The organism is Thermodesulfovibrio aggregans, from assembly GCF_001514535.1.
Taxonomy (GTDB): domain Bacteria; phylum Nitrospirota; class Thermodesulfovibrionia; order Thermodesulfovibrionales; family Thermodesulfovibrionaceae; genus Thermodesulfovibrio; species Thermodesulfovibrio aggregans.
Genome location: NZ_BCNO01000001.1, coordinates 579715 through 631308, shown reverse-complemented (window position 1 = coordinate 631308; position 51594 = coordinate 579715). Strand labels below are relative to the sequence as shown.

The window sequence follows — 51594 nt, the reverse complement described above, 5'->3', positions numbered from 1 at the left end:
TGTTACTCCATATGCCGCTAAAACAGCCCTGCTCTTAGAACCTATACCTGTCTTAATCTTAAGAACTATGGCATCTAAAAATAGATACATATACTTTTCAGTAATTTCTCTCCGATGAAATTTCTTTACATCCTCATCAAGACTTTTTGCTATGTTTGATATTGTTTGAGCTGATACTTCTCCAATAAGTGGTTTTAAGGCTTTAGCTGTAAGTCGTGTTGATGCTCCATAAATAAATATCTGCTTTAGTATCTCATCTATCTGGCTTTGCCTTCTTATGTATCTCTTCCAGTATCCATTCCTACGGTAAACTCTCTCTGGGGTTCTTTCATATTTTTGAGCCCCTGTAAGTGCTGTTATCTCCTCTTGTAATGCTAATTCAATAAACTTTTTCTTCATTAACTTCATTTTTTGTTCAAATTCTTCCCAGAAGGATTCATTAAAATTACTGTTGAATTCTTTCCATAAATCTGGTAATCTTAAATTAGTTAAAGGTTTTTCTTTCATGGGTGTATTCCTCCTTTCTTTGTTTGATTTTTGGTTAAATTAATGGAGGATACACCCTCTTTTATTGCTCTGTCAATTTTACACATAAAAAATTTTACACTACCCATATATAGAAGTTCTTGAACTCGTTTTCGTTGTTTTGGATAAAAATGGAAATATTATTCTAATTAACCAAAAAGGTGCAGAAAAATTAGGCTATACAAAGGAAGAATTGTTAGGGAAAAATTGGTTTGAGACTGTAATCCCTGAAAAGGAAAGGGAAGGCGTTAAAATAGTTTTTGAGAGTGTAATCTCGGGAGAGACTGAAATTGCTGGTTACTTTGAAAATAAAGTTTTAAGAAAAGATGGCTCCGAACGAATTTTTGTCTGGCATAATACTGTTTTAAGAGATGCAAAGGGCAATATAGTTGCTACAGTTAGTGCAGGAGAGGACATAACAGATAAAAAGGTTTATGACGAAAATAGGGAAAAACTCATTAAAGAACTTCAAAAAGCCCTGGAAAACGTAAAAACATTGAAAGGCTTAATTCCAATTTGCGCATGGTGCAAGAAAATAAGAAATGATGAAGGGTACTGGATAAAGCTTGAAACTTATTTAAAAGAACATACAGAAGCAGATTTCTCTCACAGCATCTGCCCTGACTGTTATGAAAAAATGAAAAAGGAAATAGAAGAGACAAGAAAAACTAAAGATATTATTTAAAACTTTTCCCCAATATAAATATACACACACCCATAGCTTAAGGGAATGGCTTTAGGATTTTTAAATCCAGAGTCTTCGAGTAATCTTACAAAATCCCGAGGTTTATAAAATCTCTCAATTGAAGAGCCAAGATATTCATAGGCAGAACGTACAGAAAAAAGGGATGCTATAGCTGGAATTATTTTCTTCAGATAAAACAGATAGGGTTTACGAAATATATTTTCAGGCAGGGAAAATTCAAGAATAACAATTCTTCCTCCGTTTTTAAGTATTCTGTAAATCTCAGCCAGAGCAAGCTTTGTTTCATGCATATTTCTTATTCCAAAAGCACAAGTAACTGCATCAAAACTGTTATTCTTAAAAGGCAGTTGATAACCAGAAGCAACGATAGGATAAAAAAGGCAGTTTTCGAACTTATTTTTTATCTTTTTATTTCCAGCCTTCAACATCTCATAACTTATATCAACACCTACAACTTTAACTCTTTTTTTTAAAATTGCTATGGCAGAGTCTGCTGTGCCTGTTGCAAGATCCAAAACAATCTTTGAACCTTGAACTTTGAACCTTGAATTAAAATTGTTTACTGCCTCTTCTGCCATCTTTTTTCTCCAGATAATATCCTGCCCAAATGAAAGAAGGTGATTTAGGAGGTCATATCTAAGGACAATTCTGTCGAACATTGTTTTTATTGTTTTCTCCTCTTTCATATACATCAGAAATTATAGCATAATAATTTATGTATCTTCGTCCCTTTGATCCTTGGAAAAGTGAACTCTGCACATGTCCACCAAAGTATTCACTGAATCCTTACACAGGATGTGCTCACCGATGCCTTTACTGTTATGCATCCTCATACATAAAAGATTTTTTCCATTTAAGAGAAAAAAGGGCTCTTATTAAAACTCTAAAAAGGGAGATAAAAAAAATTCCTGAAGGTTCTCTGATTTCATTATCCAATACTTCAGATCCCTATCCACCAATAGAAAAAGATAAAGAGATTACAAGAAAATGTCTTGAAATCTTTAAAGAGCATAATATGAGAGTTCTTATCATAACAAAAAGCAATATAGTCTTAAGAGACATTGATTTACTGAAAGAAATCCCTTCCTCTGTGACATTTACAGTAACAACCTTTAAATATGAGAGTTCTCTTGAGCCAAATGCTCCTTCATCCTTTGAGAGACTCAAGGCAGCCGAAAGGGTAAGTAAAGAAGGAATACCTGTTGGCATAAGACTAGACCCAATTATTCCCTATATAAATGAAGATGAGATTGAAAAAATACTTAAGGAGGCAAAAAACTGTGGTGTAAGACACATCACGGCAAGCACCTTTAAACCAAGATGGGATAGTTGGATAAAAATATCTAAAGCTTTTCCTGAAGAAGCTAAAAAAATCAAGGAACTTTATTTCAGAGACGGGAAAAAGTACTCAAACTCCTGGTATTTACCTGAGTCTTTAAGAAAACAATTAATGCTCAAAGTAAGAAAAATATGCGATTCTCTCTCTTTGACTTTTTCTTCATGTAGAGAAGGATTCCCTGAGTTAACCAATGCTCTTAGCTGTGATGGAAGTCATCTGGCTCAGAAGAAAAGTTTTTCTCAAGAACAGGTAGCCACTCTTTTTTAAAATCCTGAAATCTTCCCTCAGCTATGGCAGTTCTCATTTTTTCAAAGAATTTGCAGTAAAAGTAAAGATTATGAATTGTATTAAGCCTCATTGAGAGAATTTCTCTGCACATGTAAAGATGCCTTAAGAAAGCTTTTGTATAGTTTCTGCAGGTATAACAATCACACTCTGGATCAAGAGCAGTTGAATCATCTTTAAACTCACTTCTTTTTATACTTATCCTTCCCCGAGAAGTAAAAAGTGTTCCATTTCTTGCATTTCTTGTTGGCATTACACAGTCAAACATGTCAATCCCATGTTCAACAGCATGAAGGACATCTATTAGGTCACCAACTCCCATCAAATAACGGGGCTTGTCTTCTGGCATTAAAGGAGTAACATTTTTTACCACCCTGTACATATCCTCTTTCGGCTCTCCCACACTTAAACCACCAATAGCATACCCATCAAAACCTATTTTTACGATTTCCTCAAGAGATTTTTCTCTTAAATCATCATAAACTCCACCCTGGATGATACCAAAAAGAGATTGATTGGTTCTTTGTTTTTCAAAGTAGTTTTTACATCGCTCTGCCCAATCCTTTGTGAGTTTTATAGATTTTTCAACATACTGCTTTTCTGCTGGATAGGGAACACATTCATCAAAAACCATCATTATGTCCGAACCCAATGCGATCTGAATCTCAATAGCCCTTTCAGGAGATATAAAATGAAGGGAGCCATCAATATGGGAGCGAAATTCAACTCCCTCTGAGGTTATCTTTCTTAAAGAGGCAAGGCTGTAAATCTGAAATCCACCACTATCTGTAAGAATTGGTCCCTGCCAGTTGATAAATCTGTGAATTCCACCAATTTCTTTAATTGTCTCATGCCCCGGTCTTAGATAGAGATGATAGGTATTTGAGAGTATTATTTCATATCCAATGTCTCTTACTTCCTCTGGAGTCATTGCTTTAACTGTTCCATTTGTTCCAACAGGCATAAAAGCAGGTGTATGAATAACACCCCGTTTTGTTTCAAGCAGAGCTGTGCGGGCAAATCCATCTTTCTTCAGAATTTTAAACTGCATTTAAATATTTTAACAGTTTGAAGAGAATAATAACATTTTTGAAAAACTCTATAAAAAGCAGCTAAAATAAACCATGAACGCAATTAATTTTAAATATCTCCAATCTATATCAAAGAAACATATAGAGAGTATTGAGGAACTTATTTGTGATGAAAGACTTTTAAATCATCTCTGGATAGAGATAATAGTTAATCCAGATATTGTAAATGTTTTGTTCCCTTATGTTGAAAACGCAAAGATTAAAAAAGCATTTGAGGATGCTCTTAGCTGGTATCTTGCCTTTAATTGGATTTTTCCGACAAATATTCCACTGGAACAATTACATAAAAAAGGTATCATATCTTACTATAGAGTAAAGCTCAAAAATTACATGCAAAATAGAAGAAACTTTATCAAAGGTTTAATTCATGAAGGGCTATGCTAAGTTTTACATAGAAAAGATAGAAAATTTTCTAAAGAGCAAAGGAGCTTTTGCTGAAATAATTCTGATTGGAGGACTTGCAATGGAGTTTTACGGAAGTTCCAGATATACAACAGATATTGATGGAGAAATCCAATGCAGTGAAGAAATATACTTTGAGCTGATAGATTTTTTAAAAAATGAGAAACTAAGCTTTAATTTGAGTGAAAATATAAGTGGATGGGGGATAATACCTTTGCCAGAAGGTTATAGAAAAAGAGCTAAAACAGTATATGAAACAGAAAATTTAAGATTGAAAATTCTTGACCCTTTAGATTTTATCTTCAGCAAACTTCTCAGAGGAACAGAAGAAGATTTCAGTGATATTATAAAAATTGTAGAAAAATACAAAATTTCAAAAGATGAAATTCTTAAGAGAGCTAATCTCATTAAATATCCAAAGGATCCGGAGACTCTTTTTTTTAGAAAAAAACTTCAATATCTTATCAGCAAAATAAATCATTACGAAACAAGATAAAAAGTTACTCAGAAGATTAAATCATTTGAAAATTCTTATTGAAAAATTAGTTTTCTATATGTCATATTTATGACATGAATGATAAAGTTGTTATTGTTGGGCAGTCTATTCAAATTCAGAGAGTTCTAACACTCATTGATAAACTCTCAAAAACAGATAGCACTGTTTTAATAATGGGAGAGTCTGGAACAGGTAAAGAGCTTGTTGCGAAGATGATTCATCAGAAAAGTCAAAGAGGTGAAAAACCTTTTATTCCTGTAAACTGTGCTGCCATACCTTCAGAACTTCTTGAAGCAGAACTTTTTGGATACGAAAAAGGAGCTTTCACAGGAGCTTCCACTACCCGTCAGGGAAGATTTGAACTTGCCAATGAAGGCACAATCTTTCTTGACGAGATAGGTGATATGCCACTTCATCTTCAGGTAAAGATATTGAGAGTAATTCAGGACAGAAGCTTTGAAAGAATAGGAGGAACGAAATCTATACAGGTTGATGTCCGAATCATAGCAGCCACAAACAAAAATTTAGAAAATGAAGTAAAAGAAGGAAGGTTCAGAGAAGACCTTTTCTGGAGACTGAATGTTGTTCCTGTGGTAATTCCTCCTTTAAGGGAAAGAAAAGAAGATATTCCACTTCTCTGTGACTATTTTATTGATAAATTTTCAAAAAAATTTGGTTATTCACTCAAAATTAACTCACAGGTGATGGAGATTTTCTTAAACTATCACTGGCCTGGAAATGTTAGAGAACTTGAAAATTTAATTGAAAGACTTTATGTTTTAAATGATGGTGGAACAGTAAGCGTCGAAGACATTCCTGAAAGAATAAGATTTGGCGAGAATTTACTTCCAAAGGCAGTCTCCGACGACTTAAACCCCTTTAGTTCTGGAATAGATCTTAACGAAGTTTTAAGGGATTACGAGAAAAAATTAATTCTACACGCACTAAACTTAAATGGATGGGTTAAAAGCAGAGCAGCAAAGTATCTGAATATTAATAGGACAACACTCATTGAAAAGATGAAAAGACTTGGAATAAAAGACAATGAAAACTTTGATTAGCATCATTCTCATTTTTTTTATTTCTGCTTTTGCCTATGCAGAAGATCCTCTTAAAAGAGGTGAAGATTTTTTAAAAACTGAAAACTACTTGCAGGCAAAGGAGTTTTTTAAGAAATTCATTGAAGACCCCAAACTTGCAGACAGAGCTCTTTTGGGGCTTGCAAAGGCAGAATACTTTTTAGGAAATTACTATGAGGTAACAATTCCTCTAAAGCGACTTTTGAGAGATTTTAAAGATTCTCCAACTTTGAATGAAGCAAATCTCTATATGGGATTAACCTATTTAAAGTTAGGAAAACTAAAAGAAGCAGAGCAATATCTTGAGAAAGTTCAACAACCTTTTGAAAAACAGGCATTGATTGGCAAAGGCTGGGTGGCTTTTTACAAAGGTGATTTGAAAACAGTAGAGGCAGTCCTTCAAAAACTTGATAAAAAAGATTTCAATGAGCCAGAAACAGCACTTTTGAGGATAAAATACCTTGCTGCCATAGGCAAAACAGAAGAAGCTCTAAAGGAGTTCAATAAAAATGTGAAACTGAAACAAACTATTTATGAACTTGATAGGGCTGACATTTTAATAAAAGCAAAGAAATTTTCAGAGGCAGAAAATGTTTTGAAAAAATACATTGAAAAATCAAAAAAACTCTATGATACTGTTAAAGCGAAAAGAATGCTATTTGACATTTATCTTGAGCAGGGGAAAACTCAAGAAGCACTGAAAATAGGAAAAGAGATTTATTTTTATATACCTAATGATGATGTTAAGTTGAAGATTTATTCGATATACATGAACATTAAAGACTATGATGAGGCATTAAAAATGCTTTTCGTATTTAGAGATAGAAAGCTTAAAAACGAAAAAATTGAGGATTTTTTAAAAACTGTTATGCACGACAATCCTCAAAAAGCTTCAGATTATATCGTTAAAATCTATCCTTTTTTATCTGCAGATTCAGCTTTACTTTCTCAGGCAGCTCAATTTCTCATTTCTCAGGGAAAATACAGGGAAGCTAAAAATCTGCTGAGAAAAATTCAGACAGGACCAAGAAAGGCAGAAGCAATCATTCCTTACTCAAAAATTTTGATAAAAGAGGGTAATCTCAAAGAGGCGAAGAAAATTTTAGAGTCTGTTAAAGATAAAAATCCTGAAGCAACTGCCCTTTATGCACAGATACTTGACAGGGAAGGAGACAGGCAAACTGCACTCACTTTACTAAGAAAAATTTCAAAATCAATAAAAGACCCTGAAATTTTAACCCTTCTTGGAGATCTTGAATACTCAAATGGAGATAGCAAAAAAGCCATTCACTACTGGCTTGAAGCATCTAAACTTGGTAATGCAGAGGCGTCCCTTAAAGCAGCTGACTACTTTTATCTTTCAAAAAAAATAAAAGAAGCAGTTAAGTACTACAAAAGAGCAATAGACACTGGAATAAAGGACAGCAATTCTCTGATGTGGGCATATTATCAGTATGGAAAGCTTGCTCCTGACAAAACATATCTTGAAAAAGTTGCAAATTCAGGCGGACAACTCTCAGAAGCAGCAAAGGCACTTCTTCATAAGCCATGAAAGAGCTTTTAAATGAAGCAATATTAAAGATTAACACAGCCTCAGAAGCTTTAATAAAATATTACAGCCTTCTTGAGGAAAAAGTCAGGCTTCTTACTGAGGAAGTTGAGCAGAAAAAAAGACTCCTAAGCAGCATAATTGAAAGCATTGACATAGCTGTTGTATTTTTTGACAGTGAAGGTGTCATCAGATTAATCAATAGGGCAGGAGAGAAACTTTTTAATGTTAAAGCAGAAGATGTTATAGGCAAAAGAGAATTGCCTATAAAAATAGAAGGTGATCTCATTTATCCCAATTCTAAAAAGCCTTTTTATGCAATAGTTTCTCAATCAGATGTTGTTGACTCAGAAGGAAACAAGATAGGACATGTCTTTCTCTGTAAAGATATTACAAGAATAAAAGAACTTGAAGCAGAAAATGAGAGAAACAGAAGACTCAGTGCAATGGGTTCTCTTGTTATGAAAATAGCTCATGAAATAAGAAATCCTCTTGGAAGTATTGAACTTTTTGCCAATATGATAGCTGAAGACCTGAAAGAGTCAATTCATGGAGATTATGCAAAAAGGATTTCAAGTTCTGTTAAGATGTTAAGAAATACCCTTGAAAACATGCTCAGCTTTACAAGAGGAATTGTTCCAAAAAAAAGTCCTGTATGCCTGAATGATTTGATTAATGAGATAATTAATGACTTTCATGAACTCTTCACAAGAGCCTCAATTGAGATAGAAAATAGAATAAAAGATAAAATTTTTCTCAATCTTGATTATGCTCTTATTAGGCAGGCTTTGATAAATATTATTGTTAATGCCTATCAGGCAATGCCAGAAGGTGGAAAAATTATATTTGATGCATTCAATGATGTAGAATTTGTCAAAATCAGTATAAAAGATACAGGTCATGGAATTGACAGTGAGATAGTTGAAAGAATCTTTGATCCATTCTTTTCCACAAAAGATAGAGGTACAGGACTTGGTTTGAGTATAACACAGAGCATAGTCTCTGCTCATTCAGGGAAAATAGAGGTAAAAAGCGAAATTAATGCAGGCACAGAATTTGCAATTTATTTACCTTTGAGATGAAGTCAGTTCTGATAATAGATGATGAACCTGACATGGGCTTTGCCCTTAAAGAGGCAATGTCCCGTTTTGGTTTTAATCCTCAATTTTATAGAGACCCAACTCATGTTCTTTCAACAGTTAATCTAAGTGATTTTTCGCTGATAATAACCGATGTAAAGATGCCAAAGATGAATGGTTTAGAGTTTCTCGCTGAGATAAGGAAAAGAGGCATCTATACTCCTGTAATTGTAATTACAGGATATGGCTCAGTTGAGGATGCTGTAAAAGCAATGAAACTTGGTGCAGTAGACTACATCATGAAACCATTTTCAATGGATACTCTTAAATCTCTTGTTTTCAGACTTATTCCTGAAGAGAGTGAAATTGTAGCGGAATCAAAGCAGATGAGAAGGATTCTTGAAATTGCAAGAGAGATAGCAAAAACAGATATTACAGTTCTGCTTACAGGAGAAAGCGGAGTTGGTAAAGAGGTCATCGCAAGATATATTCACAGACACAGTCCAAGAGCAAATCAACCTTTTGTAGCAATAAATTGTGCAGCTATAACTGAAACACTTCTTGAAGCAGAACTTTTTGGACACGAAAAAGGAGCTTTCACAGGAGCTTCGGAAAGAAAACCTGGCAAATTTGAACTTGCCAATAAAGGAACAATTCTTCTTGATGAAATAAGTGAGATGGCATATAGGCTTCAGGCAAAGCTGTTGAGAGTCATTCAGGAAAAAGAAGTTGACCGAGTTGGTGGGACAAAGCCTATTCCAGTAGATGTGAGAATCATCGCAACAACTAACAGAGATCTGTGGGAAGAAGTAAAAAAAGGAAATTTCAGGGAAGATCTTTTTTACAGAATAAATGTTTTTCCAATAAGAATTCCTCCTCTCAGAGAAAGAACTGAGGATATAATTCCACTTGCTGAGTTTTTCGTAAAGAGACTCTCAAATAAGATGTCAAAAAGTTTTACAATTACAGAGGAGATGAAAAAATATCTGCTTGACAGACAATGGCAGGGAAATGTTAGAGAGCTTGAAAACTTTATATATAGAACTGCTGTACTCAGTACAGATGGGCAGTTGAGAGTTCCGGAAGATGAGGTCTTTTATGAAGAGAAAAAATCATTAAAAGCTGGCAGAATAAAGGATGCAGAAAAAGATCTAATAATCGATGCCCTTAAAAAAACTGGAGGAAATCGCACAAAAGCGGCAAAAATTCTTGGAATAAGCGTAAGAACACTGCGAAATAAGATAAACGAATATGGACTTAAAGATCTATAATTTCGGCATCAATTTTGCTTAAATTTTTAATGAGGGTGGAGAAATATGGATAATTCAATAAAAATTCTTGAAAAAATAATGGACTTATGTACCTACAGGCAAAAAATTCTCGCCTCTAACATAGCAAATGCAGACACTCCTGGTTACAAGGCAAAGGATATAAATTTCAAAGAAGAGTTAAAAAAAGCAGTTGAAGATGGAACTTCCAGTTTTGAAATCATCGAATCACCGACAACAATGCCAAACAGAGATGGGAATACTGTTAATATAGAAGTAGAGATGACAAAAGTGGCAGAGACGATGCTTATGTATAATACGGCAACACAACTTCTTTCAACAAGAATTCGCATGCTTAAAGATGCAATTAAAGGAGGTAGATGATGAAAGATCTTTTTTTACCTCTTAAAGTATCGGCAACAGGGCTTGAAGCACAAAAAATAAGACTCAATGTTATTGCATCAAATCTTGCAAATATTAATTCTACAAGAACTCCTGAAGGAGGTCCCTATCGCAGAAAGGATGTTTTATTTATCACTTACATGTATGATCAGATTTCTCAGGGTGTTGATGTTTACAAAATAGTTGAAGATCCAAGACCGCCGAGGCTTGTTTATGAACCATCACATCCTGATGCAGATAAAGACGGATATGTAAGATATCCAAATGTAAATCCAATGGAGGAAATGATCAATCTTATTTCTGCATCAAGGGCATATGAGGCAAATCTTACAATGATAAACTCATACAAGGATATGTTCATGAGAACCGTTGATATATTAAAGGTTTAGGAGGTTTATAGATGACAGAGATAAAAAACATAAGTGAAATTTTAGGGAAGAGTCTGGAAGAGCTAAAAAATTTAAAGGGTGCTCAAAAAGAATCTTTTGAACAGGTTCTAAAGGATGCTATAAAGGAAGCTTCTCAGATAGAAAAAGAAGCTCAAAATGCAATTGAAGCCTTTGCCAAGGGTGAATTAAGCATTCATCAAGTTGTTATGGCAATGCAAAAGGCTGACCTTACACTTCAGACACTAATTCAGGTCAGAAACAAGGTTATAACAGCATATGAAGAAATTTCTCGTATGCAGGTTTAGTAAAAAATGCCACTTACAGACAGAATAAAAACAACCATAGAAAATATCAAAAACATGCCTCTTAACAGAAAGCTTGCTCTTGCCGGTCTTGTTGTTATTGTTTTTGCCATGCTTTTAACTTTACTTCTATGGTTACCAAAACAGGATTACCAGATTTTATACACAAATCTTACTGCAGAAGACGCAGGAAATGTAATAAATAAGCTAAAAGAGAAAAAAGTGCCCTATCAGGTTAAAGACAACGCAATCTATGTTCCTTCAGACAAAGTTCATGAACTAAGACTTGAACTAGCTGCTCAAGGAATTCCATCAGGAGGTGGAGTAGGCTTTGAAATATTTGACAAAACTCAGATAGGACTTACAGAGTTTTCTCAACGTGTAAACTATATAAGGGCTCTCCAGGGTGAACTTCAAAGAACAATAAAGCAACTTCAAGAAGTTGATCAGGTAAGAGTTCATATAGCAATTCCAGAAAAAACAATTTTTACAGAAAAGGAAGACCATCCAACAGCCTCTGTTGTGCTCAAACTCAAGCCAGGCAGAAGTCTCTCAAAAGAACAGGTCTCAAGCATAATCCATCTTGTATCAAGCAGTGTAGAAGGTCTTTCTCCTCAGTATGTAACTGTCGTTGACCAATACGGAAATCTTCTTTCTGCACCTAAAGATCCTGCGCAACTTGTTGATGCCACCCAGATTGAATATAAAAGAAACATTGAAAAAACATACGAGAAAAATATTCAAAGTATGCTTGAAAATATCGTTGGAAAAGGAAAGGCAATTGTAAGGGTCTCTGCTGATATTGATTTTTCAAAAGTTGAAAAACTTGAAGAAAAGTTTGATCCTGACACAATTGCTATCAGACAGGAACAGCGCATGCAGGAAAAAACAATGGGTCCTCAAACAGGAGGAATTCCAGGAGTTCTTTCAAATCAGCCCGGTCAGGCTGCTCAGACAACTACTCAAAGTGTACAGTCTCAAAAACAACAAGAAAATATAAACTACGAAGTTAGTAAAACTATAAGTAAAATCTTACAATCTACAGGACAGATAAAAAAATTATCAGTGGCAGTTTTGGTTGATGGAACATACAAGGAAGAAAAAGGGAAAAAAGTTTATGTTCCAAGAAGTGAGGAGGAAGTTAAAAAATATCAAGAGCTTGTTCAGGCAGCTATCGGATATAATAAAGAAAGAGGTGATTATGTAATAGTTGAAAGCATGCCCTTTGAAGTTATACCAGAGGAAAAACCAGGGATTGATTACATTGGTCTGGCAAAAATGATTCTCAAATATCTAATACCGATAATTATAGTTTTGTTGATAATTCTATTTATCGTAAAACCATTAATTGAATTACTCAAAAAACCTGTTGAGAAAAAAGTTTTAGAAAAAGAGGTTATCATATCTGAAGAAGCCGTTCCTTCAGTGTCAGAGAGGGATATAAAAGAAGAAATTAGAGAAATAGCTAAAACTAATCCAAAGAAAGTTGTTGCAATTCTTAGAGAATGGATAAGTGAGTAAATGAGAAAATTTTCAGGTATAGAAAAAGTAGCAGCTTTTCTTTCCATAATTGGGGAAGATGCGGCAACAGAACTTTTTAAACATTTTGATCCAATAGAACTTGCCCGAATTATTCCCATGATGTCAAGGATAAAACTTACCCCAGAGGAAGCAGAGGCAATACTTAAAGAATTTTCAGAAAAAATCGGTGCAGCTCCTGTAACAGTTGACGAAGAATACATAAAAACAATTCTTACAAAAGCTTTTGGAGAAGAACAGGCTGCAAAACTCATAAGTAAGATTGAAAGTGGAGCGAGTGCTTTTGATATTCTCAGATGGCTTGACTCAGCATCAATTGCAACAATGCTTCAGAGAGAGCATCCTCAAACAATTGCAATAGTGCTTGCTCATCTGGAGCCAACTCAGGCAGCTGAAGTTTTAAGTAAGTTTCCAGAACAGCTTAAAATAGAAGTCTCTGAAAGAATAGCAAATCTTGATCAAATTTCTCCTACAATTTTGAGTGAATTAGAAGATGTTTTACAGAGTCAACTTCGCTCATATACACAGTCAAGAAGAATTGGTGGTGTAAAAACAGTTGCTGAAATACTTAATCAACTGGATAGAACAAGTGAAGAACTTATTCTCAAAAACATTGAGGAAAAAGATCCAATTTTGGCTGAAGAAATAAGAAAACTGATGTTTACATTTGAAGACCTTCTTTATGTTGATGACAGAGGAATTCAGACAATTCTTAAAGAAGTTTCAACTGATGATCTTGCACTGGCACTCAAAATGGCTTCTGACGAACTAAAAGAGAAAATCTTCAAAAATATGTCAAGTAGAGCAGTTGAGATACTCAAGGAAGAGATGGAAGCAAAAGGACCAGTTAGAGTTAGTGATATAGAAAAAGCTCAAATGAATATTGTAAGAGTAGCAAGAAAACTTGAGGAAGAAGGCAAAATAGTAGTTGCCAAGAGAGGAGGAGAGGCAGTTGTCACCTGAAGAAATAAAACCTTATACACTTCTTTCCTTTGATGAAAAATCACCTGAAAACAATGATAACAAACTTAACAGAGGAAAAAATATAAAGGAAAGTTATGATGAGGGTTTTAAAAAAGGTTATGCTGAAGGAGTTAAAAAAGGCTATGAAGCAGGATTTAATGAAGGGTTCGCAAAAGGTTATAAAGAAGGGTTAGAAAAAAGTCAGAATGAAATAAAAGAGAGAACAAATGAAGTTGTAATGGTCATAGAAATTTTTAAAAAGATTATTCAAGAACTGAAAGAATTTAAACAGAAGCAGATAGAGTTTTTTCTTCCACAAATCTTAAAACTCTCGTTTAAGATAGCTGAAAAAGTGGTGGCAACAAAAATCTCACTTGACAGAGAAGTTACTTTATCAATAGTTAAAGATGCTCTGGAATCAGTTCCAATAAACGAGGAAAAAATAATTATAAAAGTTCATCCCGACGATTATAGTCTTATCTCTAAAAAGATTGGAGAGCTTGAAATTGACAGCACACGCTTTCAAATAGAACCATCAACTGAAGTTACTAAGGGAGGCTGTTCAATAGAGACTCAATCACAGCATATAGTCTCAACAATTGAGCAAAGACTCAAGGAGATAGAAAATGCTCTCAATTCAGTCCTTTCTCAATGAGGCTGAAAAAGTTTTAGAACAAACAAATCCTGTAAAAATTTATGGTAAAGTAACAAAGGCTGTTGGACTCATTGTTGAGAGTGTTGGTATAACTGCAAGTATTGGAGATATATGTGAGATAATTACTGATGAAAATACTGTTGAAGCTGAGGTCGTAGGATTTAAGAATGGAACAGTTTTGCTTTCTCCTCTTGGTGAGATCTATGGAATCAGAACAGGAGCAAGAATTGCTGTAAAAGGCAAACAGAGCTATATTCCTATAAGCAATGAGATTCTTGGGAGAATAATTGATGGAACAGGAAATCCTATTGATGGTAGAGAACCGCTAAGAGGTAAACCTTTCCCAATTTACAGGGAAGCCTTAAATCCTCTTGAAAGAGAAATCATTAAAGAACCTCTTGATCTCGGAATTAGAGCGATAAATTCATTGATAACATGCGGTAAGGGACAAAAGATAGGAATTATGGCAGGAAGTGGAGTTGGAAAAAGTGTTCTTCTTGGAATGATTGCGAAATATACAGCTGCAGATGTAAATGTGATAGCACTCATTGGTGAGCGCGGAAGAGAAGTAAGAGAGTTTATTGAGAATGATCTGGGAGAGGAAGGATTAAAAAAGTCAGTTGTAGTTGTTTCAACATCTGATACCCCAGCACTGGCAAGAATTAGAGGAGCTTTTCTGGCAACTGCAATAGCAGAGTACTTTAGAGAAAAAGGAAAAGATGTCCTCTTACTTATGGACTCACTTACCCGTTTTGCAATGGCTCAGAGAGAAATAGGGCTTGCTGCAGGTGAACCTCCTACAATGAAAGGATATCCTCCAAGTGTTTTCAATTTGATGCCTAAACTTCTTGAAAGAGTTGGGGTTACCAAAAATGGTGGCTCAATAACAGGAATATATACAGTTCTTGTTGAAGGAGACGACCTTACGGATCCTGTTGCTGATGCTGCAAGATCGATTCTTGATGGTCATATAGTACTAAGTAGAGAACTTGCAAACAGGAACCACTATCCAGCAATTGATATACTTAAAAGTATTAGCAGATTAATGAAAGATATAATTGATGAAAAACACCTTAAATATTCTCAGAGACTTTTGGAAGTTCTTGCAACCTATGCAAGATATGAGGACATTATAAGTATTGGTGCCTATAAGGAAGGAACAAATCCTCAGGTTGATTACGCAATTAAGATGATTGACAAAATAAATAACTTCTTGAGGCAGGATTTAAACGAAAAGGTTAGTTTTCAGGAAAGCCTTGATCAGCTTTACAGTTTATTTGAATAACGATGAATACGAATACACTAAATATGATATTAAAATTGAAGCAGTGGCAGGAAGAACTTGAAAAACAGAAATTCGTAGAAATGCTTTCAGAGAGACACAAACTGGAACTATATCTAAAAGAACTTAAGGGAAGATTGGATTCGGTTACATTTCTCAAAGAGGCAACTTCAGAAAAAATTGTTTCAATCTTCGATGAAATCCAGTATCTTACAAATCAATTGATTGAAGTTCAGGAATTAATAAAAAAAATAGATGAGGAAGTTGAAAAGCAGAGACAACTTTATGAAGAAGCCTTTAAAGAGAGAAAAAAGATTGAGCAACTTTATGATAAACTCATTACCACAATAAAGATGCAAAGAGAAAAATTGGAAGAAAAACTTATCTTAGATGTTTTCACAGGCAGAATAAGGAGCGAATAATGTTTAAAAAAGCAGTTATTTTTGCCGTATTAATTCTCGTTTTAGGAATAGCTGCAGGCACCTTAATTGGTCAACAGACATCAACTAAACAGGCTACATCCATAGAGGAAGAAAGATTAAAAATACTTCAGGAAGACCTTGCTAAAAAAACTGAGGAGTTAAAAAAACTTAAAAGTGAAATTGAAGCAAAGATAAAACAACAGGAGGAAATTAAAGCCCAACTTGAAAGAGCACAACAGGAGAACTATCAAAGACTTGCAAAGATATACGAATCTATGCCTCCTGAAGAAGCTGCAGCCAGAATTGAAAAACTTGACAATGAAACTGCAGTAACTCTTCTTCTTGCAATAAAGCCCCGTCAGGCAGGGAAAATTCTTGCCAATGTATCACCTGAAAAGGCTGCAGTACTGTCTAAAAGAATGGTGGAAATAAAAGAAAAAGCATCCAGGTAGGAAATTTTTTCCTCCTTTAATCAATCTTTTCAATAGAAAAATTCTCAAAAATTAACACATTAAGACTGGCACATAGTTTGTATTGTATTTTTGCATGATACTACCAACAAACATAGATATGAATAGCTTAAACTTAATTAACCAAAATTCTACTGCTTCAACAAAACAACTGGCAGGATTTGAAGATATCTTAAATGAACTTTTTAAAATCCTCTTTGAAAATCAAAAAAACTCAACTAATAATTCAGTAAACTATAACTTTTTTGTTTTTCCCTTTCCCTTTTTACAAACACAGGAAATTACATTTACCCAGACTCAGATTGAACAACTTCCACAGGACCTAAAACTCTCTCTTCTCAACCTTTTTAAATCAGGGCAGATAGATATGAAGGAACTAAAAAGTGTTTTGCAAAATTTACATCTCAATAAAAGTGAATTTCAAAATTTGATTGAAAAAATTGATTTAAAAAACCTATCAAATCAGGTAAACAATCAGACAGATGATTCCGTTAATCAACTAAACTCTTTAGAACCTCTAAAAGCCAGGCTGAGTCATTCTTTAGAGTTATCTAAATTAGACCAGAATGAGTTTCCAGTTAAAGACTCAGTTGTTATTAATGAATCTACATCAAAAAATCAAAGCAACAACTCAAAAATATTGATAGAAAAAAGTCTAACGATTGAAAATGACACAAAACTAAATATTTTTCACACGATTCAAAGTAAAAGTAGTGATATAAATGATGTTCAACAAAAGGTTGAACTGCCTTTTACTCAGCTAAAGGAAATCTCAAATATAGTTTTCAAAGCTCTATCAAACTCTCAGAAAACACTTATAGTACAGCTTGAACCACCAGAGCTTGGCAAAATACTAATTAAGCTTTCCATGGATAATGCAGGTATCAGGGCTGATATGAAAGTTGACTATCCCCATGTTAAGGAAGCTCTTACAGGACTTATTCCTGAAATCAAGAGTAATCTTCAATCTTCAGGAGTAAAGGTATCTGATTTTCTGCTTGATTTAATGAAGGAAAATCGTGGATACTCCGATTCATACAATGGTCAGGGACAGAGAAAACACAAAGGTAATCAGAAATTTTTTGAGTATTTCGTATAAAAGGAGGAACTAAAATGGCAGATTTAACAACAATATTTGACAATCCACTTTACACGGTGCAACCGAAATCAAATGCTACCGGCAATAACAATATAGACAAAGAGGCATTTTTAAAACTTCTCACAGCACAGCTTAAGTATCAGGATCCTCTAAATCCATTGGATAATGTAGAGTTCATGGGACAGCTTACAATGTTTTCGGCACTTGAACAGGTTATGAATATAAACAAAACACTTGAAGATCTATCAACCTATCAGATTTACTCAAATGCATTAATGGTTGGCTCAACAATAATAGGAAAAACAGTTACAACCACTGACGGCAGGGAATATGTGGTAAAAGGAATTGCTATTGAAGAGGGTAAACTTAAGATAAACATTGGTGATGATTATATTTCCATGAATCAGATTAAAGAGATAAAAGCCTAAGGAGGTGATACTATGTTAACATCACTTTTTACAGGAATAAGTGGACTGAATGCAAATGGACTTGCCCTTTCAGTAATAGGAGATAACATTGCCAATGCAAACACTGTTGGTTTTAAAGCAAGCAGAGCTAATTTTGGAGATATACTGAGTCAGACACTTGGTGGAGCATCAGCAATGCAGGTTGGTCGTGGAACTATGATCATTGACATTCAAAAGATGTTTACGCAGGGAACTCTTGAGACCACATCCAATCCTCTTGATCTGGCAATAGAGGGAGATGGATTTTTTGTAGTAAGGCAACTTAATGGACCAACCTATTATACCCGTGCAGGTCAGTTCAGACTTGATAAAGAAGGCTATGTGGTTGATCCAAATGGATACAGACTTCAAGCATATCAAATGGATGCAACTGGCAGTGTCACAGGTGAGATTGGTGATGTATATCTTGCAGGACTGATGAGTGACCCATCAGCAACCAATAAAATATCCATGCAGATGAATTTGGATTCAAGAGATGATATACCATCAGCACCATGGACACCCCCCTCAGGGACAAACCTACCAGCTTCTAACACATATAACTTCTCTACAGCCATTACAATATATGACAGTCAGGGTAATCCTCATCTTGTTTATACATATTTTCGCAAAATTGCTCAAAATACCTGGGAGGCACATGTTGTTTACAATGACAGCGCCACGGGTACCAATTATGTTGAAGTTGATTTTGATAGCAGCACAACTGGAGTTCAACCTATAACCTTATCTTTCAATACCGATGGCGCTCTATCAGATGTTTATGTTACAACGCCCCATGTTCCTCCTAATCCAAATTTCACACCTACAGCAAGCCTGAATTTTTCAAGTTGGGGAGTAACATCTCCTCAAAATGTTAATTTAAGTTTCTCTAACTCAACTCAGTACGGTTCACCTAATGCTGTTGTATTTCAGACTCAAAATGGTTATTCCTCAGGAAACCTGATTGCAGTAACAGTTGATCAGGATGGTGTAGTCTCAGGAGTATTCACGAATGGTCAAGTTAAAAAAGTTGCGCAGGTTGTACTTGCAAAGTTTGTTGCTGCACATAATTTAACAAAGGTAGGGAATAATCTCTATCTTGAATCATACGGTTCAGGCGGACCAACATACGGTGCACCAGGAACTGTTGGTGTCGGCAAAGTTTATGCGAATTCTCTTGAGTCAAGCAATGTTGACCTTGCTGAAGAATTCATAAGAATGATTGCTGCCCAGAGAGCCTATCAGGCAAATGTGAGGGTAATTACAACGACTGACAACATGCTAAACGAATTAATGAACATAATAAGGTAATGTTTCTAATTAAGGCGATACTCTGATAGTTAAAGCAAACCTGAACAATGCCTGACAATATCTTTTCTGTCACTGCGAGGGGCTCAATGCCCCGAAGCAGTCTCTCCTCTACCATTCTGAGCTTGCAAAACAATCTAAGGAATTTCAATTATTTTCAAACATTGCAACGAAATGGCTAACTCACCTTTATTCTGATAAATCTTCTTTTGCCAACTTTTACAATATATTCACCAGCCTTGATTTTTATATCAGGATTGACCAGAGGCTCATTATTAACTCTGACACCACCCTGCTTTATAAGCCTTATTGCCTCTGATGTGCTTTTAGTAAGTCCCTGTTCTTTCAATATCTTTGGAAGCCAGATTCCTTCTCCTTCATCTTTCAACTCTACAGTTTCAATTTCTTCAGGAATCTCTTTCTTTCTAAAAAGCTTAATAAAATTCTCCCTTGCCTTCTCTGCCAGCTCTTTACCATGATATCTTGTAACAATCTCAACTGCAAGGGATTCTTTAGCATCCCTTGGATTAATCTTACCTTCCTTGATACCTTTTTTAAGTTCATTAAGCTCTTCAATAGATATGTGACTTAGAAGTTCATAATATTTAAGCATCAATTCATCATTAATTGACATTATCTTGCCAAACATCTCATCTGGTGGCTCATTAATTCCAATGTAGTTTCCGAGACTCTTTGACATCTTCTGCACACCGTCAAGTCCTTCAAGAAGAGGCATCATTATGACAACCTGCTCTTCCATACCGTACATTTTCATTAACTGTCTTCCCATAAGAAGATTAAACTTCTGATCAGTGCCTCCAAGTTCTATGTCTGCTTTAAGATAAACTGAGTCATAAGCCTGAAGTAGTGGATATAGAAATTCCAGAATTGTAATTGGACGACCTTCTGTAAATCGCTTTTTAAAATCTTCTCTTTCAAGCATTCTTGCAACAGTCTCTGCTCCAGCAAGACGACACATATCAAGGGCTGTCATTTTGTTAAACCACTCACTGTTAAACATTATCAATGTTTTTTCAGGATCAAGAATCTTAAAAACCTGGTCCTTGTATGTTTCAGCATTTTTAAGAACTTCCTCTCTTGTAAGAGGTTTTCTTGTTTCTGTTTTACCAGAGGGATCTCCTATCATTCCTGTAAAATCGCCAATAAGAAAAATAACTTCGTGTCCAAGTTCCTGAAACTGTCTCATTTTTTCTAAAAGAACAGTATGACCAAGATGAATATCCGGTGCAGTTGGATCAAATCCAACTTTTATTCGCAGGGGTTTACCTTCTTTGTAAGCTTTTTCAAGTTTTTTCTTGAGGTCTTCTTCAAGGATTATCTCAACAGTTCCTCTTTTTATGATTTCAAGCTGTTTTTCCGGTGTCAGCATCTTTCATCCCCCTTTTTAAAATTCAAAGTTCAAGGTTCAACCGCCTTACGGCAATTCAACCACCCTAACGGGTGATTCAAGGTTCAAAATTCAAAGTTCAAAGTTTTAAAATGAGTGTTCTTTATCTGGGAATATACCCTTTTCAACTTCTTCTTTGTACTGTTTTACTGCCTTCATAATTTCATCTTTTAAATTGGCATATTTCTTTACAAATTTTGGAGTAAACTTCTCAAAAAGTCCAAGCAAATCATGTATTACCAGAACCTGTCCATCGCAGTATGGACCTGCGCCAATTCCTATTGTAGGAATTTCAAGACTTTCAGTAATCTCTCTTGCAAGTTCTGAAGGAATTACCTCAAGAACTATTGCTACTGCACCTTTATCCTGAAGTCTTAGTGCATCTTCCTTTATTCTCCTTGCCTGTTCCTCGGTTTTTCCCTGAAGTCTATATCCTCCCATTCTGAGTACTGCCTGAGGAGTAAGTCCGAGATGTCCAATTACAGGAATCTCTGCCTCAGTCAAGGCTTTAACCTGTGAAAGAATTTCCCTTCCACCTTCAAGCTTTACAGCATGGGCACCGGTTTCTTTTATTATTCTGCCCGCATTCCTTACAGCTTCTTCAACACTTACCTGATAAGACATAAAAGGCATATCAGCAACTATCATTGCTCTCTTTGTTGATTTAACCACAATCTTAGTGTGATAGATTATCTCCTCCATTGTTACAGGCAGTGTTGTATCATTTCCCTGAACAACCATCGAAAGAGAGTCTCCAACAAGAATAATGTCTATCCCTGCTTCATCAACAATATGGGCAAAAGGATAGTCATAGGCTGTAAGCATGGTGATCTTTTGTGCCTGCTTTTTTTTACTTAACAAATCATTGACATTAAATCTCATCTTTGAGTCCTTCTTATTGCCTTAAGTTGAAGTTGAAGAGTTCTTCCTCCTTCCCATTCATTTATTGTTGGAGTAAATGCTGCATCAATCAGGCATCCTTCAAGAACTGGCTCTTCTGCCATATCAAAACCTATAGCAGAAATAGTTCTTCCGTTCTGTTTTAAAAACATCTTAAGATGATTACTCCCCACCTTTCTTAAATTTACCACAGTGAGCTCCTTTGCTCCAAAAAGAGGTTCACGATTCCCTGGTCCAAAAGGTTCGAGAAGTTTTATCTCTTCTGTCACTTTCTCATTAATCTCTTCAAGACTTACAGCAGCGTCTAATTGAAGTATATTAATCCGCTCCATATCCATGTTTTCTAACAATTTACAAAGCCTATCCTTAAACTCTTCAAGTTTTTCTCTATAAAGCATTACTCCTGCTGCCTGCTTGTGACCGCCGTAACGTATTAGCAGATCCTTGCAGTCAAAAAGAATTTTCTGTAAATCAATACCCTGAGGAGCTCTTGCAGAACCCTTTACCCTGTCTTTATCTATTGCCATTATAAATACGGGTCTGTTAAATCTTTCAAGAAGTTTGCTTGCAACTGTTCCAACGACTCCAAGATGCCAGTCTCCCCATAGCACAACAGCTGGCTCATCGTTAAACTCTCTTTTCAGTTTTTGCTCAATCTCTTCTATGATTTTTTCTTCTATTTTCTGTCTAAAGGAATTTATCTGATTAATCCACTGTCCGATATTTTCAGCTTCTTCAATGATATCAGAAGTTAAAAATTTTACCACATCTGCTGCATGATCAACTCTTCCAGGAGCATTAATTCTTGGTATGAGACAATAGCTCAAATGAAAATTTTTTAAACAGCTTGAGTTTACTCCTGCTATGTCTTTCAATATTTTTATTGAAGTTCTTACAGGATTTTCAATAAGTTTCCAACCAGGCTTCACCAATGCTCTATTCATAGTATCAAGAGGAACCATATCCGCATATGTTCCTAAGGTTACAAGGTCAAGATACTGCATTGCCTCTTCACGATTTAATGCCATAGCAAGCATGAAGGCAACTCCAACACCTGCCAAAGATATATATGGTGAGTTTTCATCAATTTTAGGATTTATTACAGTCAAAGCCTCGGGAAGCACAGTTTCTCCATCTATTCTTAAAGGTTCATGATGATCTGTAATTATTGTCTCAATTCCCTCTTTTTTTGCATATTGAACAATCTCAAAATCTCTTATTCCGCAGTCAACAGTAATTATAAGCTTTGCTCCTATCCTCTTTGCCTCTTCAATACCTGTCTGAGTTAAACCATATCCATGATGAATTCTATGAGGAATGTGATAGTAGACCGAAGCTCCCATCTTTTTTAAAATGTCATAGAGAATTGCCGTTGAAGTCAAACCATCAGCATCATAATCACCATTTATAAGAATCTTTATACCTGAACGAATGGCTTCATTTATTATTTTAGTAGCTTCGTAAACTCCTGAAATGCTAAAGGGATCAATCAGGTCAATCGATGGATTTAAAAAGGAATAAATTTCCTCTACATCTTTGAGTCCTCTGGAGACAAGAGTCTGTGCCACAGGAATTGATATATTTAAAGCCCTTGACAGATACTGAAGATAATCCTGATTCGTTTTTACAACAACCCATTCACTGTATTGCATTTTATCTCTTTATAAGAGAATTCTTGCCAAGCAGAAGCACTACAGGACTTGCCACAAATATGGATGAATAAGTTCCAATTACTATTCCAATCATCATGGCAAGAGCAAAGTCATGCAAAACTTCTCCTCCGAAGAAAAAAAGTGCTACTGCTGACAGAAATGTGGTAAGAGATGTTACAATTGTTCTTGATAAAACCTCATTTATGCTTTTATTCATCAATGCCTCAAGGCTCATCGTTCCTTTTGCTACTTTACCAAGATTTTCACGGATTCTATCAAAGACTACTACAGTATCAGTGAGAGAGTATCCTGCGATTGTTAACAGAGCACTTATGAAAATTAGATTTATCTCTTTGTTCAGAATATAGAAGATTCCAAGAACAGCCATAACATCGTGAAAGGTTGCCACAGTTGCACCGATTGAAAAGTGGAATCTAAATCTTATGGCAATGTATATAAGTATTCCAAGCGTAGCAGCAGCAATTGCAAGGAGTGCATCTCTTTTTGTTCTTTCACCAATCTTTGGACCAATTTCAGTAATTGACTCTATCAAAGGTTCTTTGTTTGCAAGGTTTTCTTTAAGGGTTTTTTCAACTGCATCCTGTGCACCCTCCTGTTGTTTTTTTAGCTTTATGAGAATCTTTTTTTCTGTTGGAAGTTCCTGTATATCAGCATCTTTTATCCCTGCTTTATCAAGTATTGTTCTAATCTCGGAAAGTGTTACAGGCTGAGAAAATCTTACCTGAAGACTCAATCCTCCAGCAAAGTCAACTCCAAGATTTGCTTTTCCTTCATGAATCTGAAAGATCGCAAATATTCCAAGAATTATCATTAAACAGGAAAATCCGAGAGCAATATATTTTTTCCCGAGAAAATCAATGTTTGTTTTTCCAAGTATCTGTATCATATACTAAGACTCCTGCGCTCCTTTCCAAGATATATAAAGTCAAAGACTGTTTTTGTCCCTATTAGTGCTGTAAATAGATTTATTGCAACGCCAAGTGAAAGTGTTACTGCAAATCCCTTAATAGGTCCTGAACCAAAATGGAAAAGCACTGCTGCAGTTATAAGAGTTGTAACATGGGAGTCAAATATGGTCCAGAATGCTTTTTTGTATCCAGACTCGATTGCTGCTTTAGGAGTTTTTCCAAGCCTGAGTTCTTCCCTTATCCTTTCAAACATTAAAACATTGGAATCGACAGCCATACCAATTGCTAAAGCCACTCCTGCGATACCTGGTAATGTAAGAGTCGCATTCAATGCAGCAAGTGCTCCAATAAGAAGAACTATATTCAGTATCAAAGCAAAGTCAGCAATAACTCCACTTAAACGATAATAAAAGACCATAAATAAAGAGACAAATACGGCCGCAATGATTACAGCCCTTTTGCCTGCTTCAATTGAGTCTTTTCCAAGAGTTGGACCAACTGTTACATTCTGAATAAGCCTTACAGGAGCTGGCAGTGCTCCAGCTCTGAGGACAATTGCAAGGTCTTTTGCTTCCTCAAGTGTAAAGCTTCCTGTAATCTGGGCATTGCCACCCTCAATTCTTTCCTGAATTACAGGTGCCGAATAAAGAGTTCCGTCAAGTATTATGGCAAGTCTGTGTTTGACATATTTGGCTGTTATCTCTTCAAAAATCTTTGCCCCAGCATCATTGAATCTCAAAGATACGTAAGGTTCGTTAAATCTCTGGTCAATACTTACATGAGCCTCTGCAAGAAGGTCTCCTGTAAGTAAGGCTTCTTTTTTTACAATGTAGGGTCTTTTGTAAACTTCGCCCGTTTCTTTGTTTACAATTTTTTGAAAAACTATTTCATCACCTTCTGGAAGTTTGTTCTTCCACTGATTTAAAAATGCTTCTTCTTCCCCAGCCTTTATCAATGAAGGAAGTTCATTCCATAGAGTAGTTTCTTCATCAAGAAGTTTAAACTCAAGCTGAGCGGTTTTTCCGATTATTTCGAGGGCTTTCTTAGGATCCTTTACCCCTGGAAGTTGCACCACTATCTCATTTTCTCCCTGCTTATGTATTGCTGGCTCAGCAACTCCAAGCTGGTCAATTCTATTACGAATTACTTCAATTGCCTGTTCAACTGATGTGGTCTCAACTCTTTTGAAAGCTGATTCAGGAAATTCACAAACATATACATCATTTTGTTGAGAGATAGAAAGGTCAGGATAATTTTCTTTTACAAGCTTTTTTATTTCATCGTTTACTGGTTGGATAATTATTTTTTCACCTTCAGTTTTTACAGAGGCTTTTATACCTTTTTTTTCAAGAAGGCTTCCGAGGTGCATTCCTGTTCTTTCAACTGTTATCTGCCGTGCTCTTTTGATGTCAACTTCAAAAATAAGATGGGAGCCCCCTCTTAAGTCAAGACCAAGAACAATTCCTTTATGGGGCATATTTTTCTTCCACCAATCAGGCATAAACTCAAAAAGAGGTGTATTTGGTAGAAAGAAAATAAACGCTATAATGACAGTTGCCAGAATCAATGCAATCCTGATATAAATACCTTTTCTCATAACTTTTCTATTCCAGTAAAATTAGTCCTCATCTGTGGGTGGTCTTAATGCAGCCACTGATTGCTTCGAAAATTTAACCTTTACATTATCAGCAATCTTTAAAACCACTGTATTAGGGGTAACACTCTCAACAACTCCGTATATTCCTCCAACAGTGATTACCTTGTCTCCTTTTTTTAAATTCTCAAGCATCTGCCTGTGTTCTTTGGCTCTTTTCTGCTGTGGTCTGATAAGTAAAAAGTAGAAGACAACGATGATTAAAAATAGTGGTAATAAACTGGCAATCAGGCTCATTATTGGATCACCCTGTGCACCTCCCTGTGGAGGAGTACCCATGGCATGGGCATCTGATATAAGATTCAAAATAGACATAATTCACCTCCTAAAATTTTAAATCTTTTTATAGTAGCAAGCTTTATTAAAAAATCTCAAGTTTTTCACAAATTGACTTAATGGAAAGCAAAATTTTAACATTTCATAATATGAGCGTACACGAATTTGTCCATCTTCATGTTCATACAGAGTATAGCCTTCTTGATGGCGCAATAAAAATTGATGAACTGCTTGAACAGGTAAAAAAATATCAAATGCCAGCGGTAGCTATTACTGATCATGGAAATCTCTTTGGAGTAGTAGAATTTTTTAAAAAAGCCAAAAAATCAGGAATAAAACCAATTATAGGTTGCGAAATATATGTAGCACCTGAAAGCCGTTTTGACAAAGCCAAGATAAGCAAAGACTCTGGCACGCCAGAGGAAGCTTCATTTCATCTTACTGTTTTAGTGGAAAATGAAGAGGGATATAGAAATCTCAACCGTCTTGTAAGTCTTTCATATATTGAAGGATTTTACTATAAACCAAGAGTCGATATGGAACTTTTAAGTCAATACAATAAAGGACTTATCGCTCTTTCAGGATGTCTCAAAGGAGAGATTCCATACAATATTGTCTATGGAAATATGGAAAAAGCTGAAAGCATAGCAAAAAATTTGAAAGAAATTTTTGGAGAGAATTTTTTCCTTGAAATCCAGTCAAATGGACTCTCTGACCAGGATAAAGCAAACAAAGGACTAATAGAGATTTCAAAAAAATTTAACATCCCTCTGGTTGCTACAAATGATTGTCACTATCTTCATAAATCCGATGCAAGAGCACATGAAATTTTGCTATGCATTCAGACAGGAAAAACCATAAAAGATGAAAAAAGAATGAAATTTCAGACAGATGAGTTTTATTTTAAATCATCTGAGGAGATGTACTCAGCCTTTCGGGAAATTCCAGAGTCATTGAAAAATACTCTGGAAATCGCCGATAGATGTAATTTCAACTTTAAACTTGGCGAATACAAGCTCCCCAAATATCATGTTCCTGAAGGATACTCACCAGAAGAATATCTGAAAAAACTTGCTCAGGAAGGGTTAAAGGAAAGATTTAAAGACAGTGTGCCTGAAGACTATATAAAGCGTCTCGATGAAGAGCTCAAAGTTATAACAGAGATGGGATTTGCCTCCTATTTCCTTATTGTATGGGATTTCATAAACTATGCAAGAAAGAAAAATATTCCTGTTGGACCTGGCAGGGGTTCAGCAGCAGGAAGTCTTGTTGCCTATGCACTTAAAATTACAGATATTGATCCTATAAAATATGGACTTCTTTTTGAGAGATTTCTAAATCCTGAAAGAATAAGTATGCCTGATATTGATGTGGACTTTTGCAAAACAAGAAGAGAAGAAGTGATTAGATATGTTGCTGAAAAATATGGAAGTGATAAAGTAGCCCATATCATAACTTTCGGAACAATGGCAGCAAGGGCAGTAGTAAGAGATGTAGGAAGAGCATTGAATATTCCCTATGGTGATGTGGATAAAATTGCGAAAATGATACCATTTGCATGCCCATCTCTGGAGCAGGCTTTAAATTTAGAACCAAGACTTAAAGAGCTTTATAATAAATCTGAAAAGGTTAAAGAACTGATTGACATAGCTTTAAGACTTGAGGGACTTGTGAGACACGCCTCTCAACATGCTGCAGGAGTTGTTATCTCTCCAGAGCCTCTTCAGAATTTAATGCCTCTGTATAAAAATTCCGGTGAAGAAACTATAATAACTCAATTTGATATGAAAGCTCTTGAAGATGTTGGACTGCTCAAATTTGACTTTTTAGGATTAAAAACTCTTACTGTTATTGATGAAACAATAAACTATGCTAAAGCTCAAGGCAAATATATAGATTTAGAGAAAATTCCTCTCGATGATCCAAAAACTTACCAACTTCTTTGTTCAGGTCATACAACAGGAGTATTTCAACTTGAAAGTAGAGGAATGAGAGAGCTCCTGAAAAGAATGGAGCCCGAGAGATTTGAGGACCTCATTGCACTTGTTGCCCTTTACAGACCAGGACCTCTTGGTAGTGGAATGGTTGATGATTTTATAAAGAGAAAAAAAGGACTGGTGCCTGTAGAGTATGATCTCCCCGAATTAAAGGAAATACTCAATGAAACCTATGGTGTAATTCTCTATCAGGAACAGGTTATGAGAATTGCCAATAAAATTGCAGGCTTCACAATGGGACAGGCTGATGTTTTAAGAAAGGCAATGGGGAAAAAGATTCCAGAGCTTATGGCAAGCCTTAAGGAAGAGTTTGTTCAAGGAGCTCAAAAAAATGGAGTTCCTCAGGATAAAGCAGAATCTTTATTCAACATAATGGCAGCTTTTGGTGAATACGGATTTAATAAATCTCACTCTGCAGCCTATGCTTATCTATCATATATTACTGCCTATTTAAAAGCCCATTATCCTAAGGAATTTTTTGCAGCAAACCTTTCCAATGAAATGGGAGATACAAATCAGATTGTAAAGTTTATTAACGAATGTAAAGCATGGGGCATTGAGATTAAAGGACCTGATATAAATGAAAGTGACAGAATTTTTACTGTAAAAGAAAATTTTATCAGGTTCGGACTTGAAGCTGTTAAAGGGGTTGGATTTTCAGCCCTTCAGAGCATTCTCAGTGAGAGGAAAAAGAAAAAGTTTACATCAATGGCTGATTTCCTGAGCAGAATTGATACAAGAAAAGTTAATAAAAAAGTCATAGAGTCTCTTATCAAAGCAGGAGCATTTGATTCTCTTTATCCTCAATGCACTCCAAATCAGGCAAGAGCTTTTGCCATGCACGAACTTCTGTCATTTAAGGGTAAAAATTTGGCAGGTGGACTATTTTTTAATGAGCAACATATAAAGCCTTGGGATAATGAAAAACTTTTGAGCGAGGAAAAGGCTGCACTCGGGTTTTATCTTACAGGTCATCCTTTGAAACCTCTAAGACCTGCTTTGAATAAGATGAATATCTCAACAATTGCTGAAATTTTTGATACAGCAGAAGATGACATTGTTGATACTGAACAGCAGGAACAGGAAATCCAGATAGCAGGCATCGTAGAAGAAGTTAAAAGTAAAGCAAAAGAAAAGGGAGTGACTGCTTATATAACAATAGAGGATGAGACAGGTAGATTGGAAGTCGTAATTTATCCTGAACTTTTTAAAAAATGTAGCAGTATTTTGACAGAAAAAAATTTAATTCTAATTAAAGGCATCATATTTAAATCACCTGATTCAACTAAATTTCTTGCAAGACAAATAGAAGATTTGAAAAATATAGATCTAAAAATAAAGTATGAATTAAGCATTGATTGTTCAGATACTGAAAAAGCTTACAAAACTTTGAAGGAAATCAGGCAATGTCTTGAAGAAACCCGTAATGGAGAAGGTAAGATATATATATGTTTAAATCTGCCTGATTGTCATGTTATAATTTTAAGTCCTTTTGAGCCGTCTCTTGATTTTGAGACAAAAATACAAAAAATTGAAAATTGTCAGGTGAGAATTATATGACCTATTATCTTGATTTTGAAAAACCCATACAGGAATTGGAGATAAAAATTGAGGAGTTAAAAAAACTATCTGATGGTAGTGAGATTGACCTTTCTCAGGAAATAAAAAGACTTAATAAAAAACTAAAAGAACTAAAAACAGAAGTATACTCAAATCTAACTCCCTGGCAGAAAACTCAGATTGCAAGACATCCAGAAAGGCCTTATACCCTTGATTATATTTCAATGATTTTTGAAGACTTTATTGAACTTCACGGAGATCGTAGATTTGGCGATGATCCAGCTGTAGTAGCAGGAGTTGGTAAAATTGATGGAAAGTCATATGCAGTTGTCGGGCATCAAAAGGGCAGAACAATAAAAGAAAGAATTTACCGAAACTTTGGTCAGGCTCATCCAGAAGGATACAGAAAAGCTTTAAGAGTAATGAAACTAGCAGAAAGATTTTCCATACCTGTTATTACAATGATTGACACTCCAGGTGCTTTTCCTGGTATAGGTGCAGAGGAAAGAGGTCAAGCTGAAGCAATTGCCACGAATCTTATGGAGATGTCTTTACTTAAAACACCTCTCATTGGATTTGTAATTGGAGAAGGGGGCAGTGGAGGAGCTCTTGCTCTCAGTGTATGTGATAGAATTTTTATGCTTGAACATTCGATTTATTCAGTTATTTCGCCCGAAGGATGTGCCGCAATTCTCTGGAAAAAAAACTCAGATGTTGGTGTAGAAGATTACATGAGAGCAGCAGAAGCACTTAAACTTACAGCGCAGGATTTAAAGAAATTCGGAATTATTGACGACATTATCAGTGAACCTCTTGGAGGAGCTCATAGAGACCCTCAGGAAGTAGGCAAAAAAATTAAAGCTAAAATATTGAGTACAATAGCAGAACTTGCTAAAATTCCAACTGAAGAACTTATTAAGAGAAGATATGAAAAATTCAGAAAAATTGGTAACTTCTGGAGTTCAATCAATCGCAGAAAGTAGAAAATCTCTAAATTTTTCAGGGACAATCCATTCAATTCCCAATTTATCAGCCCACTTAATCAGTCCCTGATCCCCTGTAACAAGCGATGCTTGAAGTTGCAAAGAAAGAAATATTAGATCAACATCCTCTTTACTATCAATGATACCTTCACGAAGAGCTTCCCTGTATTTTTTTCTCAAGTCTTTGATTATTTCGTCAGTTTCTTTATGTATAGCATTTCTTACAGCATTCTCTGCAACCCTCAAACCCTTATTTATTCTATGTCTCATCTCTTCAACAAGCTCATAGAAAAATATGGCAGGGCATACATTTCTGTGTTTATCAGGAGACTTAATTCGAATTATAAAATAAAAATCCTTTGGAATTTTTTTTTCATCAACGAAATACATCAACTCTTTAAACACAGAGGAGGGAATGTAAAATTCAAGATTCCTTGTTCTTTTAGCTATCTTTACAAATTCTTCAATAGCCTTTTCTGGACTATCTCCAAAGAGATTTCTTATATCTGGATTAACAAAAACGCTTGTATCAAGGACTATCTTTCTTTTTTTAAAGAAAAAATTGATCATTTTAGAATTTCACAGCCTCTCAAATCAACCTCAAAGCTATTCCATGTACCACATACTGGACATCTTCCAGTCCATTCTTCAAATGTTGAATGACACTCTTTACATAAATATGAGAGATTTGATACCTTGCTTTCAGGACATAACTCTTTGAATTCAGACACAGCTTTTGGAATCTGATTTCTCCTTAAATAGAGATATCCCTTTATGCAGTGAAGTTTTGGTGTTGAACATATGGCTGGATCAATGGAAGATAAAGTTTCTATGGCATCATCAATCATCTCAAGACGATAATAAAGTCTTCCAAGGAGAAATTTAAGTTCCACATCATCGGGTTTTTCATTTATTGCTTTAAGATAAAATTGTATCAACCTTTTAGGATCACCTATACTTATAAGTAAGTCTTCAAGTCTTATAAGCAAAAGCTTTGATTTTAAGGTATCGTAAGATTTTTGGAGAAAATCAATGGCTTCTTCAACTCCTTCTTTGGAAAGAATAACCTCTGTCATTCCAAGATATGCAGGGACAAACTCTGGATAATTCTTAACAAGACTGGAAAAAATCTTTTCAGCCTGCTCAATATCGCCTGATTCAAGATTTACTCTGCCGTATTCGTATGTATATCCTACAAGCCTTTTCTCTTCTTCTGCTCTTTTATATTCAGGAACAAGCTTTAGAATCTTTTTCTGAAGAGTGATCAACTCTTCCCATTTTTCAAGTCGCTCCAGAATAGTTCTCATTTTGTAATGAGCAAGAGGACTGTCTGGTTCAAGACTTATAATCTGTTCAATGTATTTTAAAGCAAGTTCGTTTTCATTCATCTTTTCCATAACACTTTCTAAAGAGAAAAGAGGCACAATGTTTTTAGGGTCAAGCTCATAAGCTTTTTTGTAATATTTTAGTGCAGTCTTATAGTCTTCCTCTTTCATTGAGAGGTCTCCAAGTCTGATAAGAGCATCTATGTGTTCTGGTTCCTCTTTTAATATTTCTTTTAATGCTTCCTTTGCTTCCTGAACTTTGTCTCTCATTATTGCATTAAGTGCCTTTGCATAGTAATCCTTTATTTTTTCCTCTTTTTTCTGTTTTTTCTGTAACTGAAATCTGTTTATTAAATTAGAAGTATCTCTAATAAAGAAAACGATAAAAACAAAAAAAGCTCCAAAACTTAAAGAAAGCAGCATTAATCCTATCTTGGGCATTTCATAGGATGCACCAAAAGGTACTTTAAGAATTACCATTTCTTTATTTTCCATGGCAAAGAGTCCAATAATAGTTAGAAAAACAAGTAACAGAAAGATAAGAAACTTTGACATATCAAATACCTCTCAGTTTAGCAGTTTTTTAATTATACCTTAAAAAAGTCGGAAAAATTAATAGGAATTGACAAATAAATGTATAGATATGTTAACTTTAAAAGTCGGGGCTGTAGCTCAGTTGGGAGAGCGCTTGAATGGCATTCAAGAGGTCGGGGGTTCGACTCCCCTCAGCTCCATCAAGTAAAATCAAGGGTTTCCACCACATAGCACAATCCTAAAAATTAGTGACTGTGTCAGTTTTTGTGTCACTTACTTTTTTTGATGTTGAAAAAATGCGGCTGAGACAGCTTACAGCTCTGGATTTATGTTCTGGTGCAAGGTGTGAGTATCTTAAGGTCATCTTAATGTCTTTGTGCCCCAAGAGTTCTTTAACAGTTGTAAGGTCAACTCCGTTCATAACAAGCTGGCTTGCGAAGGTGTGTCTTAAGTCGTGGAAGTGGAAGTCTTTAATGTCAGCCTTTCTTAAAGCATGATTAAAGCTTCTTTTTACATCATAGTATCTTGTATTTGTTAGAGGATTCACAAAAACATAATCAACATCAATCTTTCTTTCTGTAAAAAGCTTTCTGAACAAAGACAGTAAAGCATCGTTCATTGGAATGTCTCTTCTTTCTGAGTTTTTTGTTTTCTCAATGTGGATGTATCCGTTCTTAAGGTCAACATTGCTCCATCTTAAAGACAGTATCTCATCTTTACGCATTCCTGTATTCAAAGCAGTAAAGACAATCGGATATAAATGTCTGTCACAACAGGAAAGCAATCTCTGAATCTCTTCTACTGAAAGGTATCTAAGTCTTCTGTTGTTTTCTTTAAGAAACTTAACCTTTCTGATTCTCTTTAAAACTTCTTCCTCTACCATATCCCACTGCTGAGCTTTGGTGAACATATGCTTAAGACAGGCAAGCTTTCTGTTAATGGTAGCAGGTTTAAGCCCCTGCTTAATCAAGTCAACCTGAAACTGTTCAACAAGCTGTGTGGTAAATCTTCTCAGAATAAGACTGCCAAATCTTTCTTTGAGTTCTTTGATAATATAAAGCTTGCTTCTGTTAAAGCATTTCTGAATACAAGCCCATTCTGAATATCTATCGCATAGCTCAGAGAAAGTATGGTTTTTGATAACAAGCTTCTCTGGAAACTTACCCTCTGCTATTTCTGCTTTTCTCTTTGCAAGCAGTTTTAAAGCCTCGTTGATGTTTCTGGTTCTTGCACTTTCTCTAACTATCTTACCTGTAGGGTCAGCATACCTTATCCAGTAAACACCACCCCGTTTAAACACTCCTCTTGTTTTCATAACTTTCCCTCCTTTCTGTATTTTTCATAGAGACAGTCAAGAAGCCTTTTTAAAACATTTGGTATTTTTTTACCTCTCTCAAGGTGAGATATATAACTCTGTGTTACTCCTAAGGTCTTAGCCATCTGTTCTTGAGTTAGTCCTAACAATTGCCTGAACCATTTTATCTCTTCTTTGTTCCAGTCCATGTTTAAATTATACATGACTATGGTCATATTGTCAAGAAAAAATTTCTAAAAAGAAAGGTTCATTAAAAGCAAAAAGCTCTTTACTAAACACAACTAAGTTTTAATTGCTGTTTTGAAAAATGTTAGAACAGGATTTGTAAAACTTAAATTTTTTCTTTTTCAATAAATAAAGATTTGTCTATTTTAGAGAAAATTTTCTGGTAAGCTTCTAAATCATATATGGGTCTTGTCCAAATAACTCCACCAGTATTAGTCATCCCTTTAGCAACTAAGTTAATTCTAATTTTTATGATTTTACCTTCTTGTCTTACTGTTGCATTGACCTCAATTCTTCTTATAGTTTGATAACTTCCTTGGGCACCTACCCAAAATCTTGTCCATTCATCTGTTTCTTCAATATCTTTATAAGCGGTAACTAATCCTAAATTTTCATTTGCATTTGTGACTATAAATTCTTGATCCTGTAGTGATGCCACAACTGCTTTCATTGCTTCATTGAAGTTTGCACCTTCATATTGTCTTGTTTGTATTTCTCTTATTTGAAGTTCAGTCATTTCTGGCGGTTTAGGCGGTGGAGTAACACATCCAGCTAATATCAATGAGAAAACTAAAATCAGAGCAATAGCAACTTTAAAACTTACTTGCATGGTAAGAGAATGTCTCAACTTTGCCTTCCTTGTTAAATTTTATTATTATTGTTAGTGTTCTCTGTGTTTGTGAGTAAGCACCTGCTTCTCTGCTATAACTTCCTCCAAGCAACCCAAGTATTAAAGATGTTCCTGGTGTTCCACCTCCACCAGCACCTCCACCAACTCCACCAACATCTTTTGAGTAAAAATATTCAGTAGCTACTTTATCATAAACCCATGTTTCCCTTCCTTCACTATCTCTTGTAACAATATTTGGAGAACCTAAAACAGCAACTACATCAGCTTGAGACATTCCAGTCTTAATTTCCTTTTGAACTATACCAACTGTTAGCTGTCTTTCCTGAGTAGAAGGAAGGTTTTGATAGTGCTGGGCTGGAGTCATACAGGCACTAAGACTTATTAGTAATACAAAGAAAAGCAAGATCATTAAAACTGAAACTAATCTCATACTAAAAAATTTAACAAAACTCTCAATAGAAGTAAAATAAAAAATATTTAACAATTTATAAGGATATTTAATACCGAAATAAACACTGAGCAGGCTTTTTTAATTACAAAAGAAAGAAAAAGTTCGTTGTAATATTTTAGTTTATATTACTTTTTATGTTTAATTACTTTTTTACATATTACTTTATATATCTGTTCGAACTGTGTGTCAGGAACTATTATACTTTCCTCTGGGAAAGAAGGTATTTTTAAAAAAAATATTACATTTCCCTTTTTATCGTACCAAATTACTTCAAGTAATTCAAAAGTTCGGTTTTCGCAATCAATCTTAAGCAACTCCTTTTCCTCTGCCGTTTTTACTATTTTTATTTTGGGATTTTCTTTAAGAATAAGTTTTGTCTGAACCGGATCCAAAATTGAAAGAATTCCTGTTGAAATTGATTCTTCTTTTGTAAAAATAAGTTTTATCCAAACTCTAAAAACTGAACCAGAGCCTTTCACTTTTTGAATGTCTTTATAATAATAGATGCTGTCTCCTTCCTTATTCTGCCCAATATATATCCACTCTGGAGTATTCTTACTATTTTGAGAAATATAGCTTACAAGATAAAGATAGCCAATACCACCTAATAAAACAAAAACCAGAACTGCTATTTTTTTATTCTTTTTGCTTATCATTTTTCTAAATTTTAGCCAAAAAATAAGAATCTGTCGATAGAAATAATTAGATAAACATTCATATTGTCAAGATGACCTCTTGATAGCATATCTTGAAACAGGGTTGTAAGTTATTGATAGATAAACAAAAAAAGTAAACTGTGTCAGTAAGTGTGTCACTAACTTTTTAACAGAAAGACCCAGTTAAGCTACAAAGTGAAACAGATTGAAAACACAGGTTTATAAAACACACTCACGAAAAATGTTGCTTTTTTGTCATGGTTCACTAAAGTTTACTTGTTGCTCTTTTCTTAAGTTCAACTTTATTTTTTACTAAAAGAATAAAGAAAGTCAATCAGACCCTTTTCATCTTCAAAGTAATCGTAGTCTTTTCTGCAGAGCAGGTGCAAATACTTCTTTATCTGTCTTTTTGTTAAAGAGTGTTCAGAGACTATTTGAGCAAGGATAAGAACATTACCAGTATGTGGATTAGCTCTCTTAAGCCTGTTAAATCTCTCTACTACTTCATCCACTTGTCAAGCTCCTTTTTTCTAAACCTCAGATATTTGCCTATTTTGATGAATGGTATCTCTTTCTGTTGAACCTTCTTGTATAACCAGCCCTTATTACACTTGAGATAATCACATGCCTGTTCTAAGGTTAAGAGTTCCCCTTCCTGATTAAGGCGTTCCTTTAGTTTTAAGAAGAGTTTGTCTGCAAGCTTGTTTGCCAGTTCCTCCAGTTCCTGTTCTGTAAACTGGATGTTAGGCATCCTTTCTTACCTCCAGTTCCTGTAATCAATAACAAGATAGACCATGTTAAAGATAAGAACAAGTAAAGTTGCTTTGATAATCCAGTCCATTAACTCACCTCCTTGCGACAGCATATCTTCTGTTTAAAGAGGCAGTCCCTACCTGTCTGAGCTTGTCTCTTAACCAGTTGCGATAGAAGTATGAAATCCCGCCACCACAACTAAGGCAACTGAACACAAGGTCGTAGTTATCCTTAATCTCAAGAACAAGTTGAGGATTAGAACAGAAGTTTTCATGAACCTGTAATTCCTCTTCAAAAAGAGCAATTAACTCTTCTTCTTTAACACCTGCTTTCTGGAACAGATGCATCAGTCTCTGTGCATCCTCAAAAAGGAGTTCTCTATCTTTGTATCTGATTTTCCCTAATAAGCACGGTTGAGGCTCAACAATGCCTTTTAAACTTAGTTTGTGAAAAAGAGAGTCGGGTATTTCCCCGACCTCTCCAGTATGAAAGACCCTGTTCTTTGTTCTGAAGCTTTTTAATACTTTCACTCTCATTTTTTCTCTTCCTCCTCTAAAACTTCTATGTCGTCAAGGTCTATCTCGCTCCAGTCTATCTCGCTCCATTTATTCATTTCTTTTTCAATATCCTTTTTAAAAAAAGTTGGAAAATTAACGTCATTATCGTCATTATCGTCATTTTCCTTATTTTTCAATGGGTTACGGGATGACAAGAAAAGATTTTTGTTGTCACCACTATCAGGTTTCTTGTCATCGGGTGACATTAAGATGACATCAAAATTTTTGTTGTCACCTTTCTTGTCACCCGTAAGTGCTTGATTTTCTTGGGAAAATGACAAGATGACATCTGTGACATTAAAATCCCTACTCTTTTTAATGTGTATAGTTCTAACCTTTTGGTCTCTGGAAAATGAAATCTCAACTCCTATATTCTCAAGGTCAGTAAGGAGCCTCCTTATCTTCTTGCTAAAGCTCTTTACATCCTTTGGAATTTGGTTTTTAAAGGAAGTGGGAGCATACTTCTGGTAAAACAGGTCATACAGCTCTGACACTGACCCAGACCATTTTTCTTTATCCCTTAACAGTTCATTAAGAAAGGTAACAAGTGGGTTCTCTGAGATTGTGGATACACTCACCCTTAGTCTATTAGTCTTAAACAGGTCAATGAATTCCTGTCCACTAACTGGGAAAAGCTTTTCCGTTTTACATACGAAGCTAACGAATGAGGCCAAATCAGTAAGATTCAACGATTCATCTATCTTTTCTCTTAAAGCCAGTTGCACAGCCCTCACAAGCCAGCCCAATATCTTTGGATGTATGGCTTGAAATTGTTTTCTCAACCATTCAATAGGTTTGGGATTGTCTATCCTCTCAAGCTCAACATGTATGCAACGCCTTCTTAAGTCTCTCCTTTCTGCAAACAAATCTATTCCATTCAAGATTACAGGCTTTTTAACAAAATACTGGACCGCTTCTGTATCAGTAAATAACTTCCTTTTTGCTAATGCTGAGCCTGTGGATATCCTACATAAAGCATCACTCATGGTATCTGTTATGTGGCTGAGGTTATCGAATGCAACAATGTGGTTGTGTAGACAAACCACAACGAAATCGTCCTCAGTCTTCGGTAGCGGCTTGATGTTCACCACTGATGGGTCAACTATGGACTTTAGAAAAGCAGTAGCAGTGGTCTTACCAATTCCTTCACGCTCGCCAGTGATATTCATTATTGGAAATTCCCCGTCAATGTTGAAGCAGCCCAGAAGCCATGCAAGCATGAGGATTAAGTCGTTTCTACTCGTATTAATAATCTGTGCTAAAAGTTCCCATTCTTCTTTTTCAACATTCAAATCAGGGTCAGGAAGAGGTAATGAACTTGTCGTTCTTTCAAATTTCAAAAAAGGCGTAGTAACAATTTTAATTTTCTCTTTTGTTATCTGAACAACTTTGCCATTGCAGAGGTCAAGCTCTATTAAATCATCTATTTTGCCTACTCTAACAAATGTCTGATACTCTTTCCCCTCTACAAGTGCCTTGCCTGCAAGTGCAGTAATCACTTCATAGAGTGCCTGTGTATGAGCGGCTTTGCCATAACGCTGACAGAATTCAAATAGCAACAATTTTTTAAATTCGGTTGAATTAACTCTTAAATTCCTAATTTCACCGCCAACAGTAACTGTTACAAACTCCTCTTGGTTTTTGTTTCGCCAATATTCGTAACCTTCAGCAATCTTGAGTAGTTTCTGGGATGTGCTATCCCTCTCTGCTCCCTTTTCCAAACCAATTGCTTGTAATACCTCTTCCTTTGTGCATCCCGCCCAACAACGAATGAAAAGCCTGCCGTCTTTCAACCCCACATCAAGGCTTGGTTCGTGGTCGTCGTGCGCTGGACAATAACAACGATAGACACCATCAGGAAGTTGTTTGTCAACCCTAACCCTGCTCAGAACTTCTTGAAGCATCAACTCATCTTTACTAACAGGTTTTGGGTTTTGAAGTTTCAAGATTTTTTCTTTCAGTTCTTGTGGCATTTCATTAAGCCCTTCGGATTTAATAAAGCTGTAAACTTTACCATCAACTTTTGACGGTGAAACGGTGATTAGGCATCCATCACTCTTTATGTCAAAACCAAATTTTTGGAATTGTTTTGACCTAAATTCTGGATTATATGAGAACCAGAAGTGCCAGCCATTCGGCGACTTAACCACTGTTTTTGCCTCTTCCATCAATCTTTCAAAGTCATAAATTTTTGAGAACTTTTCAACATCATCTACATCAATGACGATGAGGTTGCTTATCCTACCTGTTACTATAGCGATGTTGGAGGTATCTGTGAAAAATTTGGGGACTAACCCCTCAATCATGCGACTTTCCGTGTAATCTTTCCACTTTACGGCAGGTTCCTTTGAATCTGGTTTTAGAGGAACTATGGAGTAGCCACCTCTCAGATAACAATGAGCTACACTTTGCATTTTACATTTTGGAAGTGTTAAAATGTTAGCAAGCATCGTTTAAAACCCTCCTTTTTGTTTTACTCATGAGCCTCGTTCTGAGGCTCTCTTGTCTTTTTAATTGGCTTAATCACAATCCTTTTTTCCGTTATGTCCATTTCAACAACTGGAGATTTAGCACTCCAAAGTCCGTTTAACCTTATCCATAGAGCTGGAATTAAAAAGTAGTATCCATTGCCTATTCTCGTAACCTTTTGAGTTCCTTTGAAAGGGATGTTTTTCATCCTCTCACCTCCTTTTTGTTTTGTTGACTTTCCTATGCTTTTAGTGTAAACTTTCTTATAGGTTTTTTTGTTATAGAGTAAACAAATTAGAAGAATAGAATTATTAGCATTTTATTGGATGAACAGAAAAATTGAATGAACGAACTTTTTTCTAATACAATCAATGCTTTATTGAATGAACATAGATTAAAGAGGTGCAAAAATGAAAAAAGAGCTTTTAAAAGTAGTTTGGTATGCTGCTGAGGGAGTCGTTTTAGTAAAGGGTAGTTTTGCAGACAGGGATACGTTAATAAAGCTTCAGGATAGAATTTGTTCTGAGCTTCAATGGGATAAAAGATGCTGTCTGCTTCACAAAACAACAGATGGATATTGTCTCTGGAATGTTAAAGAGATAGCTGAGTATGTTCGGTTCTTTGGTTATGTTTTGTGTGGTCTCAGTTATGTAAACAGGAATAAAGAATATGCTCCTGTTATTTCACACTATGAGGAACACTTTAAACAGGCAGATAGAGAAGGCAAGGAACCACCCTTTGTATCTTTTGAAGGTCTTATTAACCTCTTAAAAGAACCCTTTCTTGACCTTTTTAGAAGACAAAAGACAGTTAGCTTTAAAGGATTGGTTGAGATGATTGATAAAGCCAGAAAAAAGTTTAAATCTCTTAAATCCTCTCTCTCTTTACCAGACAACCCTGTCTTGCAATCTCTCTTTTTAAACATCCGCAACTTTTTATATCAGAGGAACGCTATTGATGAAGAGGGTAATCTCATCTCAATAAATGCTTTTGTAGATGCCTGTATAGAGTATGTTGAGAGTAAACAGGAAGAGGACATTGCTTATGGTGTTGAATGTATAGTATGCGGTAGATACTTTGTTCCAAAAAAAGGAAAGTGGGCTTTATTCTGTTCTGAGTGTAGAATGCACAAAGCAACCATACAGAGAAGACTTCAGAGATTAGGAATATACCCTGAGGATAGAACAGAATGGATAGAACTAAAGCAGAAGTATCCAGTTCTTTTTAGAATAACTCCCTTAAAAAGAAAAAAAGCAAAAAACTAAATCAAGCACTATCAACACTTTCCGAGAAGTTGTTTTCCTGAAAATCAATTCTAAGCCTCTTTTTAAAGTGGGGGTATAAAAGTATAGGCTCTGGTAAAAAAATGTCTCAGAATTGATTAAAAACAACAGGTAACATTGAAAGTGATTGTCTGGTAATGGCAATTACTACAAGTTGAGAAAATCTGATTTTTTAGTTGTATCTGTAAATGAACAGTTACCTGTTAACAGACAGGTTAACTACTAACAATCAATAAAGTGAGAGCATCCTGAAGAGTAAGTTAAAAGAGTAAATTAATTAGTGAGAAGAGCCTGTTAACAAAAGGCAGGTTAAGAGAATTAGCTATTAACCACAGGTATTGCTTATAATCTTGCAGGTTAACTATATCAACGCTCATGTAAGATGAGCAAAGCATAATCTAACAGCCAGCACTTTTATTTATCTTTTCCCTTTTTTTCAAATATCCATCAAGTTAGTAAGAAAAAGAGATAGAGCTTGCTATCTGTCTTTCCCTTAACAGGGTAACACTGACTGAAACACTGAAACACTAAATGAAACGCTTAATTTCCCTTTATTTTTCAATAACTTACCAATACCTGAAACAGAGTGAAACAACTGAAACGCTGGATGAAACGCTAAGTGAAACGCCTGTAACAGGGTAACAAGCAAGGTAACAGGGTAACAAACTTAGTGAAAGTTATTGATGTTAAAGAATTTTGTGATATGGTAACAACAGGGTAACAAGGTAACAGACCTGTAACAGTGTAACAGGCTTGTAACAGACCTAATTTCCCTTATTTCTCAATAACTTTGCCAGATTTTGTAACAGTGTAACAGACTGTAACAGACATTTGTAACAGTGTAACCCTGTTTTTTTCTATGGGGGGAAGATTGGGATAGACATCGCATACCTGAGCCTTGAATGACCAGTGGTCAACCAGCAGTGAACCAGAAACATTGTAGAGGTATTCTGCTTTGAGATGATGTTAAACAGGAACAACAACTTTCTGCTAAAACAGACATCAAGCATTCTCAACCCTTTACAGAGACCAATTTTTCATAAAATCAATCCTGAGCCTCTTTATAGTCAAAGCCTATGTTAAGCATAGGGTCTTTATTAAAAAGGGTTTATTTTTTGACAGAAGCAAAGGAATGGTTGTTAGATAAGAATTGGTTAAGAAAAACAAACAAAAGGCAATTTATTGCCATTTGATAGCTTTTTTAGATAAACTCTAAAAACGCAATGTCTGTTTATTAAACACTTTGCTTATCGGCAAAGAAAAACGCTCTGGTAATTCATTGCCATTCCTTGACTGTGTCAGTAACTGTGTCACTTAATACTAACTAACAAGGGGTAATGTCAGAAAATAAGACAGGTGAAAACCCTTGATTTTTATAGCAAAAGATAACAGTAGATAACAACAGATAATGCCTTTTTATAAATGGCATTCAAGAGGTCGGGGGTTCGACTCCCCTCAGCTCCATAAGTAAAATCAAGGGTTTGTGAGACTAAAATGTCAATTTTTGGTCTTTAATTGATAAAGTCATTTGCGAGTTCTTTTATCGAATCAATTGCCTCCGTGCAGTCAAAGTTGCTCAAGATATTAATGCAAAGGCAATTTTTACTGAATTTGCGTCAACCACAAGAGTGCTTTCCTTTCTCTTTTTTGGGATAATTCCCATGTGAAATAAAAATTTTTCTATAGAAGAAATTGAGAAAAAACTATTAAAAATTTTAACATTGCAAATAGTTCTGATAAAATAGTAATTGTATCTGGACAGTCAAACACCTTAAAATTACATGAAATAGGGTGAAATTTATGAAAACATTTGTAAGCATAGTAGGAGCTGGTCCAGCAGGGCTGGCAGCAGCAGTTGAACTAAAGGCAAATGGAATTAAGGAGGTCGTTGTATTTGAAAAAGAAGGTGATATATGCTCAACAATAAGAAAATTTTATCCTCCTCAAAAAAGAGTTGATAAAGTGTTTAAAGGGTTGAATTTAAATGCTCAAGGTATATGTGATTTTGAGACGGAGACAAAAGAAGCTTTTCTTGAAAGAATGCGTAAATACATAAAAGATTACAATATAGAAATTAAGTTTAATACAAGAGTTGACGGAGTGGAAAAAATTAATGACCTATATAAGCTTAAACACGAAAATTCTACAATTGCAGAAAGTTTTATAGTAATAGTGGCAACTGGAGTTTTTGATAATCCAAAAAAGCCTTCATATCCAATTCCTGAAGAAGTAAAAAACAAAGTATTTTTTAGGATTCCAAAAGAACTTCCAAAAAACGAAAAAATACTCGTTGTGGGAGGAGGGAACTCAGCAGTTGAGACAGCCTGTGCTCTTTCTGGAAGCTGTGATGTTTTTCTTTCTTACAGAAGAAAAAAATTTTTTCGTATAAATGAAGAAAACCTTAAAGAGCTTGAAAAAAGAAAAAACAAAATCCGATTTCTTTTAGGAAGTGATATAGAGAGATTAGAGCCTGCAGCTCAACAGGTTAAAGTAATATTTAAAGACGGTTCTGAAGAAATTTTTTCAAAAATTTTTTATTGTCTTGGCGGTAGCACCCCGAAAGATTTTCTTAAAAAAATTGGGATAGAATTTATTAATGGAAAACCCAAAATAGACGAATTTGGAGAAAGCAATTTAGAGAGAATTTTTTTAATCGGTGATATAGCTACAGACCGTGGAAGCATTATGTATGCCTTTAACACAGCGCATAAGGCAGTTAAAAGAATTGTTGAAAAATACATACTTAAGGAGGACAAAATTGACACTGATAGCTCCATCAATTCTCTCAGCTAATTTTGGAAAACTTGCTGAAGAGGTTATACTTGCAGAAGAGGCTGGTGTTGACATGATTCATATTGATGTAATGGATGGTCACTTTGTTCCAAATATTACAATTGGACCATTAGTAATAGAAGCTGTAAGAAAAGCTACACGCCTTCCTCTTGATGTTCACCTGATGATAACAAATCCTGAAAAATACATATCAGACTTCGTAAAAGCCGGTGCAGATTGCCTTACAGTTCATGTTGAAGCATGTGTTCATTTGCACAGAATAGTATGGCAGATAAAAGAACACGGGATTAAAGTGGGAATTTCTCTAAATCCAGCAACACCTTTAAATACAGTTGAGGAAATACTTCATGAGGTTGATTTACTATTAATAATGTCAGTTAATCCAGGATTTGGAGGACAACAGTTTATACCATCCTCAATAGATAAAATAAAGAGAGCTAAATCAATGATTTTAAAAGGAGGCTACAGGGCATTAGTAGAAGTTGATGGTGGTGTAAAGCTTGAAAATGCAAGAGAAATTGTAAATGCAGGAGCTGACATTCTTGTTATGGGCTCAGCCTTCTTTGGTGAAAAAAATTATAAAGAATTTATGGAAAAATTGGAAAAAGAACTAAAACTCTAACCTATCTTCACAATCGTCTTTATGTTTACTTTTAAGGTGTTCAAAATAGTTAGTAGTTTTTAATATTTTAAAGTCAACAAAATTCATAATAAGAACTTGCACTTTTGTCTAAGTTTGAGTGTGATAGCTTTTATCTTGGGCAGATGAATGTGGCAGTCTTCAAAATCATTTAACAGTAAATCTATTGCGTAGGGAATAAATTTCAAAAAGCTTTTCTTTCTTTTTTTCAAAGATAAAAAACCATATGCGCCAAGAGCCTGCATATGTCTTTGAATTCTGCATAGGTAAAGCTCTTTAAGGAATTTCTCCTCATCAAGCCCGTGTATTTTAATATAAAAATCAACAACTCTCTTTCTTATTTCATCTTTAATCTTTACATAGGGATCCCAAAGTAAAGAGGCAATATCATAAGCTGCTGGTCCCCATCTTGCACTTTGATAATCAACAAAATATATTTTTCCATTTTTTAAAATAATATTTTGGCTTTGTAAATCTCTGTGCAATATAACCTTCTCTGCTTTTGATAAAATTTCAGCAATTCTCTCAAAGTCTTCGTCTAAGTCTTCGTAGATTTTGAAAAATTCCTTTACACACTCTTTCAAAAAATAGTTACTTTCCCATAAAAAATAGGAGTAATCAAATTCTGGTAGATTTAAATCTATCGCCTCTTTAGAGATTTTCCAGTGAAGTCTCCCAATAGTTTCAACTATTTTTTTATAAATCGACTCAATATCTTCATCTTTTCTCTTACACTGAAGCCAGCTATAGAGAGTTAAATCTCCAAGATCTTCAAAAACAATTGTTTTTCTATCTCTGTCTATTTCAATAATCTTAGGCAAAGGTAATTTTTTCTCACTAAAAAATCTGTTTAATAGGATTGTTTTTTCAAAATCTTCTGATAGTTTTACCCATTCACAAAAAACTTTATTGTCTTTTCTAAAGTATCTTCTATCTGAACCACCGGATATTAATGATTCAGTATCATTTATTTTCCCGATGGATATTTTGAAACCTCTGCCAATTATTAAGTCTGCAAGATATCTACTTTCAGGCGCCAGTTCAGTCTCAGGTAATACTATGATATTTTTCGCTCTGAATGGCTTTTTTATCTTTACATCTCTTTCCACCACAACTTTGCCTTCAGGTTCAATAAGTTCACATCCAGATGCTGAAGAATGGATATATATAGAAGTAAAATTTCTTCTTAGTTTATCAAAGACCGCATTTACATATCCTTCTACACTGCCTATGTCAAACCAAAAGTTATATTTTATTCTAAAGATCTTTACTTTTAATCTTTTTTCCGCAGCTTTAAACCATAGATCAATGATTGATGAAGGACCATCAGGTAAAAAATCAAGAATTTGAGGGCTATAAATAGCAATTCCCGAGAATGCAAGACTATTTTCTGAACTCCCAATACCTACCAGATTTCCACTTTCATCAATAATCAATTTATTGTGAGCTTTACAGTCATGAACTAAGAGAGTTATTGCATTTTCATTTTCTATATGCCAGTTTAATGCTTCTTTAATATCTGCATCAGAGTATATATCTCCATTATGGACAACAAAAACAGAGTCTTTAAGAAATTCTTTTGCGTTCCATAGTGCACCACCAGTAAGAAGAATCTCTTTTTCATAAAATGTTTTCAGGGGAAGATTTTGCTTTTTTATATAATCCTGCATCTCATCTGCTTTATAATGAAGATTTATACCAATCTCTTTAGTGAAAACGCTTAAATTCTTAACAATATAGTCAAGTAATACTTCACCAGCAATAGGCATCAAGGGTTTGGGGATATGTTCTGTAATAGGTCTCAGTCTCGTTGAATATCCAGCAGCAAGAATAAATCCTTTAATCATAGAGAAGATATTGTTTTCTTATTTGTTCAAACATCTGAACTTCCTCATTCCACCAGCTCTCCATATCTTTGAGAGATTTTCCCTCTTCGATATCTTTTCTCACACGATCTGAACCAGCAAGAATGTCAAAAGGAAGTTTTTCAAACTCATACTCATATGGAGGTTGACGCCATAGATTAATCTCAGGATAGAGTTCTTTTATTGCAAGAAGAATTGCAATGGCTGTCTTGAATGGTTTGAATTTTTCTCTATCAATTACGTGAATTTGAGCTCCTCCACATAGTTTACCAGCAAACTTATTAAAGGTGGGACTAAAGTAAAGAGGTCTAAAAAATACTCCCTTTAGTTTAAAGTCGTTAAGCCTTCTAACAAGCCTTTCTGGTTCTATAAAGGGAGCACCAAATATTTCAAAAGGTCTTGTAGTACCTCTTCCTTCGCTCAAAATAGTTCCTTCAAGAAGGCACATTCCTGGATAGACTGTGGCAGTTTCAAGAGTTGGCATGTTTGGAGAAGGCATTACCCAAGGAAGTCCTGTACTGTCAAACCATTGATTTCTTCTCCAACCACGAAGAGGAATTACAGTAAGATCTACTTCTGGATAAAATCTACTTTTAAAATACATAGCGATTTCACCAATTGTCATTCCATGACGTATAGGTAGGGGATAAAGTCCTACAAAAGATGAAAACTCTGACTTTAGCACAGGTCCTTCTACAATATGTCCTCCGATTGGATTAACTCTATCAAGAACAATTAAAGAAATTTTCCTCTCGCACGCTTCCATACATAATGCCATTGTCCATATATAGGTGTAGTACCTTGCTCCAACATCCTGTAAATCAATTATAAAGACTTCAATACCTTCAAGCATCTGTTCTGTGGGTTTTCTTGTTTTTCCATAAAGGCTATAGACTGGCAACCCTGTCGTCTTATCAATAAAGCCTTCCCACTCAATCATATTGTCCTGCGTATCTCCAAATATACCATGTTGAGGTCCGAAAAAAGCCTTAATTTGAATTTTTTTACTTTTAAGAAAAACATCTTTGGTGTAAACAAGCTTTCTATTTACCGATGCTGGATGGATAAGAACACCAGCCCGTAACCCATAAAATTTCTTTGGAAGAACCTTTTCAAATATATCGATTCCAGAATAAACCTTCATCATCTGGTACAATAGGGAAGATATCCATAAGTTAAAGACTTCTGAACAACACCATCAGCACTTATTAGATATATTTCCTTTTTCCCTCTTCTGTCTGACATTATCGTTAAAAAATGACCATCTGGGCAGAAAGAAGGCTGCTCATTGTTACCTTCTTTTGTTATCTGATTTTGGCTTTCTGTGGATTTATCCATAATATGAATCTGAAAATTACCATTTAGAGAAGAAAAAGCTAATTTGCTGCCATCAGGACTTATAGATGGTTCTGTGTTGTATCTTCCCCGATATGTTACTCTTTTTATATTTAATCCTGAATGAGACATTTCATAAATCTGAGGCTGACCACTTCTATTTGAAACAAAAAATACTTTATAGCCTTTCAATCTTGGAGAAGTATCAATCCATCTTGATGAGGATATGGTTCTTGTTTTCCCAGATATATCGAAAATCTTTATTTCCGATATCTCACCATCGCTTTCTGAGTAGAGCAACTCTCTATCATTCAATACGTCGCCAAGCATAAGGAGTGATCTGCTCTTTATAAGTTCCTTATTTATCCTGTTTGCCATATCAAACACTTCTATTTTCCAGAATTTTCCATCAAGACAGGAATAAAAAATTTTATTCCCTCTGAGGACAACTCTTGATATGATCTCTCTTCTCAGTCCTGTATCTATAACATTTTTTCCGTTCCAGTTGCTTAAAAAAAGTCCCATTGATTTGGAGATTTTTCTCACAAAAACAAATCTATTAAAAAAAGGTGATTCTTTACCTGTCAGGAGTTTGTATATGTCTGATGCAATAAGTTTTCCTGTGTGCTGATCATCTTTTAAAGAATACTCTTTTACAAATATCGGTGATGTGGAAGCAACTGAAAAAATCTTAATTAAAATCTTCTCATAAGTTTCAGCCCTTACAACAATCTCTACATTAGAGGATTTCCATAAATTAGGATCAAACTGCTCTGCTCTATAAGGGAAAGGTCCGTAAACTTTAAAATACTCTGTAAATTCAAGATCTTCTTTTAAAGTATCAAAAAGAGTTGGAAATCTATCAAATCCTTCAACAGCCAAAGAAAGTTTTTTAATTCCCGGTTGAGTTATATCAAGATAAATTTTTTCTGCCCATGCAAAGCTTAAAGATAGAAAATGAAAGCAGACTAAGAAAAAAAAGATTTTTAAGAATTTCATGGTTTAAACCTCAATCCAACCACTACCTCACTTCTTGGAGGTGGAAGAGGAGAAGAGTTTCTGATAGCTACCAATACAGATGAATCAAAGACAATATTACCTGATTTTTTTTCAAATCCTTCGACAATCACATGCCCATTTGACAGGATTCGCACTGATACAACTGCTTCAAGATTTTTAGAAACTGTATCAGGAACGCTCCAGTTCTGTCTTATGATGCCTGAAATCAGAGCTAAATAACTTGATGAGACTTCAGCACCTTTAGAAGTTTGTCCACTTTTAAGTTCTACTGAACCAGCCTGTGCTCTTTCAAGAATTTTCTTCTTAGCTCTAAGAGCAGCAATTCTTTCCTGAAGAAGTTGTTCATCTTCCCTTGAAGTTTTCTGAGTTTTTTCAACAGGTTTTTTTGAAATTTCTTTTGACTCCTGAACTGATTGCTTTGTCGATGAGGTTTGTGTTTTATTTTCCTCATTCAATGAGGCTGGTTGCGATGAATTACCTGCCTGGTGAATTAGTGTTACATATGTCAGATTCTTAAAATCTTTAACAGAATTTCTTACTCCGAAGATTAATGCCAGAATAAACAAACCATGAAAAAAGAGAGACAAAAACAAAGAAGGATAAATTTTTCCTGTCATCGATTCTCTTTTGGCTCTGTTACCATTCCTATTCTTTCTATTCCTGCAGCTTTAATCTCTCCCATAACTTCAGCAACGAGACCATAGGGTACATCTTTATCAGCTTTTAAAAGCACAGCAGTATTGCTGTCTTTGTATGAAGTGAGCAGTGCTGGAAGCTCATCTTTGTTAATTATTTTATCATTCAGGAATATTCTACCATCTTTGTTAATAACAATGCTTATTTTCTCAGCCTCTTCAAGGCTCTTACCCTTTGCTTTTGGAAGGTTTACATCAATTCCCTGTTTTAAGAGAGGAGCAGTAATCATAAAAATAATGAGCAATACAAGCATAACATCAACTAAAGGAGTAACATTTATGTCTGCTATTGAAGATCTTCTGCGAGGTGCTAATCCTGCCATGGGTATTTTAAAAGAGTTTCAGAAAAGTCCTGAACTTCATTAATTATTTTATTAGCTTGCGATGTAAAGTAATTGTAGGCAATTACTGCTGGAATAGCTGCAAAAAGACCGGCAGCAGTTGTAATTAATGCCTCTGCAATACCCGGTGCAACTGTTGCAATTGAAGCTGAGCCCTTTATCCCAATACTTCTGAAAGCATCCATAATTCCCCATACCGTTCCAAAAAGCCCTATAAATGGTGTAGTTGAACCTGTTGTTGCAAGAAAACCGAGATAACTTTCTACCTTATTTGCTTCATCAGAAGAGTATTTTCTTACTATAGCTTCAATATTGTTGGGATTTTTACCATAAGCTTCAGAAAAAACTCCTCTGTAAAGAGAAGCAAGGGGGCTTAACTCAAATCTTTTGGCTATAGAAAAAAGCTCTTTTGCTCCATTGGAGGTTAAAAAAGCCTCAAAGAATTTTTGATTCTCTCTTTTAATGTTTTTAAATATCTTCCATTTGTAAAATATGATAGCCCATGAAAATATGGAAAAGAAAAGTAGTATAAGTAAAACAGCCTTCGCAACAATTCCTGTCTGTTTTATAAGGTCAATAACTGTAAGTTCCATAAACAAAATACTATAACAATACTGCCTTAAAAGTCAAATTTTTACTTCATAATCTAATAACACTGAATTTTGTTATAATTTTACAAATAATGCAGGAGTATAAATTTAAACCAGTTGGATATGTAAGAACAAAGGCAGATACTTTGCCAAGACACTGGAGTGTGTCTGATGTGGAGGGAGAAATTCAATACAGACCATATGGAGAGTGAATTGAAAAAAGCCTCTTTTGATGCCTTCAATATTTATTTATGTTTTTATTCGCTTTTTTCTATTGAATTTTCTGCTTTGTCATATTTTCTTATGCCCCAAAATTGATTATTTTATCTAATCTGACTCTGCATTTTGTTATAATTAACTATGATTATTGACTCAAATTTTTTAACTGTGCTTAATGAACTATATGAAGGAGTCTATATTCTGGATAAAAGCAGAAATATAATATTTTGGAATAAAGCAGCAGAAGATATAACCGGTTATAAATCAGATGAAGTCTTAGGTAAAAGCTGTAAGGATAACATATTGAAACATGTTGACAAACAAGGCAAGGAGCTATGCACTAGTGAATGTCCCATGCTTTATGCAATGAAAAATAATGTTGCTGTATCAGATGAAGTATATCTTCATCATAAAAGTGGATTTAGGCTTCTTGTTAAGGTAAAGGGCATTCCAATCTTAGAAAATGGAAAAGAATCAAAAGGAGTAATAGAATTATTTACTCCGGTAATATCAAGTTCTGACTATGATGATGACCTTTTCAACTTAGCTTTAAAGGATACTCTAACAAAGGTCTATAACAGAAAGGGTTTTGATTTTTTATATCCAATTCGTCAAAGAGAGATGACTATGCTAAATTTTCACACGGGTGTATTGTTTTTTGACATAGATGATTTTAAAAGAATAAATGATACCTATGGACATGATGCAGGAGATAAAATTCTATACGCAGTTGCTCAAATTTTTGTCAAATCCTTAAGGCATGAAGATATTATTGTTCGCTGGGGAGGAGAAGAGTTTGTCTTAATAATTTTTGTAAAAGACTTCAAGGACATTCAAGCGATAGGTGAGAAATTAACCAAATTAATTGAAAGCACATTTGTAGATTGCAATCAAAGTATTATCAAATTCACAGTATCAGGTGGTGGGACCTTTTTAAAGGAAAATGAAACTATTTTACAGACAATTAGAAGAGCAGATGAAATGATGTATAAAGCTAAATGTCAAGGTAAAAATAGATTTATTTTTGATATAGACAAAATTTGAATGTGATTAAGCCGGTAATGTCAATAACTTTGTGTAAATTCATAAATAGGTGTATTCCTCCATTTTTCGTTTAAATGGCTTATCACTGCAAAAACTATTCTTTCAATACTTTCAACATTATTAAAACAACTCATAGTTCTCGTTCTTCGCCTTACTTCCCTAAATGCCCTCTCTATTATGTTTGTTGTCCTTAACTTCTTCCATAATGCCTTAGGTGTCTTGTAAAAAGCTGTCAATTGCTCCCAGTTCTTCCTTATACACTCTGCTGCTTTAGGATAAAGTCTGCCCCACTTGCTCTCCCATAACTGAAAATTTCTCTTTGCCTCTTTTAAATTCTCTGCACTATATATCTTCTTAGCTTCAAAAAGACATTCCTTTTCATCTTTCTTTCTAAGATA

General features: G+C 35.0%; 54 protein-coding genes and 1 tRNA gene. 27 read left to right on the top strand and 28 right to left on the bottom strand.

Annotation, left to right across the window (positions count from 1 at the left end; all coding sequences use genetic code 11):
* Window positions 1-507: transposase (locus TAGGR_RS03195; protein ID WP_173636694.1), on the bottom strand; the 507-nt coding region annotated here is incomplete at its 3' end.
* Window positions 508-598: 91 nt separating this feature from the next.
* Between TAGGR_RS03195 and TAGGR_RS03190 the strand changes: the two genes are divergently transcribed.
* Window positions 599-1210 carry a PAS domain-containing protein gene (locus TAGGR_RS03190; RefSeq protein WP_082673537.1) on the top strand — a complete coding sequence of 204 codons (612 nt, stop codon included), beginning with the start codon at window positions 599-601 and terminating at the stop codon, window positions 1208-1210.
* Here the strand turns inward: TAGGR_RS03190 and TAGGR_RS03185 are convergent.
* Window positions 1207-1917 (bottom strand): ubiquinone/menaquinone biosynthesis methyltransferase, encoded by a 711-nt coding sequence (locus TAGGR_RS03185; protein WP_059175910.1) that lies wholly within the window; start codon window positions 1915-1917, stop codon window positions 1207-1209. The two genes, TAGGR_RS03190 and TAGGR_RS03185, sit on opposite strands and share 4 nt — an antisense overlap.
* A 29-nt stretch (window positions 1918-1946) precedes the next feature.
* Between TAGGR_RS03185 and TAGGR_RS03180 the strand changes: the two genes are divergently transcribed.
* Window positions 1947-2837: an SPL family radical SAM protein gene (locus tag TAGGR_RS03180; protein WP_059175909.1), complete on the top strand. Its 891-nt coding sequence runs from the start codon at window positions 1947-1949 to the stop codon at window positions 2835-2837.
* On the opposite strand, the gene tgt is transcribed toward TAGGR_RS03180, so the two are convergent.
* Window positions 2767-3906: a tRNA guanosine(34) transglycosylase Tgt gene (gene tgt, locus TAGGR_RS03175; protein WP_059175908.1), complete on the bottom strand. Its 1140-nt coding sequence runs from the start codon at window positions 3904-3906 to the stop codon at window positions 2767-2769. The two genes, TAGGR_RS03180 and tgt, sit on opposite strands and share 71 nt — an antisense overlap.
* A gap of 73 nt (window positions 3907-3979) precedes the next feature.
* Between tgt and TAGGR_RS03170 the strand changes: the two genes are divergently transcribed.
* From TAGGR_RS03170 to TAGGR_RS03085, 18 genes are all read left to right on the top strand, one after another.
* Window positions 3980-4330, top strand: coding sequence for a hypothetical protein (locus TAGGR_RS03170; RefSeq protein WP_059175907.1), 351 nt, complete (start codon window positions 3980-3982; stop codon window positions 4328-4330).
* On the top strand, window positions 4314-4844 hold the full coding sequence (locus tag TAGGR_RS03165) for a DUF6036 family nucleotidyltransferase (RefSeq protein WP_059175906.1): 531 nt from the start codon (window positions 4314-4316) through the stop codon (window positions 4842-4844). Before TAGGR_RS03170 ends, TAGGR_RS03165 begins: the two co-directional genes overlap by 17 nt.
* A gap of 74 nt (window positions 4845-4918) precedes the next feature.
* Window positions 4919-5905, top strand: a complete 987-nt coding sequence (locus TAGGR_RS03160; protein ID WP_059175905.1) for a sigma-54 interaction domain-containing protein — start codon at window positions 4919-4921, stop codon at window positions 5903-5905.
* Entirely contained in the window at window positions 5889-7475 is a 1587-nt protein-coding gene (locus TAGGR_RS03155) for a tetratricopeptide repeat protein (protein WP_059175904.1), read from the top strand. Before TAGGR_RS03160 ends, TAGGR_RS03155 begins: the two co-directional genes overlap by 17 nt.
* Window positions 7472-8554: a two-component system sensor histidine kinase NtrB gene (locus TAGGR_RS03150; protein ID WP_059175903.1), complete on the top strand. Its 1083-nt coding sequence runs from the start codon at window positions 7472-7474 to the stop codon at window positions 8552-8554. The genes TAGGR_RS03155 and TAGGR_RS03150 overlap by 4 nt, the downstream gene beginning before the upstream one ends.
* Window positions 8551-9822, top strand: a complete 1272-nt coding sequence (locus tag TAGGR_RS03145; protein ID WP_059175902.1) for a sigma-54-dependent transcriptional regulator — start codon at window positions 8551-8553, stop codon at window positions 9820-9822. The genes TAGGR_RS03150 and TAGGR_RS03145 overlap by 4 nt, the downstream gene beginning before the upstream one ends.
* Window positions 9823-9867: 45 nt before the next feature.
* Window positions 9868-10203, top strand: a complete 336-nt coding sequence (flgB, locus tag TAGGR_RS03140; protein WP_059175901.1) for a flagellar basal body rod protein FlgB — start codon at window positions 9868-9870, stop codon at window positions 10201-10203.
* On the top strand, window positions 10203-10610 hold the full coding sequence (gene flgC / locus TAGGR_RS03135) for a flagellar basal body rod protein FlgC (RefSeq protein ID WP_059175900.1): 408 nt from the start codon (window positions 10203-10205) through the stop codon (window positions 10608-10610). The genes flgB and flgC overlap by 1 nt, the downstream gene beginning before the upstream one ends.
* 11 nt (window positions 10611-10621) lie before the next feature.
* Entirely contained in the window at window positions 10622-10915 is a 294-nt protein-coding gene (gene fliE / locus TAGGR_RS03130; protein ID WP_059175899.1) for a flagellar hook-basal body complex protein FliE, read from the top strand.
* 6 nt (window positions 10916-10921) lie between these two features.
* Window positions 10922-12433 carry a flagellar basal-body MS-ring/collar protein FliF gene (fliF, locus tag TAGGR_RS03125; protein ID WP_059175898.1) on the top strand — a complete coding sequence of 504 codons (1512 nt, stop codon included), beginning with the start codon at window positions 10922-10924 and terminating at the stop codon, window positions 12431-12433.
* Window positions 12434-13414 carry a flagellar motor switch protein FliG gene (fliG, locus tag TAGGR_RS03120; RefSeq protein WP_059175897.1) on the top strand — a complete coding sequence of 327 codons (981 nt, stop codon included), beginning with the start codon at window positions 12434-12436 and terminating at the stop codon, window positions 13412-13414.
* On the top strand, window positions 13404-14069 hold the full coding sequence (locus TAGGR_RS03115) for a FliH/SctL family protein (protein WP_059175896.1): 666 nt from the start codon (window positions 13404-13406) through the stop codon (window positions 14067-14069). Before fliG ends, TAGGR_RS03115 begins: the two co-directional genes overlap by 11 nt.
* Window positions 14041-15354 carry a FliI/YscN family ATPase gene (locus TAGGR_RS03110; RefSeq protein WP_059175895.1) on the top strand — a complete coding sequence of 438 codons (1314 nt, stop codon included), beginning with the start codon at window positions 14041-14043 and terminating at the stop codon, window positions 15352-15354. The genes TAGGR_RS03115 and TAGGR_RS03110 overlap by 29 nt, the downstream gene beginning before the upstream one ends.
* Before the next feature lie 35 nt (window positions 15355-15389).
* Window positions 15390-15773, top strand: a complete 384-nt coding sequence (locus TAGGR_RS03105; protein ID WP_161936160.1) for a hypothetical protein — start codon at window positions 15390-15392, stop codon at window positions 15771-15773.
* Entirely contained in the window at window positions 15773-16225 is a 453-nt protein-coding gene (locus tag TAGGR_RS03100; RefSeq protein ID WP_059175893.1) for a MotE family protein, read from the top strand. The genes TAGGR_RS03105 and TAGGR_RS03100 overlap by 1 nt, the downstream gene beginning before the upstream one ends.
* 94 nt (window positions 16226-16319) lie before the next feature.
* Window positions 16320-17342: a flagellar hook-length control protein FliK gene (locus tag TAGGR_RS03095; RefSeq protein ID WP_082673535.1), complete on the top strand. Its 1023-nt coding sequence runs from the start codon at window positions 16320-16322 to the stop codon at window positions 17340-17342.
* 14 nt (window positions 17343-17356) lie between these two features.
* Window positions 17357-17770 carry a flagellar hook assembly protein FlgD gene (locus TAGGR_RS03090; RefSeq protein ID WP_059175891.1) on the top strand — a complete coding sequence of 138 codons (414 nt, stop codon included), beginning with the start codon at window positions 17357-17359 and terminating at the stop codon, window positions 17768-17770.
* A gap of 12 nt (window positions 17771-17782) precedes the next feature.
* Window positions 17783-19099, top strand: coding sequence for a flagellar hook protein FlgE (locus TAGGR_RS03085; protein ID WP_059175890.1), 1317 nt, complete (start codon window positions 17783-17785; stop codon window positions 19097-19099).
* Between the two features lie 175 nt (window positions 19100-19274).
* Here TAGGR_RS03085 and tyrS read toward each other — a convergent pair whose 3' ends face one another.
* From tyrS to yajC, 6 genes are all read right to left on the bottom strand, one after another.
* Entirely contained in the window at window positions 19275-20486 is a 1212-nt protein-coding gene (gene tyrS, locus TAGGR_RS03080; RefSeq protein WP_153000428.1) for a tyrosine--tRNA ligase, read from the bottom strand.
* Between the two features lie 105 nt (window positions 20487-20591).
* Entirely contained in the window at window positions 20592-21386 is a 795-nt protein-coding gene (panB, locus tag TAGGR_RS03075; protein ID WP_059175889.1) for a 3-methyl-2-oxobutanoate hydroxymethyltransferase, read from the bottom strand.
* Complete coding sequence (gene recJ / locus TAGGR_RS03070; protein ID WP_059175888.1) at window positions 21383-23056, bottom strand: single-stranded-DNA-specific exonuclease RecJ; 1674 nt, start codon at window positions 23054-23056, stop codon at window positions 21383-21385. Before recJ ends, panB begins: the two co-directional genes overlap by 4 nt.
* Window position 23057: 1 nt before the next feature.
* On the bottom strand, window positions 23058-23963 hold the full coding sequence (gene secF / locus TAGGR_RS03065) for a protein translocase subunit SecF (protein WP_153000427.1): 906 nt from the start codon (window positions 23961-23963) through the stop codon (window positions 23058-23060).
* A complete protein-coding gene (gene secD / locus TAGGR_RS03060; protein WP_059175887.1) occupies window positions 23960-25582 on the bottom strand; it encodes a protein translocase subunit SecD in 1623 nt (540 codons plus the stop codon). Before secD ends, secF begins: the two co-directional genes overlap by 4 nt.
* Before the next feature lie 21 nt (window positions 25583-25603).
* Entirely contained in the window at window positions 25604-25954 is a 351-nt protein-coding gene (yajC, locus tag TAGGR_RS03055) for a preprotein translocase subunit YajC (protein ID WP_059175886.1), read from the bottom strand.
* Window positions 25955-26034: 80 nt separating this feature from the next.
* On the opposite strand from yajC, the gene dnaE reads away from it, so the two are divergent.
* A complete protein-coding gene (gene dnaE / locus TAGGR_RS03050) occupies window positions 26035-29472 on the top strand; it encodes a DNA polymerase III subunit alpha (RefSeq protein ID WP_236698889.1) in 3438 nt (1145 codons plus the stop codon).
* The gene (locus tag TAGGR_RS03045; protein WP_059175885.1) at window positions 29469-30455 is read left to right on the top strand and encodes an acetyl-CoA carboxylase carboxyltransferase subunit alpha; all 987 of its coding nucleotides are present in this window, start codon (window positions 29469-29471) and stop codon (window positions 30453-30455) included. The genes dnaE and TAGGR_RS03045 overlap by 4 nt, the downstream gene beginning before the upstream one ends.
* Here TAGGR_RS03045 and TAGGR_RS03040 read toward each other — a convergent pair.
* Window positions 30435-31025 carry an RNA ligase partner protein gene (locus TAGGR_RS03040; RefSeq protein ID WP_059175884.1) on the bottom strand — a complete coding sequence of 197 codons (591 nt, stop codon included), beginning with the start codon at window positions 31023-31025 and terminating at the stop codon, window positions 30435-30437. The two genes, TAGGR_RS03045 and TAGGR_RS03040, sit on opposite strands and share 21 nt — an antisense overlap.
* Window positions 31022-32335 (bottom strand): tetratricopeptide repeat protein, encoded by a 1314-nt coding sequence (locus TAGGR_RS03035; RefSeq protein ID WP_059175883.1) that lies wholly within the window; start codon window positions 32333-32335, stop codon window positions 31022-31024. The genes TAGGR_RS03040 and TAGGR_RS03035 overlap by 4 nt, the downstream gene beginning before the upstream one ends.
* Before the next feature lie 106 nt (window positions 32336-32441).
* Between TAGGR_RS03035 and TAGGR_RS03030 the strand changes: the two genes are divergently transcribed.
* A tRNA-Ala gene (locus TAGGR_RS03030) sits at window positions 32442-32514 on the top strand.
* A gap of 38 nt (window positions 32515-32552) precedes the next feature.
* On the opposite strand, the gene TAGGR_RS03025 is transcribed toward TAGGR_RS03030, so the two are convergent.
* The 10 genes from TAGGR_RS03025 to TAGGR_RS02980 form a co-directional block, all read right to left on the bottom strand.
* Window positions 32553-33629: a tyrosine-type recombinase/integrase gene (locus tag TAGGR_RS03025; RefSeq protein WP_059175882.1), complete on the bottom strand. Its 1077-nt coding sequence runs from the start codon at window positions 33627-33629 to the stop codon at window positions 32553-32555.
* On the bottom strand, window positions 33626-33817 hold the full coding sequence (locus TAGGR_RS03020; RefSeq protein ID WP_059175881.1) for a helix-turn-helix domain-containing protein: 192 nt from the start codon (window positions 33815-33817) through the stop codon (window positions 33626-33628). The genes TAGGR_RS03025 and TAGGR_RS03020 overlap by 4 nt, the downstream gene beginning before the upstream one ends.
* 143 nt (window positions 33818-33960) lie before the next feature.
* Window positions 33961-34464 (bottom strand): hypothetical protein, encoded by a 504-nt coding sequence (locus tag TAGGR_RS03015; RefSeq protein ID WP_059175880.1) that lies wholly within the window; start codon window positions 34462-34464, stop codon window positions 33961-33963.
* Entirely contained in the window at window positions 34448-34915 is a 468-nt protein-coding gene (locus tag TAGGR_RS03010) for a hypothetical protein (protein WP_201783810.1), read from the bottom strand. Before TAGGR_RS03010 ends, TAGGR_RS03015 begins: the two co-directional genes overlap by 17 nt.
* A gap of 146 nt (window positions 34916-35061) precedes the next feature.
* Window positions 35062-35592 carry a surface-adhesin E family protein gene (locus TAGGR_RS03005; protein WP_059175879.1) on the bottom strand — a complete coding sequence of 177 codons (531 nt, stop codon included), beginning with the start codon at window positions 35590-35592 and terminating at the stop codon, window positions 35062-35064.
* Window positions 35593-35894: 302 nt separating this feature from the next.
* The gene (locus TAGGR_RS03000; protein ID WP_059175878.1) at window positions 35895-36104 is read right to left on the bottom strand and encodes a hypothetical protein; all 210 of its coding nucleotides are present in this window, start codon (window positions 36102-36104) and stop codon (window positions 35895-35897) included.
* Window positions 36092-36343, bottom strand: coding sequence for a helix-turn-helix domain-containing protein (locus TAGGR_RS02995; protein WP_059175877.1), 252 nt, complete (start codon window positions 36341-36343; stop codon window positions 36092-36094). Before TAGGR_RS02995 ends, TAGGR_RS03000 begins: the two co-directional genes overlap by 13 nt.
* A 94-nt stretch (window positions 36344-36437) precedes the next feature.
* The gene (locus TAGGR_RS02990; RefSeq protein ID WP_059175876.1) at window positions 36438-36881 is read right to left on the bottom strand and encodes a hypothetical protein; all 444 of its coding nucleotides are present in this window, start codon (window positions 36879-36881) and stop codon (window positions 36438-36440) included.
* Window positions 36878-39352, bottom strand: a complete 2475-nt coding sequence (locus TAGGR_RS02985; RefSeq protein WP_059175875.1) for a bifunctional DNA primase/polymerase — start codon at window positions 39350-39352, stop codon at window positions 36878-36880. Before TAGGR_RS02985 ends, TAGGR_RS02990 begins: the two co-directional genes overlap by 4 nt.
* A gap of 23 nt (window positions 39353-39375) precedes the next feature.
* A complete protein-coding gene (locus tag TAGGR_RS02980; protein ID WP_059175874.1) occupies window positions 39376-39579 on the bottom strand; it encodes a hypothetical protein in 204 nt (67 codons plus the stop codon).
* A 202-nt stretch (window positions 39580-39781) separates the two neighbouring features.
* Between TAGGR_RS02980 and TAGGR_RS02975 the strand changes: the two genes are divergently transcribed.
* The 3 genes from TAGGR_RS02975 (at window position 39782) to rpe (ending at window position 44069) form a co-directional block, all read left to right on the top strand.
* Complete coding sequence (locus tag TAGGR_RS02975) at window positions 39782-40636, top strand: hypothetical protein (protein WP_059175873.1); 855 nt, start codon at window positions 39782-39784, stop codon at window positions 40634-40636.
* Between the two features lie 1818 nt (window positions 40637-42454).
* A complete protein-coding gene (locus TAGGR_RS02970) occupies window positions 42455-43447 on the top strand; it encodes an NAD(P)-binding domain-containing protein (protein WP_059175872.1) in 993 nt (330 codons plus the stop codon).
* Entirely contained in the window at window positions 43413-44069 is a 657-nt protein-coding gene (rpe, locus tag TAGGR_RS02965; protein ID WP_059175871.1) for a ribulose-phosphate 3-epimerase, read from the top strand. The genes TAGGR_RS02970 and rpe overlap by 35 nt, the downstream gene beginning before the upstream one ends.
* Window positions 44070-44152: 83 nt before the next feature.
* Here the strand turns inward: rpe and TAGGR_RS02960 are convergent, their stop codons facing one another.
* The 6 genes from TAGGR_RS02960 to tolQ are packed head-to-tail and all read right to left on the bottom strand — an operon-like array spanning window position 44153 to window position 49936.
* Entirely contained in the window at window positions 44153-45934 is a 1782-nt protein-coding gene (locus TAGGR_RS02960) for a sugar phosphate nucleotidyltransferase (protein WP_059175870.1), read from the bottom strand.
* Window positions 45927-47099 (bottom strand): exo-beta-N-acetylmuramidase NamZ family protein, encoded by a 1173-nt coding sequence (locus tag TAGGR_RS02955; RefSeq protein ID WP_059175869.1) that lies wholly within the window; start codon window positions 47097-47099, stop codon window positions 45927-45929. Before TAGGR_RS02955 ends, TAGGR_RS02960 begins: the two co-directional genes overlap by 8 nt.
* Window positions 47096-48286: a PD40 domain-containing protein gene (locus tag TAGGR_RS02950; RefSeq protein WP_059175868.1), complete on the bottom strand. Its 1191-nt coding sequence runs from the start codon at window positions 48284-48286 to the stop codon at window positions 47096-47098. Before TAGGR_RS02950 ends, TAGGR_RS02955 begins: the two co-directional genes overlap by 4 nt.
* Entirely contained in the window at window positions 48283-48924 is a 642-nt protein-coding gene (tolA, locus tag TAGGR_RS02945; RefSeq protein WP_059175867.1) for a cell envelope integrity protein TolA, read from the bottom strand. Before tolA ends, TAGGR_RS02950 begins: the two co-directional genes overlap by 4 nt.
* Window positions 48921-49325, bottom strand: coding sequence for a protein TolR (gene tolR / locus TAGGR_RS02940; protein ID WP_059175866.1), 405 nt, complete (start codon window positions 49323-49325; stop codon window positions 48921-48923). The genes tolA and tolR overlap by 4 nt, the downstream gene beginning before the upstream one ends.
* Window positions 49313-49936 (bottom strand): protein TolQ, encoded by a 624-nt coding sequence (gene tolQ / locus TAGGR_RS02935; RefSeq protein ID WP_059175865.1) that lies wholly within the window; start codon window positions 49934-49936, stop codon window positions 49313-49315. The genes tolR and tolQ overlap by 13 nt, the downstream gene beginning before the upstream one ends.
* 357 nt (window positions 49937-50293) lie before the next feature.
* On the opposite strand from tolQ, the gene TAGGR_RS02930 reads away from it, so the two are divergent.
* On the top strand, window positions 50294-51196 hold the full coding sequence (locus TAGGR_RS02930) for a sensor domain-containing diguanylate cyclase (RefSeq protein WP_059175864.1): 903 nt from the start codon (window positions 50294-50296) through the stop codon (window positions 51194-51196).
* 20 nt (window positions 51197-51216) lie between these two features.
* Here the strand turns inward: TAGGR_RS02930 and TAGGR_RS02925 are convergent.
* Window positions 51217-51594: transposase (locus TAGGR_RS02925; protein ID WP_173636693.1), on the bottom strand; the 378-nt coding region annotated here is incomplete at its 5' end.

Excerpts from the sequence above, each read along its gene's own strand:
- TAGGR_RS03185 (WP_059175910.1), bottom strand. The coding sequence starts at position 1,917 with ATGAAAGAGGAGAAAACAATAAAAACAATGTTCGACAGAATTGTCCTT.
- TAGGR_RS03180 (WP_059175909.1), top strand. The coding sequence starts at position 1,947 with ATGTATCTTCGTCCCTTTGATCCTTGGAAAAGTGAACTCTGCACATGT.
- tgt (WP_059175908.1), bottom strand. The coding sequence starts at position 3,906 with ATGCAGTTTAAAATTCTGAAGAAAGATGGATTTGCCCGCACAGCTCTG.
- TAGGR_RS03170 (WP_059175907.1), top strand. The coding sequence starts at position 3,980 with ATGAACGCAATTAATTTTAAATATCTCCAATCTATATCAAAGAAACAT.
- TAGGR_RS03165 (WP_059175906.1), top strand. The coding sequence starts at position 4,314 with ATGAAGGGCTATGCTAAGTTTTACATAGAAAAGATAGAAAATTTTCTA.
- TAGGR_RS03160 (WP_059175905.1), top strand. The coding sequence starts at position 4,919 with ATGAATGATAAAGTTGTTATTGTTGGGCAGTCTATTCAAATTCAGAGA.
- TAGGR_RS03155 (WP_059175904.1), top strand. The coding sequence starts at position 5,889 with ATGAAAACTTTGATTAGCATCATTCTCATTTTTTTTATTTCTGCTTTT.
- TAGGR_RS03150 (WP_059175903.1), top strand. The coding sequence starts at position 7,472 with ATGAAAGAGCTTTTAAATGAAGCAATATTAAAGATTAACACAGCCTCA.
- TAGGR_RS03145 (WP_059175902.1), top strand. The coding sequence starts at position 8,551 with ATGAAGTCAGTTCTGATAATAGATGATGAACCTGACATGGGCTTTGCC.
- flgB (WP_059175901.1), top strand. The coding sequence starts at position 9,868 with ATGGATAATTCAATAAAAATTCTTGAAAAAATAATGGACTTATGTACC.
- flgC (WP_059175900.1), top strand. The coding sequence starts at position 10,203 with ATGAAAGATCTTTTTTTACCTCTTAAAGTATCGGCAACAGGGCTTGAA.
- fliE (WP_059175899.1), top strand. The coding sequence starts at position 10,622 with ATGACAGAGATAAAAAACATAAGTGAAATTTTAGGGAAGAGTCTGGAA.
- fliF (WP_059175898.1), top strand. The coding sequence starts at position 10,922 with ATGCCACTTACAGACAGAATAAAAACAACCATAGAAAATATCAAAAAC.
- fliG (WP_059175897.1), top strand. The coding sequence starts at position 12,434 with ATGAGAAAATTTTCAGGTATAGAAAAAGTAGCAGCTTTTCTTTCCATA.
- TAGGR_RS03110 (WP_059175895.1), top strand. The coding sequence starts at position 14,041 with ATGCTCTCAATTCAGTCCTTTCTCAATGAGGCTGAAAAAGTTTTAGAA.
- TAGGR_RS03100 (WP_059175893.1), top strand. The coding sequence starts at position 15,773 with ATGTTTAAAAAAGCAGTTATTTTTGCCGTATTAATTCTCGTTTTAGGA.
- TAGGR_RS03095 (WP_082673535.1), top strand. The coding sequence starts at position 16,320 with ATGATACTACCAACAAACATAGATATGAATAGCTTAAACTTAATTAAC.
- TAGGR_RS03090 (WP_059175891.1), top strand. The coding sequence starts at position 17,357 with ATGGCAGATTTAACAACAATATTTGACAATCCACTTTACACGGTGCAA.
- TAGGR_RS03085 (WP_059175890.1), top strand. The coding sequence starts at position 17,783 with ATGTTAACATCACTTTTTACAGGAATAAGTGGACTGAATGCAAATGGA.
- tyrS (WP_153000428.1), bottom strand. The coding sequence starts at position 20,486 with ATGCTGACACCGGAAAAACAGCTTGAAATCATAAAAAGAGGAACTGTT.
- panB (WP_059175889.1), bottom strand. The coding sequence starts at position 21,386 with ATGAGATTTAATGTCAATGATTTGTTAAGTAAAAAAAAGCAGGCACAA.
- recJ (WP_059175888.1), bottom strand. The coding sequence starts at position 23,056 with ATGCAATACAGTGAATGGGTTGTTGTAAAAACGAATCAGGATTATCTT.
- secF (WP_153000427.1), bottom strand. The coding sequence starts at position 23,963 with ATGATACAGATACTTGGAAAAACAAACATTGATTTTCTCGGGAAAAAA.
- secD (WP_059175887.1), bottom strand. The coding sequence starts at position 25,582 with ATGAGAAAAGGTATTTATATCAGGATTGCATTGATTCTGGCAACTGTC.
- yajC (WP_059175886.1), bottom strand. The coding sequence starts at position 25,954 with ATGTCTATTTTGAATCTTATATCAGATGCCCATGCCATGGGTACTCCT.
- dnaE (WP_236698889.1), top strand. The coding sequence starts at position 26,035 with ATGGAAAGCAAAATTTTAACATTTCATAATATGAGCGTACACGAATTT.
- TAGGR_RS03045 (WP_059175885.1), top strand. The coding sequence starts at position 29,469 with ATGACCTATTATCTTGATTTTGAAAAACCCATACAGGAATTGGAGATA.
- TAGGR_RS03040 (WP_059175884.1), bottom strand. The coding sequence starts at position 31,025 with ATGATCAATTTTTTCTTTAAAAAAAGAAAGATAGTCCTTGATACAAGC.
- TAGGR_RS03035 (WP_059175883.1), bottom strand. The coding sequence starts at position 32,335 with ATGTCAAAGTTTCTTATCTTTCTGTTACTTGTTTTTCTAACTATTATT.
- TAGGR_RS03025 (WP_059175882.1), bottom strand. The coding sequence starts at position 33,629 with ATGAAAACAAGAGGAGTGTTTAAACGGGGTGGTGTTTACTGGATAAGG.
- TAGGR_RS03020 (WP_059175881.1), bottom strand. The coding sequence starts at position 33,817 with ATGGACTGGAACAAAGAAGAGATAAAATGGTTCAGGCAATTGTTAGGA.
- TAGGR_RS03015 (WP_059175880.1), bottom strand. The coding sequence starts at position 34,464 with ATGCAAGTAAGTTTTAAAGTTGCTATTGCTCTGATTTTAGTTTTCTCA.
- TAGGR_RS03010 (WP_201783810.1), bottom strand. The coding sequence starts at position 34,915 with ATGAGATTAGTTTCAGTTTTAATGATCTTGCTTTTCTTTGTATTACTA.
- TAGGR_RS03005 (WP_059175879.1), bottom strand. The coding sequence starts at position 35,592 with ATGATAAGCAAAAAGAATAAAAAAATAGCAGTTCTGGTTTTTGTTTTA.
- TAGGR_RS02995 (WP_059175877.1), bottom strand. The coding sequence starts at position 36,343 with ATGCCTAACATCCAGTTTACAGAACAGGAACTGGAGGAACTGGCAAAC.
- TAGGR_RS02990 (WP_059175876.1), bottom strand. The coding sequence starts at position 36,881 with ATGAGAGTGAAAGTATTAAAAAGCTTCAGAACAAAGAACAGGGTCTTT.
- TAGGR_RS02985 (WP_059175875.1), bottom strand. The coding sequence starts at position 39,352 with ATGCTTGCTAACATTTTAACACTTCCAAAATGTAAAATGCAAAGTGTA.
- TAGGR_RS02980 (WP_059175874.1), bottom strand. The coding sequence starts at position 39,579 with ATGAAAAACATCCCTTTCAAAGGAACTCAAAAGGTTACGAGAATAGGC.
- TAGGR_RS02975 (WP_059175873.1), top strand. The coding sequence starts at position 39,782 with ATGAAAAAAGAGCTTTTAAAAGTAGTTTGGTATGCTGCTGAGGGAGTC.
- TAGGR_RS02970 (WP_059175872.1), top strand. The coding sequence starts at position 42,455 with ATGAAAACATTTGTAAGCATAGTAGGAGCTGGTCCAGCAGGGCTGGCA.
- TAGGR_RS02960 (WP_059175870.1), bottom strand. The coding sequence starts at position 45,934 with ATGATTAAAGGATTTATTCTTGCTGCTGGATATTCAACGAGACTGAGA.
- TAGGR_RS02955 (WP_059175869.1), bottom strand. The coding sequence starts at position 47,099 with ATGATGAAGGTTTATTCTGGAATCGATATATTTGAAAAGGTTCTTCCA.
- TAGGR_RS02950 (WP_059175868.1), bottom strand. The coding sequence starts at position 48,286 with ATGAAATTCTTAAAAATCTTTTTTTTCTTAGTCTGCTTTCATTTTCTA.
- tolA (WP_059175867.1), bottom strand. The coding sequence starts at position 48,924 with ATGACAGGAAAAATTTATCCTTCTTTGTTTTTGTCTCTCTTTTTTCAT.
- tolR (WP_059175866.1), bottom strand. The coding sequence starts at position 49,325 with ATGGCAGGATTAGCACCTCGCAGAAGATCTTCAATAGCAGACATAAAT.
- tolQ (WP_059175865.1), bottom strand. The coding sequence starts at position 49,936 with ATGGAACTTACAGTTATTGACCTTATAAAACAGACAGGAATTGTTGCG.
- TAGGR_RS02930 (WP_059175864.1), top strand. The coding sequence starts at position 50,294 with ATGATTATTGACTCAAATTTTTTAACTGTGCTTAATGAACTATATGAA.